A 56294-nucleotide genomic window follows, 5' to 3' on the forward strand; every position below is an offset into this window, starting at 1 on the left:
TCCACCGTCAAGTCATCACCGAAACGCCGATCACCGGTCGCGTCGGGCACGTACTTCACACAGACAACGATCCTCAAGCTCACGCCGGCTCTCCTGCCTACCTGGGGTCCACCTGGGTGTGGTCGTAGTGATGACGAGATTATGGCACTCAGTACCCTCTGTAAAGGTACGCAGTGCCAAAACCCCTCGTCCGGTGCTACGTTTCGCCGCATGAGCGAGGCACGAGGACCCGAGAAGAAGGCGCCCATGCGGGAGGCGCTCGCCCAGGCCGCGTTCCAGCTCTTCCTGGAGCGGGGCTTCGAGCGGACGACGGTGGACGACATCGTGGCACGGGCCGGGGTGGGGCGCCGGTCGTTCTTCCGTTACTTCCCCTCGAAGGAGGACGTGGTCTTCCCGGACCACGAGCGGTGCCTCGCCGAGATGACCGAGTTCCTGGCCGCGGTGGACGACGCCGACCCGGTGGCCGCGGTGTGCGACGCGGCGCTCATCGTGCTGCGGATGTACGCGGCCAACCCCGAGTTCTCCGTCCAGCGCTACCGGCTCACCCGCGAGGTGCCGGGGCTGCGGACGTACGAGCTGTCCGTGGTGCGCCGCTACGAGCAGACGCTCGCCGCCCATCTCCGGGCCCGGTTCGGCGAGGGCGGCGACGGGGAGTTGCGGGCCGAGGTGATCGCGGCCTCCGTCGTCGCCGCGCACAACAACGGGCTGCGCCTGTGGCTGCGCTCGGGCGGCGCGGGGGACCCGGAGGCGGCCGTCGACCACGCCCTCGCCCTGGTGCGGGAGGTCTGGGCGCGGCCCTCGGGCGCGGCCGGTGGACGAGACCTCGCCCCCGAGCCCGCCGCCGCGCCCGCCCGGCCGGCCGCGCCCGCCTCCGTCTCGGGGGGCGGGGAGGTCATCGTGATGGTCGCGCGGAAGGACACGCCCATGTGGCGCGTGGTCCAGCAGATCGAGGACGCCGTCGCGAAAAGCTGACGAATTTTCGGCACTCAGTGCCTTTACTGCCCGACACTGAGTGCCATATGGTGCGGGCACGCCGTCAGCCGGGGCGGCGCGTCCGAGTCGAGCGCAGGGGGTCGAGCCGTGTCCCACACAGGTATGGGCACCGTCCAGAAGGCGCACGAGGAGTGCGGCCTCTCCTACCACCGCTGCCGCTGGTGCGGCACCGCCTCGTTCCGGCGGCTGCTGTGCCCGGTGTGCGCGTCGAGCGAACTGGAGCCCGAACGCACGACCGGCCACGGCGTGGTCGTCCGGACCGCCGTCGTCCACCGCTACACCGAGGCGGCCCGCAACGAGTCCCTGGTGCGCTTCCCCGAGGGCTTCGTCTTCCGCTGCCGGATCGTGGGGGCGGCCCCGCACCTGGTGACGGTCGGCGCCCGCGTGCGGCCCGTCGCCGGGAGCGAGTCGGAGACCGGCGAGGTGGTGCTGGAACTCTGCGACCCGCCCGCCCTGCGCGACTGGGTCTGAGGCGCCGCCCGCGCCCTTCGCGGACCCCCGCCGACGCGGAGCCGTCCCCGTCCCACCGGCGGAAGGCCGGGGACCCGTGCTTAGCTGGAGTCATGATCGATGACTTCCTGTACGGGACCGCCGGGGACGCCGGGTCGCTCACCGAGGTCGAGGCGGCCCTGCGCGCCGCGGCCGCCGACGAGATCCTGCCCCGCCACCGGCAGCTCGCCGCCCACGACATCATCGAGAAGAGCGGCCCGCACGACCTCGTCACCACGGCGGACCGGAGGGCGGAGGAGCACCTGACCGCCGCCCTCACCGAGCTGCTCCCCGGTTCGGTCGTGGTCGGCGAGGAGGCCGTGCACGCCGACCCGTCGGTGTGCGACGCCCTCGGCGGCGACGCCCCGGTCTGGATCGTCGACCCGGTCGACGGCACCCGGCAGTTCGTGCGCGGCGAGGCCGGGTTCTGCACGCTGGTCGCCCTCGCCCGGCACGGCGAGGTCCACGCCTCCTGGACGTACGCGCCCGTCCTCGGCGAGATGGCCGTGGCCGTGCGCGGCCGGGGCGCGACGCTGAACGGCGAGGCGATACGTTCCGGCGCGCCCGACCCCGACGCCGTGCTCGACGTGGCGATGTCCCACCCCGACTACACCACCGAGGCCCAGAAGCGCGCCCTGCTCGGGCTGCGCACCGAGGGCGTCCGCGCCCGCCCCTGCGGTTCGGCGGGCCTGGAGTACCTCGCGGTGGCGCGCGGCGACCTCGACGCCGTCGCGTTCAACTGGGAGTACGCGTGGGACCACGCGGCGGGGCTGCTGCTCGTCACCGAGGCGGGCGGCGCGCAGGCCACCATGTCGGGCGGCCCGTTCCGCATCGCGGGCGGCAACGACCTGCCCTTCACCGCGGCCCGCGACGCGGCGACCGCCGAGCGCGTCCTGGCGGCGCTGCGCGCGGGCGGCTGACCGGCGCGGCCGGCCCCGGCGGGCGCCGATCCCGCCGCCGGCGCGGCCGCATACCCTGGGAGTCCGCCTGCCGGCCGACGAAGGAGTCCCAAGGTGCCGACGATGCTCGACGCGGTCGTGGTGGGCGCGGGGCCCAACGGACTGACCGCCGCGGTCGAACTGGCCCGCCGGGGCTTCTCGGTGGAGGTCCACGAGGCGCACGCCGCGGTCGGCGGGGGAGCCCGCACCGAGGAGCTGACCCTGCCGGGGTTCCGGCACGACCCGTGCTCCGCCGTGCACCCGCTCGGCGTCGGCTCGCCGGCCTTCCGGGCGATGCCCCTGGCCCGGCACGGCCTGGAGTGGCTGCACCCCGAGATCGACCTCGCCCACCCCTTCGCGGACGGGGCCGCCGCCGTGCTCACCCGGTCGGTCGGGGAGAGCGCGATGTCGCTGGGCCCCGAGGACGCGGGGGCCTACCGCCGCCTCGTCGCCCCCTTCCTCGGCCACTGGGACACCCTGGCCGCCGACTTCCTGCGCACCCCCTGGGACGGGCTGCCCCGCGACCCCTTCCGTCTGGCCCGTTTCGGCCTCCTCGGCCTCCAGCCCGCGACCTGGCTCTCCCGGCGGTTCGACGGCGAGCGGGCGCGCGGCCTGATCGCCGGCCTCGCCGCCCACACCATCGCCCCCACCAGCGGATTCGCCACCGGGGCCATCGCCCTCGTCTTCGCCCTCGCCGCCCACGAGAACGGCTGGCCGGTCCCGCGCGGCGGCTCGCAGGCCATCTCCGACGCCCTCGCCTCCCTCCTGCGCGAACAGGGCGGCACGATCCGCACCGGCAGCGAGGTCAAGCGCCTCGACGAGCTGCCGCCCGCCCGCGCCTACGTCTTCGACACCTCGCCCTCCGCGCTCGCCCGCATCGCCGGCCTCGGCGGCGCCTACCACCGCTACCGCTACGGCGCCTCCGCCTTCAAGATCGACTACGCGCTGTCGGGGCCGGTCCCCTGGACCGCGCCGCAGGCCCGCCGCGCCGGCACCGTCCACGTCGGCCCCACCGCCGGAGCCATCGACGCGGCGCTCAGGGCCGCCGTCGAGGGCCGCGACCCGAGCGAACCCTTCCTCATCACCGCCCAGCCGAGTCTGGTCGACCCCTCCCGCGCCCCCGAGGGCCGCCATGTCTTCTGGGTGTACGGGCACGTCCCGGCCGGCTGGGAGGGCGACGCCACCGAGGTCATCGAGCGCCGACTGGAGCGCTTCGCCCCCGGCTTCCACGACCTGGTGCTCGCCCGCGCGGTCTCGGGCCCGCCCGAGCTGGCCGCGCGCAATGCCAACTACGTCGGCGGCGACATCGCCTGCGGGGCCTTCTCCGGCCTCCAGACGCTGATCCGTCCCAAGCTCGCCCGCGTCCCGTACGCGACCGCGCACCCGGCGGTCTTCCTCTGCTCCTCCGCGACCCCGCCCGGTCCGGGCGTGCACGGCATGTCCGGCCACCACGCCGCCAGGGCCGTATGGCGGCGGCTGCGGGCGGCCTCCTGAACCGGCCGGGCGTCAGGGCGGGCACGATCCCCGCACGGTGCGGGAGGCGGGCGCCCAGCGGCGCTGCGCCGCTCCGCCGAGGTGGTTGCCGAGCACGGTGCCCACACCGATGGCGGCCGTGGTGACGAAGGCCAGCACCGCGTAACCGCCCGCCCCCGGCACGTGCAGCGCGTACTGCAGCAGGCTGCGGTAGACGTCGGGTCCGGGCAGCAGCGCGCCCGCGATGCCGGGCACCACCAGCGCGCGCGAGGGGATGCGCAGGACCGGCGCCGCCGCCCCGGCCGCCGCGCCGAGGACCGCCGCCGCGCCCAGCACCGCCAGCGGGGTGGGCTGGTGCAGCTCCTGGTGCAGGACGCCGTTGACGAGGCCGCCCAGCACGCCCGCCCCCGCCGCCCACGGCAGCAGGCGGGGCGGCCCGCCCATGAAGATGGCGTTGCCGAGGGCGCCGACCGCCGAGGTCACCAGGCTCAGCGCCAACGGCAGGACGCGGAACGCCGTGTTGCGGGCGTCCACGTCGGCGTCCCGCAGCAGGAACCCCACCAGGGAGATCCCGCCGACCATCGCCGCCAGGAACATGCCCACGCTGATCAGCCGCCCGGACGCCATCGCCCGGAACCCGGAGATCGCGTCCTCCGCGAGGCTCACCACCGACAGGATCGGCAGCAGCAGCACCATGTTGGCCGCCGCGACGCTCGCCGCCTCGCCCCCGCTCAGGACGTGGGCGTCGGCCAGGAACATCGTCAGCCCGATGACCGCGGCGGTCTGGAGGCCGGTGACGTAGAACGAGGGCAGGCCGTTCGCGCCGAGCGCCCAGCCGAACCGGTTGCCCACGAGGAAGACCACGGGCGCGACGACCGCGGCCTTCGGTGTCCCCGAGGCGAGGACGCACAGCATGGCGGCCAGCAGCGCCCCGCCGAGCACCTTGGTCCACCAGGGCCAGAAGCCCTTCAGCGCGATGATGCGGGTCAGTTCGCGCTCGGCTGCCGGCGGGCTCAGGTCCTCGTCCAGCACCCGGTGGGCGAGCGCGCTCAGCTCACCCAACTGCCGCAGGTCGCGGCTGTCGTCCGACCCGGTCTCCGTCATCATCGTGAGCGGGCGGGCCCCCGGCGGCGCGTACTGGGCCTGGATGGTCCGCGCGGTGACGTCGACCGTCATGTGGTCCATCCCCCAGTGCGCGGTGACCGCGACGATCGTCGCCTCGATGGACCGCGTCTCCGCCCCGGCGAGGAACAGCTCCCGCCCGTGGCGCAGGGCGAAGCGCGTACGGGCGACTGCGGCGCGCTCGTCCACCTCGTGCGGCCGGGGGAAGGCGTACCCCTCGAACTCCGTGCCGTAGAGCCGGTCCAGCAGGGTCGACTCGTCGTCCCGCAACCGGGTGAGCTGCTCGCGCCGCGCCCGGCGCCTGCCGCGCGGCGTGCCGGCGCCGGGCGGTCCGCCGACGCGCGTGTCGTGTGAGGGCGCCGACTTCTCCGAGGACACCGACCGCCCCTCCCTCCTGATCCGCTGCCCGACCACGCGGAATGCCGCGTATGCGGGCATTGTGCCCTTCCGGTCGCTGATCGGTGCGCAGTGGCCGGCACGCGTCCCCGCACGGCGGGACCGGCGCGCGGCATGATGTCCGCATGAGCGCTTCCCTCCCGCCCGCGGTCCGCCTGGTCCTCGGCGACATCACCGAGCAGCGCGTCGACGTCATCGTCAACGCGGCCAACTCCTCGCTGCTCGGCGGCGGGGGAGTGGACGGCGCGATCCACCGGCGGGGCGGCCCGGAGATCCTCGCCGCCTGCCGCGAACTGCGCGCCTCGCACTACGCCGAGGGGGTGCCCACCGGGGAGGCCGTCGCCACCACCGCCGGCCGCCTCCACGCCCGCTGGGTCGTGCACACGGTCGGCCCGGTCTTCTCCGCCGACCAGGACCGCTCCGCCCTGCTGGCCTCGTGCTACCGCCGATCGCTGCGCGTCGCCGCCGAGTCGGGGGCCAGGTCCGTCGCGTTCCCGGCGATCTCCACCGGCGTCTACGGCTGGCCGATGGACGACGGGGCCCGGATCGCCGTCGCCGAGGTCCTGGCGCGGAGCGCGGCGCCGGTGGAGGAGGTGCGGTTCGTGCTGCACGACGCGCACGCCTACGCGCGGTTCGCGCAAGCCCTCGCGGCGCACGGCTGACCCGGTGCCCTCGCGCGACCGCGCCCCGCGCCGGCGGATCCGGCCACCGGATTTCCGCGTGGGTCCATGTCGGATTTCCGCCAGCCATGACCCGGCCGGTGACCGATCCTTGGACCATGCACACCGACACCGAGCGCTGCGTGCGGGCCGTCCAGTCCAAGGACGCCCGCTTCGACGGGTGGTTCTTCACCGCGGTCCTGACCACCGGGATCTACTGCCGTCCCAGTTGCCCGGTGGTGCCGCCCAAGGCCCGCAACATGACGTTCTTCCCGAGCGCCGCCGCCTGCCAGCAGGCCGGGTTCCGGGCCTGCAAGCGGTGCCGCCCCGACACCAGCCCCGGTTCCCCCGAGTGGAACGCCCGCGCCGACGCGGTGGCCCGCGCGATGCGCCTGATCCGGGACGGCGTCGTCGACCGCGAGGGCGTGCCGGGCCTCGCGGCCCGGCTCGGCTACTCCGCCCGGCAGATCGAGCGCCAGTTGCTCGCCGAGCTGGGCGCGGGCCCGCTCGCCCTGGCCCGCGCCCAGCGGGCCCAGACCGCGCGGCTCCTGATCGAGACGACCGGGATGCCCATGGCTCAGGTGGCGTTCGCCGCCGGGTTCTCCTCGGTCCGCGCCTTCAACGAGACGGTCCGCGAGGTCTTCGCCCTGGCCCCCGGCGCACTGCGCGCCCGCGCGGCCACGGGCCCCGAAGCCGCCGCCGTGCCGGGCGCCATCACGCTGCGCCTGCCGTACCGGGCGCCGCTCAACCCGAGCAACCTCTTCGGCCACCTCGCCGCGACCGCCGTCCCCGGTGTGGAGGAGTGGCGCGACGGCGCGTACCGCCGCACCCTCGCCCTCCCGTACGGGCACGGCATCGCGACCCTGAGCCCGCGGCCCGGCCACATCGCCTGCCGGCTCTCGCTCACCGACCCCCGCGACCTGGCGCGGGCCATCAGCCGCTGCCGGTGGCTGCTCGACCTGGACGCGGACCCGGTCGCCGTGGACGACCGGCTGCGCACCGACCCGCTGCTCGCCCCGCTGGTCGAGGCGGGCCCCGGCCGCCGGGTGCCCCGGACGGTGGACGGCGCGGAGTTCGCGGTGCGCGCCGTGCTCGGCCAGCAGGTCTCCACCGCCGCCGCCCGGACCCACGCGGCCCGGCTGGTGACCGCGCACGGCGTCCCGGTCGAGGACCCCGAGGGCGGACTGACCCATCTGTTCCCCGGCCCGGAGGCGCTGGCCGAGCTGGACCCCGAGGCCCTGGCCCTGCCGCGCACCCGCCGCACCACCCTCACCACGCTCGTCGCCGCCCTCGCGGAGGACCGGCTGCGGCTGGACACCGGCGCGGACTGGGAACGGGCCCGCGCCGCGCTCCGCGCGCTGCCCGGTTTCGGCCCCTGGACGGTCGAGGCGATCGCCATGCGCGCGCTGGGCGACCCCGACGCCTTCCTCCCCACCGACCTGGGCATCCGCCGGGCGGCCGCCCGGCTCGGCCTTCCGGCGACCCCCGCCGCCCTCACCGCGCGGGCGGCCGCCTGGCGCCCCTGGCGGGCGTACGCCGTCCAGTACCTCTGGACGGTGGACGACCACCCCGTCAACCACCTGCCCGCCCCGCACAGCGAAGGACCCCGCCCATGACCGCCATGCCCACGACCGGCCCGGCCGCCGAGACCGCCGGGCGCCCGGCGACCAAGCGGCACACCGTCGTCGACAGCCCGTACGGCCCGCTGACGCTGGTCGCCACCGACGGCGTGCTGTCCGCCCTGTACATGACCGACCAGCGCCACCGCCCGCCCCAGGAGGCCTTCGGGACGCCGGACGCCGAGCCCTTCGGCGAGGTGGTCCGCCAGCTCGCGGCGTACTTCGCCGGCGAACGCACCGCGTTCGACCTCCCCCTGCGCCTGGAGGGCACGCCGTTCCAGCGCAGCGTGTGGGCGGAGCTGCTGGAGATCCCGTACGGCGAGACCCGCACGTACGGCGAACTGGCCGAACGGCTCGGCAAGCCGGGCGCCTCGCGGGCCGTCGGCCTGGCCAACGGCAAGAACCCGATCGGGATCATCGTGCCGTGCCACCGGGTGATCGGGGCCTCCGGCAGCCTCACCGGATACGGCGGCGGCCTCGACCGCAAGCAGCGGCTGCTCGCGTTCGAGAACGGCACGCAGGACACCGTGCCCGCGCTGTTCTGAGTCCCGGCCCCCGGCCCCCGGCGGCGGCAGCCGGGGGCCGAGGCGCCCGCGCCTCAGCCGGTGAAGATCTCCACGGCCGTCCAGAGCGCGAGGCCCGCCATGCAGATCCCGCCGATGCGCTGCACCGTCTTCAGCGGCACCCGCTGCGCGATGAACCGGCCCGCGAGCAGCGCGAGGGCGGAGACGGACATCAGGGCGGCGGCCGAGCCGATCGCGGTGGACCACGTGCCGTTGCTCGCGGCCAGGTTGGCCGTGGTGATCTGGGTCAGGTCGCCCCACTCGCTGATGAAGACCGCCGTGAACGCGGTCGAGTAGACCGGCCAGAACCCGGTCACCGTCCTCACCTCCGCGCCCTCCTCCTCGTCCCCGCCGCTGCCGCGCAGCAGGAGGAACGCGCCGAACGCGAAGAGCGAGGCCGAGACGAGCTTGACGATCCAGTCGGGGAGCAGCCCCAGCAGGCTGCCCGCGCCGACGGCGATGGCCACGTGCACGACGAACGCGGACGAGGTCCCGAACCAGACGTAGAGGGGGCGCATCCGCGTGCCCATCGCCAGCGACGCGAACATCGTCTTGTCGGGCAGCTCGGCGAGGAAGATGAGCCCGAAGGCGGTGAGGATCGCCAGGAGGTCCAGGTGCATTCCGGGTGCTTTCTGTGCGGGCCGGGACCGGGGCCTTCCGCGAAGTGCCGCTCGGGGCTTTTCGGAGGACCGCTCGGCCCGGCATGACGGCGGCGCCCGCGGGGCGCGGGCGGGTCATACAGGACCGAAGGTCTCGCCCGCCCGCGGGAATCCACGGGCCCGGCCACCGGGAGCCCGAAGGCTCCAGTGTGTCGACGACCGGTTTGCGGGGCTACTCCCCTTCGCAGCCGTCCACATTACCCCACCCGGACGGGGGAGGAGCAGGTGTTCGAGGCCGCCGCGCCCTCGGTAGAGTCGTGGGCGATCACCACGACCGCCCCACCCACCGCGACGGGAAGTGCCCCATGAGCCGCCGTTCCCGCAAGGACGTACCCGCCCAGGGCGCGCCCCGGCCCACCGTCAGCGTCTGCCGGGGCTGCTGCTGCGGCACGCCGAAGATCGCGGGCGTCGACCACGCGGGGCAGTTGGCCCGGCTGCGCTCGGGGCTGGCGGGCGCCGCCACCGTACGGGCGGTCGACTGCCTGGACGCCTGCGAGCAGGGCAACGTCGTCGTCGTGCAGCCCTCCGCCGAGGGCCGCCGCGCCGGGGGCCGCCCGGTCTGGCTGGGCCTGGTCAACGACGAGCACGCCGAGCGGGACATCGCCGCCTGGGCCGCGGCGGGCGGCCCCGGACTGGCCGACGCCCCGGACATCCTCGACCTGTACGTCTTCCAGCCCTCGCGCCGGGTCCGGGCGGGCCTGGACGGCTGAGGCCCGCCGCCCGGCTCAGGCGGCGGCCAGCCCCGCCAGCAGCTTCGGCAGCGACGTGCCGATCGGCTCGCGGACGACCTCGTCGGCGAGCGCGTCGTACGGGGTCGGCTCCGCGTTCACCACGATCAGCCGGGCCCCGTGCTCGACCGCGATCCCGGCGAGCGAGGCGGCGGGCTGCACCTGGAGCGTCGTGCCGACCGCGACGAACACCTCGCACCCCTTGGCGATCGCCGTCGCGTCGGCCAGCACCCGCGCGTCCAGCCGCTCGCCGAACATGACCGTCGCCGACTTCAGGACGCCCCCGCACCCCGTGCACGCCGGGTCGGGCTCGCCCGCCTCGACGCGCTCGACGGCCTCGGCCATCGAGGACCGGGCGTGGCACCGCGTGCAGACCACCTGCCGTGCCGTGCCGTGGAGTTCGATGACCTTGCGCTCGGGCAGCCCGGCTCGCTGGTGCAGTCCGTCGACGTTCTGGGTGATCACCCGGACCGGCGTGCCGGACCGCTCCAGCTCCACCACCGCCCGGTGGGCGGCGTTCGGCTCGGCCTTCCACACGGGACTGGTGCGGCGCAGTCGCCAGGAGCGGCGGCGGATCTCCGGGTCGCCCATGTAGAAGTCGTAGGTGACGAGCTTCTCCGCCTCCGGGTCCTTCCGCCACACGCCGCTCGGCCCCCGGTAGTCGGGGATGCCGGAGTCGGTGGAGATGCCGGCCCCGCTGAGGATCGCGACGAGAGTCATGGGGCCGAGGGTACGGAGGCCGGAACGGGCCACGCGACCGGTATACGGCGGTGTAGGGTCCGGCCATGGCCAAGGTGAACGTCAGTCTGGACGCCGAACTCGTCGTCGAAGCCATGGTGTTGGCGGGCGTCGGCAACCCCCAGGACGCCGTCGAACTCGTGGTGCGCGACTACATCGCGCGCGGCCACCGCACCGAGGCGCTGGTCGCCGACCGCGAGGAGTCGGTGCGGGACGCGGGGGCCAAGCCCGAGGCCCAGCAGGGCTGACGCCTCCCGTGCGCCCGGCTCCCCGGCCCTCCCGTTCCCGCGCCGCTTCCCTGCGCTTGAATCCCCCGTGCCCTCGCGCGCGGTCGAGGACGCCCATGGGCAGGGCGGGGGTCGGGCGGCTAGGGTCGGGGCGGCGCGACTGCCTGTTCGACAGCAAGGGATGCAGATGACGGACGGAGCAGATGTGGAGACCGCTCGCGTGCTGGTCGCGGCGGACAAGTTCAAGGGCTCGCTCACGGCCGTGCAGGTCGCGGAGCGGGTGACGGCCGGGCTGCGGCGCGCGGCCCCCGGCGTACGGGTGGAGGCCCTGCCGGTCGCGGACGGCGGCGACGGCACGGTCGCGGCGGCGGTGGCCGCCGGGTTCGAGCGCCGCGAGGCACGGGTGACCGGCCCGCTGGGGGAGCCGGTGATGGCGGCGTACGCGCTGCGCGGGGAGACGGCCGTGGTGGAGATGGCCGAGGCGTCGGGCCTCCAGCGCCTGCCCGCGGGGGTGTTCGCCCCGCTCACGGCCACGACCCTCGGTTCCGGCGAGCTGCTGCGGGCCGCGCTCGACGCGGGGGCGGCGACGATCGTGTTCGGGGTCGGCGGCAGCGCCACCACGGACGGCGGCGCCGGGATGCTCACCGCCCTCGGGGCCCGCTTCCTGGACGCGGACGGCAAGCCCGTCGGACCGGGCGGCGGCGGGCTCGCGGAGCTGGCCGAGGCCGACCTGTCCGGCCTCGACCCGCGCCTGGCCCACGTCGACCTGGTCCTCGCCAGCGACGTGGACAACCCGCTCACCGGCCCTCGGGGGGCCGCCGAGGTGTACGGGCGGCAGAAGGGCGCGAGCGAGGAGGACGTCGCGGTCCTCGACGCCGCCCTGGCGCACTTCGCCTCGGTCCTGGGGCCCGGCACGGCGGCCCTGCCCGGCGCCGGAGCGGCCGGCGGCATCGGCTACGGGGCGCTGGCCGCCCTCGGCGCCCGCTTCCGGCCCGGCATCGAGGTCATGCTCGACGTCCTCGGCTTCGCCCCCGCGCTCGCCCGCGCGACGCTCGTCATCACCGGCGAGGGCTCGCTCGACGCGCAGACCCTGCACGGGAAGGCCCCGGCCGGGGTCGCCGCCGCCGCCCGCGCCGCCGGGGTCGAGGTCGTCGCGGTCTGCGGCCGCCTCGCCCTGTCCCCGGAGGCGCTGGAGAAGGCGGGCATCCGCCGCGCCTACGCCCTGGCCGAGCTGGAACCGGACCCGGCCGTCTCCATGGCCCAGGCCGGACCGCTGCTCGAACGGGTGGCGGAGTCGATCGCGCGGGACTTCCTGAGCCGCGTCGGACCGCACTGAGACCCGCCGGGAGGCAGGTCGCCCCGGCGGGGGCGACCTGCCTCCCGGGGGTCGTCCCCGGCGGGGACGGCAACCCGCGGAGTGGCTGAAAATCGCCCCAGCAGCCGACGCGACAGCCGTGCTACGGCACCGCCGCGGCGGGATTCGGCCGCCGGGCGAGGGCATGGCCGGGAGCGTGTGATCGGCGGAAAATTGGTCTGGACCACCTCTGGCGGCGGTGATTAGCTCGTCCGGGGCCGCCCCCGCCCCCGGCCTCGGGGCGCGGGCGGGCTCCGCTCCTGCCCATGTTCTGCCGAGGGGATTTCTTCGTGATCGACATCGTGGCGGTACTCCGGGCGGAGGACGCCGCTCTCGACTTCCTGTCCGTGCTCGGCGCCGAACAGAACGAGGTCCACGTCCTGATCGGCGAGAGCGCCGAACACCTCGTGCTCCCCGCCGGCCGGCCCCCGGCCGAACGGCTCGCGGCCCTCGCCCCCCTGGTCGGCCCCGTCGACGAGCGGGCCGCCTCACCCGGTCCGGACGTGCTGGCCGCCCTCGTCCGGGAGGCGGCCGGGCAGGGCCCGGCCCGCCTGTGGACCCACTCGCCCGCCGACACCCGGCGCAGCCGCGGCCGCCTGGGGCGGGACGTGGGCGCCGCCGCGTCGGGGCTGCCCGTCCTGCACGCCGTCGGCCACTCGCCCTACCTCCAGTTCATCAGCGACCTGGACCGTCCGCTGGATCGCGCCCAGGTCGCCGCCAAGCTCGACTTCGTCAACCGGCACTGCGGCCACCTGCTGCGCACCGCCCTGCCGGAGTACGTCGTCCAGACCGGCCGCGTCCACGCCACCGAGCGCTTCTTCGAGGCCGGGGCCGACGAACGCGACCGGCTGTTCGCCCTCCTGGCCAGCCTCGACGACGAGGCCGCCTCGGTGCCCGACCCGTGGGAGTTCGCCGCCTCGCCCTACGAGGCGGAGCGGCTGGACACCACCGTCGCGTGGATCGCCGGGCACTGCCCGCCCGACCGGGGCCCCCTCGTCGAGGTAGGGGCCTGCGAGGGCGCTCTCACCTCCCGGCTCGCGGACAAGGGCTACACCGTCCGGGCGACCGAACCCAACCCGGCCTTCCGGCAGCGGCTGGCCGCGCACGAGGGCGGGGCCGTCCGCGTCCGGCCCGAGTCGCTGGAGGAGCTGGCCGCCGAGCCCCGGCTCCCCGCGGCCGCCTACCTCCTCATCGAGATGCTGTACTACGGCCAGGACCTCGCCCTGCTCGACCGCCTCCCCGCCGACCTGGTCTTCGTCGCCCTCGAACCCGAGACGCTCGCCGCCCGGCTGACCCCCTGGCTGGAGACCGCCCCGCACTGGGAGAAGGCCGACGAGACCCAGCTCGTCGCCCCGGCGATGGAAGCCGTCTGCGGCGGCCGCGCCTACCTCGGCAAACGCGGCAGCATCGGCGTCCTGCTCCGGCGCACCCGCGCCTGACCGCCCGCGCCCCTCTCCACCGCCCCGAGCCTTCCGGGAGCCCCGTGTACGACGTCTGCGTCGGTCTCGGCTACCACTGCGAATCGACCTACCAGCTCCGCCGGATCACCGGCGACGAGCGGGCCCACTTCTTCGACTGGCTCGACCTCGACCTCGCCTCCGTCCGGGAGACCGTCGCGGCCGACTTCGCCAACGTCCTGCGCCCCGGCCTGACCGAGCCCTTCAGCGGCGGGGCGTGCGCGCTGGACCGGGGCTCGCGCATCCGCTTCTTCCACGACTTCCACGCACCGCCCGGCGACCCGCTGACCCCGGACCTCATCGACGAGCAGTTCGACCGGGTCCGGACGAAGTTCCGGTACCTGGCCGCCCGCTGGCGCACCCTGACCGCCTCCGACTCCCGTGTCCTGTACGTCCACCACGACGCCTTCGACGAGAGCGGCGCCGCCGACCTCGCCGACCTGCACGGGCTGCTGCGCTCCCGCTACCCGCGCCACGACTTCGACCTGCTGTGGCTGCGCCGCACGCCCCCGCCGGACGCCGGGTCCCTGCCGCCCGGCGTCCGGTGGGGCACGGTCGCCGCGCGACCCGGCCGCTGGGAGGGCGACGACGCCGCCTGGGACGCGGCCCTCGCCCCGCTGGAACCGCCCCGCCGCCGCCCCGCACCCGGCTGACCGTCCCGCACGGGACGGCGTACGGACCGCCCGCCCCCGGCCCCGCCCGCCCACCGCTTCAGCGCCCCACCCCCAGCACCCCCCGGAGGAACCGTGCCCGCACCCGTGCCGCCGCCCTGGCGCACCGTCGTCGTCTCGCCGCACTTCGACGACGCCGCGCTCTCCCTCGCCGGCCTGCTGCCCGAGCTGCCCGGCCCCGTCGCCGTCGTCACCGTCCACGGCGGGCCCCCGGCCCCCGGCAGCCCGCTCTCCTGGTGGGACGGCGTCTGCGGGTTCACCTCGCCCGCGGACGCCTACCGGGTCCGCCGCGCCGAGGACGCCCGCGCGTGCGAGCTGCTCGGCGCGGAGCAGGTCCTGATCGACCACCCCGACAGCCCGTACGTCGGCGAGGGCGACGAGCCGACCGGCCTCGACGCCCTCCTGGGCGGCCTCGCCCCCGGCACCCGCGTACTCCTCCCGCTCGCCACCAACCAGCCGGACCACGAGGCCGTACGGCTGCGCGCCCAACGCGTCCTCGCCGCCGCCGGGGCCCCCGCGCCGTGGGTGTACGCCGACCTGCCCTACACCGGGCACCTCCCCGCCTGGGGGACGCCCGACGCCGAGGCGGAACTGGCGGCCAGCGCGGACTGGGGAGCCGCCTACCGCGAGCTGTCCCGCGGCCACCGGCTCACCGTCCGCCACGAGCGGGTGCTCACCGACGAGGAATGGGAGGCGAAGCGCTCCGCGGTCCTGTGCCACGCCTCCCAGCTCGCCGCGCTCGCCCCCGACCACGGGGCCTTCCTCGCCCGGACCGGCCCGCTGCGCGCCGAGCTGATCTGGAGCCTGGAGCCCGCCGGACCGGCGGCGGGCCCGCTTCCGTAGCCGCGGGGCCCGGAACGCGCGAGGGCCCGGATGCGGGAAGCATCCGGGCCCTCGTGTCCGTCCGTCGGCCGACCGTTACGGCAGTTGCGCCGCCCGCGCCTCGCGCCGGTTGTCACGGAACGTGTTCACCCGTCGCGCCGTGGCGAAGAGCGGGATCACCGCGCCGAGCACGACCTGGAGCGCGCAGCCGGTCTGGAGGAGCAGCTGGCCGCCGGGAGCGTCGAACGCCCAGGCGGCGAGCAGGCCCATCGCGGCCACGATCCAACTGAGCATGGCCACCGCGAGGACGCCTCGCGGCTTGGGGTACTCGACCCGGCTCACCATCAGCCAGGCCACCCCGACGATCGCCAGCAGGGTGGGCGGGAAGGGCAGCTCCAGGAGCACGATCGAGACGACCGTGAGCGCTCCGAAGGGGCTCGGCATCCCCTGGAACATGCCGTCCTTCATCGTCACGCAGGAGAATCTGGCCAGCCTGAGCACCACCGCCAGCAGCACCACGATCGCCGCCAGCGCCGACACCCGCTGGTGGGCGTCGTCCGCGACCATCCCGTACACGAGCACGAAGTAGGCCGGCGCGAGCCCGAAGCTGATGAGGTCGGAGAGATTGTCCAGCTCCGCGCCCATCGGCGAGGACCGCAGCTTGCGCGCCACGAGCCCGTCGAACAGGTCGAAGATCGCGGCCATCAGCATGAGGATCACCGCCGTGGCCGCCGAGTGGCGGGCCATCCCGGTCTCCTCGCTGCCCGTGAGGTGCGGGATGAGGATGCCGGTGGTGGTGAAGTACACCGCCATGAACCCGCACGTCGCGTTACCGAGCGTGAGGGTGTCCGCTATCGACAGCCGCATCGACAGCGGCATGTCCTCCGCGCTGTCGGCGCCGCCCTCCCTGTCGGCCTCCGGTACCCAGCCGGCCGGTGTATCAGGATCAATCACGGTCAATTCGAGTCACCCCCGCGGTGGTGGCCTGACCGACCTCGACCGCGACATCGATACCTTCCGGAAGGTAGATGTCCACGCGCGAACCGAAGCGGATCAGGCCGATGCGCTCACCCTGCTCGACCTTGGTGCCCTGGGGGACGTACGGCACGATCCGGCGGGCGACCGCTCCGGCGATCTGCACCATCTCGATGTCGCCCAGCTCGGTGTCGAAGTGCCAGACGACGCGCTCGTTGTTCTCGCTCTCCTTGTTGAAAGCCGGAACGAATCCGCCGGGGATGTGCTCGACCGACGTCACGGTGCCGGCCAGCGGGGCCCGGTTGACGTGGACGTTGAGCGGGCTCATGAAGATCGCGACGCGGGTGCGCCCGTCCTTCCACGGCATGATGCTCTGCACCACACCGTCGGCCGGGGAGATGACCCGGCCCTCAGTGATCTCGCGCTCGGGGTCGCGGAAGAACCAGACCATGCCCGCCGCGAGCGCGGTGGTGGGCACGGCAGCCGCCGCCCAGCGCCCCGACTTGCGGGCGCGGACCAGGCTGAGGGCTGCGGTGGCGACGGTCGGCAGGAGCCACGGCGATGCTCCGCGGGCGATGCGGACCCCGCCGCGGGGTGCGGAGATAGGGCTGTCGGGCATGGATGACCTTCGTAGCGGATGATGCCGCGCTGGCAAGGGGGGACGGCGGCTTTCCGGCGATGCTATCGGTTGCCGGGCGCAACTGGGCAAGCCAGCAGCCGAGTCGGCGTGCGGAAAGCCACCCGCCGAGGATGACGCGGTGTGATGTTCTTCGCCACCAAATCACCTCGAAAGGGACGATCAGCCCTGGAAACGGTACTCCTCCAGAAGGCGCCGGCCAATGATCATTTTCTGGATCTCGGCGGTACCTTCACCGATCAGCAGCATCGGCGCCTCGCGGTAGAGGCGCTCGATCTCGTACTCCTTGGAGAAGCCGTAACCGCCGTGGATACGGAAGGCGTCCTCGACGACTTCCTTGCAGTACTCGGAGGCGAGGTACTTCGCCATCCCTGCCTCCAGGTCGTTTCGTTCCCCGGAGTCCTTTTTGCGTGCCGCGTTCACCATCATCGCATGGGCGGCCTCGACCTTGGTGGCCATTTCGGCCAGTTTGAACTGGATGGCCTGGTGCTGGGCGATCGGTTTGCCGAAGGTGTGGCGCTGCTGGGCGTACGAGACGCCCAACTCGAACGCACGTTGTGCGACGCCGCAGCCACGCGCCGCGACGTTCACCCGGCCGACCTCGACGCCGTCCATCATCTGGTAGAAGCCCCGGCCGGTCGTGCCCCCGAGCACACGATTGGCCGGAATCCGCAGGTCGTCCATGATCAGTTCGGTGGTGTCGACGCCCTTGTACCCCATCTTGTCGATCTTGCCGGGGATGGTGAGGCCGGGGCGGACCTCTCCGAAGCCGGGCTCCTTCTCCACCAGGAACGTCGTCATCGACTTGTGCGGGGCCGTGCCCTCGGGGTGGCCTTCGTCACTCCGGCACAGGACGGCCACCAGGGTGGAGGTCCCGCCGTTGGTGAGCCACATCTTCTGGCCGTTGAGGACGTACTCCTCGCCGTCCCGCACGCCCTTGGACGAGATCGCGGAGACGTCCGAGCCGAGCGCCGGCTCGGACATCGAGAACGCGCCCCGCACCTCGCCGAGCGCCATCCGCGGCAGGAACGTGTCCTTCTGCTCCTGGGTGCCGTGCTGCTTGAGCATGTAGGCGACGATGAAGTGGGTGTTGATGATGCCCGACACGCTCATCCAGCCGCGGGCGATCTCCTCCACGCACAGCGCGTAGGTGAGCAGGGACTCGCCCAGTCCGCCGTACTCCTCGGGGATCATCAGCCCGAACAGGCCGAGCTCCTTGAGTCCTTCGACGATCCGTGTGGGGTACTCGTCGCGGTGCTCCAACTCGGTCGCGACCGGAAGGATCTCCTTGTCGACGAAATCCCGGACCGTGGCGAGGATCTCCCGCTGGACGTCGGTCAGACCGGCGGTCTGGGCGAGTCGCGTCATGGCTGCTTCTCCTGTGGCTTCGCGCGGTTAGTTGGCGGGCGTCGGGCGGCCGGGCTGTTCGCCGCCGCGCTCCTTGACGTACGTCTCGGTGGGCACCATCACCTTGCGCCGGAAGACGCAGACCACGGTGCCGTCCTGCTTGTAGCCCCTGGTCTCGACGTACACGATCCCGCGGTCGCTCTTGGACTTCGACGGCGTCTTGTCCAGCACGGTCGTCTCGCCGTAGATCGTGTCGCCGTGGAAGGTCGGCGCGATGTGCTTGAGCGACTCCACCTCCAGGTTGGCGATCGCCTTCCCGGAGACGTCCGGCACCGACATGCCCAGCAGCAGGGAGTAGACGTAGTTGCCGACGACGACGTTCCTCCCGAAGTCGGTCGTGCTCTCCGCGTAGTTGCTGTCCATGTGGAGCGGGTGGTGGTTCATGGTCAGCAGGCAGAAGAGGTGGTCGTCGTACTCCGTGACCGTCTTTCCGGGCCAGTGCTTGTAGACGGCGCCGACCTCGAACTCCTCGTAGGTGCGTCCGAACTGCATGATCAGGCCTCCGGGGCTTCGAAGACGGAGGTGCGCCGCAGTCCGGCGGCCCGGCCCTTGCCCGCGACGACCAGGGCCATCTTGCGGCTGGCCTCGTCGATCATCTCGTCGCCGAGCATCGCCGAGCCCTTCTTGCCGCCCGCCTCGGAGGTGCACCAGTCGTAGGCGTCGAGGATCATCTCGGCGTGGTCGTAGTCCTCCTGGGAGGGCGAGAACACCTCGTTCGCCGCGTCGACCTGGCCCGGATGCAGCACCCACTTGCCGTCGAAGCCGAGCGCGGCGGCGCGGCCGGCCACCTCGCGGTAGGCGTCCACGTCGCGGATCTGGAGGAACGGGCCGTCGATGGCCTGGAGGTCGTGCGTACGGGCCGCCATCAGGATGCGCATCAGGATGTAGTGGTAGGCGTCCGCCGGGTAGCCGGGCGGCTGCTGGCCGACGACCAGGGTCTTCATGTTGATCGAGGCCATGAAGTCGGCCGGGCCGAAGATCAGCGTCTCCAGCCGGGGCGAGGCGGCGGCGATGGCGTCGATGTTCACCAGGCCCTTGGCGTTCTCGATCTGCGCCTCGATGCCGATCCGGCCGACCTCGAAGCCCATCGTCTTCTCGATCTGCGTCAGCAGCAGGTCCAGCGCGACGACCTGCTGGGCGTCCTGCACCTTCGGCAGCATGATGCAGTCGAGGTTGGGGCCCGCGCCCTCGACCACCGTGACGACGTCCCGGTAGGTCCAGTGCGTCGTCCAGTCGTTGACCCGCACGACCCGTGTCCTGCCGCCCCAGTCGCCCTTGTTGAGCGCGTCCACGATGGTGTGGCGCGCGCCCTCCTTGGCGAGCGGGGCGCAGGCGTCCTCCAGGTCCAGGAAGACCTGGTCGGCCGGGAGCCCTTGGGCCTTCTCCAGGAAGCGCGGGTTCGAACCCGGCACGGCCAGACAGGAGCGGCGCGGGCGCAGCCGGTTCGCGGGGGACGTGGGCGTGGTCATGCGGGGACCTCCAGAGGGTCGAGCTTGTTCGCTGTGCGGATCTCGTCGACGATACGGCCGATGATCTCCGTGATGCCGAAGTCCTTCGGGGTGAAGACGGCGGCCACACCGGCCGCGCGGAGTGCGGCGGCGTCCGCGGGCGGGATGATGCCGCCCGCGATCACCGGGATGTCCCGTGCGCCGGCCTCGCGGAGCCGGCGCAGCACGTCGGGGACCAGCTCGGCGTGCGAGCCGGACAGGATGGACAGGCCCACGCAGTGCACGTCCTCGGCCAGCGCGGCGTCGGTGATCTGCTCGGGCGTCAGCCGGATGCCCTGGTAGACCACCTCGAAGCCGGCGTCCCTGGCCCGTACGGCGATCTGCTCCGCGCCGTTGGAGTGCCCGTCCAGGCCGGGCTTGCCGACCAGCAGGCGCAGCCGCCCCACCCCGAGGTCGGCCGCGGTGCGGGCGGCCTTCTCGCGGACCAGGGCGAGCGGGGAGCCCGTCTCCGCGGTGACCGCGACCGGGGCGGAGGAGACCCCGGTGGGGGCCCGGAACTCGCCGAAGACGTCCCGCAGCGCCCAGGACCACTCGCCGGTCGTGACGCCCGCGCGGGCGCACTCCACGGTCGCCTCCATGAGGTTGCCCGTGCCCGCGGCGGTCTTCTTCAGCGCGGCCAGCGCCTCGCCGACGCGGGCCTCGTCGCGGTTGTCCCGCCAGGCGTGCAGCGCGGCGACGACACGGGCCTCGTTCTCGGGGTCGACCGTCATGATCGCGCCGTCCAGGTCGGCGGTGAGCGGGCTGGGCTCGGTCGACTCGTAGACGTTGACGCCGACGATCTTCTCCTCGCCGGACTCGATCCGGGCCCGCCGCGCCGCGTGCGAGGAGACCAGCTCGGACTTGAGGTAACCGGACTCGACGGCCGCCATCGCGCCGCCCATCCGCTCGATCCGGTCCATCTCCGCCAGCGACGCCTCGACCAGTTCGGCCACCTTGGCCTCGACGACGTGCGAGCCGGCGAAGACGTCCTCGTACTCCAGCAGGTCGCTCTCGTGCGCCAGCACCTGCTGGATGCGCAGCGACCACTGCTGGTCCCAGGGGCGGGGGAGCCCCAGCGCCTCGTTCCAGGCGGGCAACTGCACCGCGCGGGCGCGGGCGTCCTTGGAGAGGGTGACGGCCAGCATCTCCAGGACGATGCGCTGGACGTTGTTCTCCGGCTGGGCCTCGGTCAGGCCCAGGGAGTTGACCTGGACGCCGTAGCGGAACCGCCGCTGCTTGGGGTTCTCGACGCCGTAGCGCTCGCGGGTGACCTGGTCCCAGATGCGGCCGAAGGCGCGCATCTTGCACATCTCCTCGATGAAGCGGACGCCCGCGTTCACGAAGAACGAGATCCGGGCGACCACGTCGCCGAACGCCTCCGCGGGCACCTGGCCCGAGTCGCGGACCGCGTCGAGCACCGCGATGGCGGTGGACATGGCGTACGCGATCTCCTGGACCGGGGTGGCCCCCGCCTCCTGGAGGTGGTAGCTGCAGATGTTGATCGGGTTCCACTTGGGGACGCGGCTCACCGTGTACGCGATCATGTCGGTGGTCAGCCGCAGCGAGGGCCCCGGCGGGAAGACGTGCGTCCCGCGCGAGAGGTACTCCTTGACGATGTCGTTCTGGGTGGTCCCCTGGAGCCTCGCCGGGTCGGCGCCCTGCTCCTCCGCGACCACCTGGTAGAGCGCGAGCAGCCACATGGCGGTCGCGTTGATCGTCATGGAGGTGTTCATCTGCTCCAGCGGGATGTCCTGGAACAGCCGGCGCATGTCGCCGAGGTGCGAGACGGGAACCCCGACGCGGCCCACCTCGCCGCGGGCGAGGGCGTGGTCGGGGTCGTAGCCGGTCTGCGTCGGCAGGTCGAAGGCGACCGACAGACCCGTCTGGCCCTTGGCGAGGTTGCGGCGGTACAGCTCGTTGGACGCCTCGGCGGTCGAGTGCCCGGCGTACGTCCGCATGAGCCAGGGCCGGTCCTTCTGGCGTTCGTTCATCGCGGAACCTCAGACGTCGCGGAAGCGGTTGATGGCGTCGATGTGCTGCTCGCGCAGCTCCTCGTCGCGCACGCCGAGGCCCTCGCGGGGCGCGAGCGCCAGGATGCCGACCTTGCCCTGGTGGAGGTTGCGGTGGACGTCGTACGCGGCCTGGCCGGTCTCCTGGAGGGAGTAGACCTTGGAGAGCGTCGGGTGGATCTTGCCCTTGGCGATCAGGCGGTTGGCCTCCCACGCCTCGCGGTAGTTGGCGAAGTGGGAGCCGATGATGCGCTTGAGGGACATCCACAGGTAGCGGTTGTCGTACTCGTGCATGTAGCCGGAGGTGGAGGCGCAGGTGGTGATGGTGCCGCCCTTGCGGGTGACGTAGACCGAGGCGCCGAAGGTCTCGCGGCCCGGATGCTCGAAGACGATGTCGATGTCCTCGCCGCCGGTGAACTCGCGGATGCGCTTGCCGAACCGCTTCCACTCCTTGGGGTCCTGGGTGCGCTCGTCCTTCCAGAACCGGTACCCCTCGGCGTTGCGGTCGATGACCGCCTCCGCGCCCATGGACCGGCAGATCTCGGCCTTCTCGGGGCTGGAGACGACGCAGACGGGGTTGGCGCCGCCGGCGAGGGCGAACTGGGTGGCGTAGGAGCCGAGTCCGCCGCTGGCGCCCCAGATCAGCACGTTGTCGCCCTGCTTCATGCCCGCGCCGTTGCGCGAGACGAGCTGGCGGTACGCGGTGGAGTTGACCAGGCCCGGCGCCGCGGCCTCCTCCCAGCTCAGGTGCTTCGGCTTCGGCATGAGCTGGTTGGACTTGACGAGGGCGATCTCGGCGAGCCCGCCGAAGTTCGTCTCGAAGCCCCAGATCCGCTGCTCGGGGTCGAGCATCGTGTCGTTGTGGCCGTCGGAGGACTCCAGCTCGACGGAGAGGCAGTGCGCGACGACCTCGTCGCCCGGATTCCAGGCGTTCACGCCCGGACCGGTCCGCAGGACGACGCCCGCGAGGTCGGAGCCGATGACGTGGTAGGGCAGGTCGTGGCGGCGGGTCAGCTCGCTGAGCCGGCCGTACCGCTCCAGGAAGCCGAAGGTGGACACCGGCTCGAAGATGGAGGTCCAGACGGAGTTGTAGTTCACCGAGCTGGCCATCACGGCGACCAGCGCCTCGCCGGGGCCGAGTTCGGGGACCGGGACCTCGTCCAGGTGCAGCGACCGGCGGGGGTCCTTGTCGCGGGTCGCGAGCCCCGCGAACATCTCCGCCTCGTCCTTGTGCACGGTCACCGCGCGGTACGACTCGGGGACGGGCAGGGCCGCGAAGTCCGCGGCGGTGCTGTCCTGCGATTGGATCGCGTCCAGGATTTCCTTCACGGTGTTGCCTCCGGTGATGCGGCGTCGGGGAACGCTTGACGGGCCCTGCCGAGGGGCAGGGGTGCGGCGGGTGTGGAGGTGTCGCCGTCGGTTCGGCGGGGTGGGGCTGGGCGTGCTCGGTGGAGCGGAAGGTGCCTGTGACGCAGGCGTCCGGGCGCACAGCACGGTGGTTGCGGGGACAGCCGGCGTACGTGTGAGTCCTCAGCACGCCGGCCGCCCGGACACCTTCAACGTATGGCACTCCGTGACACCTGACAAGGCACCGAGTGCCAACAATTTCTCTCACTTGTCATCTCGCGGGCACGCATGAGCATCGCGGCGGGTGGTACGGGCGCTTTCGTCCTGCTGACCGGGCGCAGGCGGGGGCCCCTGCCCGCGTCCGGGCGTGTCGAACACCCGGTCGGGGGGCATACGGACCGCAGACAATGATCTTGGCGGGGGCGGCAGGACAAGGGGTGGGGCACCGATGGCGACACCGATACGCGGAGGTGCGGCCCGGCGGCCCTCCTCCTTCGACCTGCGCCGCACCGCCTTCGGCTTCGCGCTGATCGCCCTGGTCGTCGCGGGCGGCGGCCTGGCGCTGCGAGCCGCCTGGCGGGCCGCCGGGGACCACCCGGCGACCGCCGCCGCCCTGCTCCTGCCCGCGCTCGCCGCCACCGTGCTCCTGCTGCGCCGCCGCAGACGGGCCCGCCGCGTCGCGGCCGCCGTCGCCGACGCCGCGTACGGGGCCGTCGAGGCCGGGCTCGCCGAGCTGGACGCCGCGGCGGCCGCGCCCGCCGCCCCCGCCGGGGCCGCCGCCCCGGAGCCGGTCGACCTCGCGGAGCTGGACCCGTACGCCTTCGAGGAGGAGACCGCCGCGCTCTGCCGCCGCGACGGCTGCGCCGACGCCGAGGTGGTGGGCGGCGCGGGCGACCTGGGAGCCGACGTCATCGGCACCCTTCCGGACGGCCGCAGGCTGGTCGTCCAGTGCAAGCGCTACGGGGAGGGCAACCGGGCCGGCTCCCAGGACCTCCAGCGCTTCGGCGGCACCTGCTACGCCGTGCACGGCGCGGACGTCGCGCTCGTCGTCAGCACCGGCGGATTCACCGAACCCGCCCTCGACTACGCGCGCCGGTGCGGCATCCTCTGCGTCGGCCCCGAGGAGCTGGCGGCCTGGAACGAGGGCAGCGCGCCGCCGCCCTGGGAGGCGGCCGTCCCCGCCGGGCCGGACGCCGGGCTCACCGCGCCTTCAGGGCCTGCTGGATCGTCCGCATGACCTCGTCCAGCGGGGCGTCGGTGCGCGCCACCGCGACGAGCACCTCGCCCTCGGACGCCACCGCCGCGGCCGGGGGCCGCTCGGCCTCGGCGCTCCGGCCCGCTCCTATGCCCGAGCCGAAGGTGTCGCGCACGATGGCGAAGGCGCGGTCGAGCTGCGCCTCCACATCCCCCTGGCCGTCCGCCCGCAGCCACCGGCGCAGCACGTGGTTGTGCGCGGTGACCACGGCGGACGCGGCGACCTCCGCCAGCAGCGGGTCGTCGTTGCCCGCGTGGTGGTCGTGCTCGTCGAAGTGGCCCAGCAGGTAGCGGGTGAACAGCCGCTCGTAGCGGGCCACCGACGCGATCTCCGCCTCCCGCAGGGTCGGCACCTCGCGGGTCAGCTTGTAGCGGGCCACGGAGACGGCGGGCTTGGCCGCGTACATCTTCATGACCTCCTTGATGCCCCGGCAGACCGTGTCGAGCGGGTGCTCGTGCGCGGGGGCCGCGTGCAGCACGGCCTCGGCCCGGACCAGGGTGTCGTCGTGGTCGGGGAAGATGGCCTCTTCCTTCGAGCGGAAGTGCCGGAAGAAGGTCCGCCGGGCGACGCCCGCCGCGCCCGCGATCTCGTCGACGGTCGTCGCCTCGTACCCCTTCGTGGCGAACAGCTCCATCGCGGCGGCGGCCAGCTCGCGGCGCATCTTGAGCCGCTGGGCGGCGGCGCGCGACCCCGCGGTGGTCTCCGGGGCGTCGGACGCGGCGGTGGCACGGGGTGACCTGGCGGGCTGGGACATGGAGTGAACGTAACGCATCGGTCCCGGAGAGCGCGCCTGCGGGGGCGGACCGCCGGGAGGCCCCAGCAGCCCGCCCCACCCGGCCGCCGGATCAGCGGCGGGCATACTCGCGGAAGCCGCGCCCGGTCTTGCGGCCCAGGCAGCCCGCGGCGACCAGGTGCTCCAGCAGCGGGGCCGGGGCGAGGCCCGGCTCGCGGAACTCCTCGTGCAGCACCTTCTCGATGGAGAGCGAGACGTCGAGGCCGACCACGTCGAGCAGTTCGAACGGGCCCATCGGGTAGCCGCCGCCCAGTTTCATCGCCGCGTCGATGTCGTCCAGCGAGGCGTAGTGCGCCTCGACCATCTTCACCGCGTTGTTGAGGTACGGGAAGAGCAGCGCGTTCACGATGAAGCCGGCCCGGTCGCCGCAGTCCACCGGGTGCTTCTTGATCGTCGCGCACACGGCGCGGACCGTGGCGTGCACGTCGTCGGCGGTCAGGACGGTACGGACCACCTCGACCAGCTTCATCGCGGGCGCCGGGTTGAAGAAGTGCATCCCGACCACGTCCTCGGGCCGCTTCGTGGCGCGGGCGATGGCGACGACCGGCAGCGAGGAGGTGGTGGTGGCGAGGACCGCGCCCGGCCGGCAGACCTCGTCCAGGGCGGCGAACAGCCGCCGCTTGACCTCCAGGTCCTCCGCGACCGCCTCCACGGCGAGGTCGACCCCGGCCAGCGCGTCCAGCGAACCGGCGGCGGTGATCCGCGCCAGCGCCGCTTCACGGGCCTCGGCGGTCAGCCGCCCCTTGTCGACCGAGCGCTCCAGCGACGCGGCGATCCGGTCCTTGGCCCGGTCCGCCTTCTCCTGGCCGCGCGCCGCCAGCACCACGGCGTACCCCGCCTTGGCGAAGACCTCGGCGATCCCGGAGGCCATCGTCCCGGAGCCCGCGACCCCCACCGAGGCCACCGTGCGCCCGGTCCCCGCCGCGTCGGCCGCCGCCGGGGTCAGCGCGTCGGGCACCACGTCCTGGCCGCCCGGAGCGTCGTACGTGTAGAAGCCGCGCCCCGCCTTGCGCCCGGTCAGCCCCGCCGCGCTGAGCTGGCCGAGGACGGGGGCCGGGGCGTGCAGCCGGTCGTGGGAGGCGGCGTACATGGCCTCCAGCACCGTGCGGGCGGTGTCGATGCCGATGAGGTCCAGCAGGGCGAGGGGGCCCATCGGCAGCCCGCAGCCCAGCCGCATCGCGGCGTCGATGTCCTCGCGGGAGGCGTAGTTCGCCTCGTACATCGCGGCCGCCTGGTTCAGGTAGCCGAACAGCAGTCCGTCCGCGACGAAGCCGGGCCGGTCGCCGACCGCGACGGGCTCCTTGCCCAGCTCGCGGGCCAGCCGCGTCACCGCCTCGACGGCGTGCGGCGCGGTCAGCACCGAGGAGACCACCTCGACCAGCTTCATCGCGGGAGCCGGGTTGAAGAAGTGCAGGCCCAGGACGCGCTCGGGGCGCCGCGACTCGGCGGCGAGGCGGGTGACCGACAGGGCGTTGGTGCCGGTGGCCAGGATCGCGGTGGGGGAGACGACCTCGTCCAGCTCCCGGAACACCCGCTGCTTGGCCTCGTACGTCTCCGGGACCACCTCGATGACCAGCTCGGCCGCCGCGGCGGACCGCACGTCCGCGGAGGTGCGGAACCGGGCGAGGGCCTCGCTCCGCTCCCGCTCGGTGATCCGCCCGCGCGCCACGGCCCGCGCGGTGGACGCTTCCAGGGCGGCGACGGCCTGCCGGGCGGCCTCCTGGCTGACGTCGATGCCGACGACCTCGCGGCCCGCCAGGGCCAGGACCTCGGCGATGCCGGCGCCCATGGTGCCGAGGCCGACGACGGCGATGGTGCTGAGGGGGATGTCCATCAGGGGACTCCAGGGTGAGTGACGACTGGGGAGCACGGCTCGCGCGGGGCCCTGGGGCAGGGCGCGCGGGCGTGCGGAAGGGGAAGGGCGTGGAGCACGGCACGGGCGGCTGAGCACGCCCGGCCGGGAGGACGACCGGCCCTGTCCCGAGGCCGCGTCACACGAAGAAGCCGAACCGACGAGCGCTCCGGATGGCTGCGTCACCAGGCCACCGGAGCCTGCGGGGATGTCCCGCTCAGATGAGGCTAACCGGCGGGTAACGAGCGCGCCACCCCCTCCTCCTTGTGCTCTGGACCACATCGCCGCCCACCGGGCATGGCCTACGCAGCGTGCCCGCCGCTACGCTGAGCGTCATGGATGAGGAGTTCCGCTCGCTCATGGACCGGCTGGAGCCCGAGGCGGAGGGGTCGCCGCTGTACGGCCGACTCGTCGCCACCGAGGACGGCGAGGAGCTGGCCCGCGTCCTGGTCGAGCCGCGCCGCCCCCTGTGGGCCCGCGAGATCGCCGCGTTCCGGCTCGGCTGCGCGGGCGACCGGCGCGCCTTCGAGCCGCTGGTGCTGCTGCTCAACCACCGCGACCCCGAGCGCTGCGTCTGCGCCGCCCACGCCCTGGCCCGCCTGGGCGACCCCCGCACCCCGCGGGCGGCCGCCGCCCTGGCCACCAACACCCTGCGCACCGCCTACGCCGTGCACCCGGTGCGCCTGCTCGCGGCCCTGCGGGCCCCGGAGTCGGTCCCCGCCCTGGTCGCCACCCTCCAGCGGCTGCTGGCCCCCGACGAGCCCCACTGGCGCACCGCGCTGGCCTGCGTGGAGGGGCTGGGCGGCCTCGGCGACGAGCGGGCCCGGCCGGTCCTCACGGCCGCCCTCCCGCACCCCCGTCTCGGCACGGCCGCCGCGCGGGCGCTCGGCCGGCTGCCGCGGGGGTGAGCGGCGCACCGCACGCCGACGGCCCCGCGCCCCGCCGGAGCGGGGCACGGGGCCGGGGAGCGGCCTCGGCGGGGGGCTGCCGCCTCAGTTGCGGAAGCCGAGCAGCCCGTGCAGCCGGCTGCCCGCGCCGTCGTCCGCCGACTCCCCCTCGGACAGCGGCTCCGGGTCCGGCAGCGCCGCGCAGACCGCGTCCGCGCCGCGGCCGCCGGGCGGCAGGGTCCCGTCGGCCAGGTAGGCCGCCAGGTGCCCGTCCAGGCAGTCGTTGCCGCTCAGCGTGATGCCGTGGTTGCCGCCGCCCTCCTCGACGACGAGGCGCGAGCCCTTGAGCTTGCGGTGCATACTGACCGCGCCGCCGTACGGGGTCGCCGCGTCGTCCGTGGCCTGGAGGATGAGCGCCGGGGGCAGCTCGTGGTTGTCGACCCGGACCGGGCTCAGCGGCGCCACCGGCCAGCTCGCGCACGGCGCGTTGTACCACGTGTTGTTCCACGTCATGAACGGCGCCTCGGCGTGGATCCGGCGGCTGTCGGCGCGCCAGGTGCTCCAGTGCCGGGGCCAGGGGGCGTCGAGGCACTGGACGGCCGTGTAGACCGAGTAGCCGTTCTCCCCGCTCGCGTCGATCGCGCCGAAGTCCTCGTACGCCTCCACCAGCGCCTCGGCGTCCCCGTCCCTCACGTACGCGGCGAACGCCTCGGCCAGGTGGGGCCAGTAGCCGTTGTAGTACCCGCCGGGCAGGAAGGCGTCCTCCAGCTCGCCCGCGCCGACCGTGCCGCCCGCGGGACGCCGGGCCACCTCCGCCCGCATCCGGTGCCAGGCGGCCTCGACGCGCGCCGGGTCGGCGCCGAGCCCGTACGCGGCGTCGTGCTCCGCGACCCAGGCGGCGAACGCCTTGTGGCGGGCGTCGAACGCGCGGTTCTGCCGGAGGTTGCCCTCGTACCAGACGGCGTCCGGGTCGACGACCGAGTCCAGGACCACGCGGTGCAGGCGCCGCGGGAACAGCTTCGCGTAGACCGCGCCGAGGTAGGTGCCGTAGGAGTAGCCGAAGTAGCTGACGCGCGGTGCGCCCAGCGCCCGGCGGATCACGTCGAGGTCCTTGGCCGCGCTGACCGTGTCCATGTACGGCAGCACGTCGCCGTGCTTCTCCCCGCACGCGCGGGCGAAGGACTCGGCCCGGTCGCGGTTGGTCCGCTCCTGGCGGCGGGAGTCCGGCACCGAGGCGGGGCGCACCGGGTCGAAGTGGCCGGGCCGGCAGTTCAGCGCCGGGGTGCTCCGGCCGACTCCGCGCGGGTCGAAGCCGATCACGTCGTACTGGGCGGCGACCTCCTTCGGCAGCGAGGACGCCACGAAGCCAGCCATCGACAGGCCGCTGCCGCCCGGACCGCCGGGGTTGACCAGGAGCGGGCCCTGGTACGTCTTCGCGGTGTGCGGGACGCGGGACACGGCCAGGGTGATCTGACGGCCCGACGGGCGGGCGTGGTCCAGCGGGGCGCGCACCTCGGCGCACTGGAGCGTCGGATGGTTGTCGGTCGGGCAGTCGGTCCACTGCGGCCGCGCGGTGGGCGGCGCGCTCGCCGGGGCGGTGGCGGCCGGGGCCGGCGCGGCGGCCAGCAGACCGGCGACCACCGCACCGGCGGCGACCAGGATTCCTGCACGTTTCGTCATGGGACCTCCCGAGTGGAGGGGGCGCGGCGCCGGATCACCGGCCCCCGCCGCATGGTCCCCGAACCGGCCGCCGGAGGGGTCCGTTCCGCGCGAACTCGACCCGTACGGTCACGCCATCGGCCCTGAGGGAGGCGTCAGGGGCCGCGAGGCGGGCGGCGGTCAGAGCAACGTGAGCTGGGTGGGGCCCGGCTCGTCGCCGGCGGCCGGGGCGGGCGCCGGGGTGATCCGGCGCGCTCGGCCCCGGTGCGCCGGGCCGATCCCGAACTCGTCGGCCAGCTCGTGCACCTGACGGGTGATCCGGCGCTGGTACCAGGTGGGGGCGTACGCCCCGTCCGCGTACATCCGCTCGTAGCGCGGCACCAGGTGGGGATGGCGTCGCCCCAGCCAGTGCAGGTACCACTCGCGCGCGCCGGGGCGCAGGTGCAGGACGAGCGGGGTCACCGAGGCCGCCCCGGCCGCCGCCACGGCGGAGACGGTGGCGCGCAACTGCTCCGGGGCGTCGCCGAGGAAGGGGACGACCGGGGCCATCAGGACCGAGCACTCGATCCCGGCGTCGGTGAGGGCGCGCACGACGTCCAGGCGGCGGCCGGGGGAGGGGGCGCCGGGCTCGACCGTCCGCCACAGCTCCCGGTCGGTGAAGCCCACGGAGACCGAGACGCCGATCTCGGTGACCTCGGCGGCCTGCCGCAGCAGCTCCAGGTCGCGCAGGATCAGGGTGCCCTTCGTCAGGACCGAGAACGGGTTCGCCCGGTCGCGCAGGGCGGCGATGATGCCGGGCATCAGCCGGTAGCGGCCCTCGGCCCGCTGGTAGCAGTCGACGTTGGTGCCCATCGCGACGTGCTCGCCCCGCCAGTGCCCGGAGGCCAGCTCGCGCCGGAGCAGGTCGGGGGCGTTGACCTTGACGACGATCTGGGAGTCGAAGCCGGCGCCCGTGTCCAGGTCCAGGTAGCTGTGGGTCTTGCGGGCGAAGCAGTAGACGCAGGCGTGCGTGCAGCCCCGGTAGGGGTTGACCGTCCATTCGAACGGCATCCGCGACGCGCCGGGCACCCGGTTCAGGATCGAGCGGGCGCGTATCTCGTGGAAGGTGATCCCCCGGAACTCGGGGGTGTCGAACGTGCGCGTGGTCACCGCGTCGGCGGCGAAGAGCGCGCTGTTCCCGGCCGTCGAGCTGTTTTCGACCAGATTGTCCCAGCGCATGGACGCCTCCTCGGTAGCACTGGCCACAGAATAGAACACATGTTCCCTTGATCGTGCGAACCAGCCCGTCCGTCCCGATTTTGAGCGGCCGCGCCCGAGGTGGTTGGCTCGCCCCACCCACCGAACAACCGACTGCTGGAGGAAGAGCCATGGCGCAGGTCGAGGCGACGACGGAGCGGATCATCGCGGCGGACGCGGAAGCGGTGTTCGACGCGCTGGCCGACTACAAGGACGTCCGCGGCAAGGTGCTGACGGGGCACTTCAGCGAGTACGAGGTCCGCGAGGGCGGCGACGGCGAGGGCACCCTGGTCCACTGGAAGCTCCAGGCGACCAGCAAGCGGGTCCGCGACTGCCTGCTGGAGGTCACCGAGCCGACCGACGGGCAGCTCATCGAGAAGGACCGCAACTCCTCCATGGTCACCACCTGGACCGTCACCCCCGCCGGCGAGGGCCGCTCCAGGACCGTCGTGACCACCGTCTGGGACGGCGCGGGCGGCATCGGCGGGTTCTTCGAGCGGACCTTCGCGCCCAAGGGGCTCGCCCGGATCCACGACGAGCTGCTCCAGAACCTGGCCGCCGAGATGGAGGGGTGACGCGCCGGCGGGACGCGGCCGCCCCGGCCCCCGCAGGGCGGCCCGCCTCACCGGAACGGGTGGTTCTCCGGGGCGGCCGCCCGTGCGCCGCAGCGGCTCCCACCGGCGCATAAGCCCTCCGCGCGCGCCCCGCGCCCCCCTCGTCCCGTTTGCCCCGCCTCGCCGCGCGATGCGAGAAAGGGGCGGCGCAGATGCGACGAGGGGAGCGTTACGTGGTGGGCGGGGTCACGCTGGTGAAGGACGGTCCGGGGCCCGAGGGCCCGCTGCCGGACGGCGCGGCGGCGCTCGCCGGAGCCGGGGGCGCGCCGCCCCCGCCGACCGCCCCCGGCCCGGCGGCCGCCGCGGAGCTCAGCCCCCGCGCGATCCGCATGGTCTTCCTCGGGCTGATGCTCACGCTGCTGCTCGCGGCGCTCGACCAGATGATCGTCGCCACCGCCCTGCCCAAGATCGTCGGCGAGCTGCACGGCCTGGAGAAGATGTCCTGGGCGGTCACCGCCTACCTCCTCGCCTCCACCATCGGCCTGCCGCTCTACGGGAAGCTCGGCGACCTCTTCGGCCGCAAGGGCGTCTTCCAGTTCGCCATCGTCGTCTTCGTCGTCGGCTCCGCGCTCGCGGGCTGGTCGCGCACCATGGACGAGCTGATCGCCTTCCGCGCGGTCCAGGGCATCGGCGGGGGCGGCCTCATGATCGGCGTCCAGGCGATCATCGCGGACATCGTCCCCGCCCGCGAGCGCGGTCGCTACATGGGCCTCATCGGCGCGGTCTTCGGCCTCGCCTCCGTGGCCGGACCGCTGCTCGGCGGGTTCTTCACCGACCACGCCTCCTGGCGGTGGTGCTTCTACATCAACGTCCCCTTCGGCCTGGTCGCCCTCGCGGTCGTCGCCGTCGTCCTCAAGCTGCCCCGGCCCGCCGTCCGTCCCCGGCTCGACGTCCTGGGCGCGGCGCTCCTGGCCGCCGCGTCGACCTGCCTGGTGCTGGTCACGAGCTGGGGCGGCACCGAGTACGCCTGGGGCTCGCCCACCATCCTCGGCCTGGCGGCCGGCGCGGCCGCCGCGACGCTGCTCTTCCTCGCCGCCGAGCGCCGGGCGGCCGAACCGATCATCCCGCTGCGGCTCTTCCGCGACTCCGTCTTCAACGTCACCGGGCTCGTCGGCGCGGCCACCGGCATCGCGCTCTTCGGGGCGGCCAGCTATCTGCCCACGTACCTCCAGATGGTCGAGGGGGTCGGCGCCACCGAGTCGGGGCTGCTGATGCTCCCGATGATGCTGGGCATCGTGGGAGGGTCGATCGTCTCCGGCCGGCTCGTCACCCGCACCGGCCGCTACCGGGCCTACCCGATCCTGGGCTGCGCCGTCTCGGTGGCCGGGATGGGGCTCCTCTCGCTGCTGGACGCCGACACCTCCCGGTGGGCGTACAGCCTGTGGCAGGCCGTGCTCGGCATCGGCATGGGGCTGGTCATGTCGGTCCTCGTGCTCGCCGTCCAGAACTCCGTTCCCCCCGCCGACCTCGGCACCGCCACCAGCGCCAACAACTACTTCCGGCAGATCGGCGGCAGCGTCGGCGCGGCGGTCTTCGGCACGCTGTTCGCCGGACGGCTCTCCGACGCCCTCGACGCGCGCCTGCCCACCGGGGCCGGGCTCCCCGACCCCGAGTCGATCACCCCGCAGCTCGTCCACGCGATGGAGCCCGCGCTGCGCGACGCCTACGTCCAGGCGTACGTCGACGCGATGCCGCGCATCTTCCTCTACCTGGTGCCGGTGCTCCTGCTCGGCCTGGTCCTCGCCTTCTTCCTCAAGGAGAAACCGCTGGTGTCCCACCACAGCCCCGAAGCAGCCACCGAGACCGCCCCGATCCCCGCCGCCCGCGCCGACTCCTCCGGGGCGGGCGGCGGCCGCCCGCCCGGCATCCCGGTCCACGGCAGCGTCCAGCACCCCGACGGCAGCGAGGTCCCCCGTGCCGCCCTCACCCTGATCGACGCCCACGGGCGGCAGGCCGGCCGCGGCGCGAGCGGCGACGACGGGCGTTACGCGCTGAACGCCCCGGCGGCCGGCCACTACGTCCTGATCGCCGCCGCGGGCGGACACCAGCCGCAGGCCGTCAGCGTCACCGTGGGCGAGCGCCCCGTCGAGCTGGACGTGGTGCTCGGCGGCGCGGGGCGGCTCGCCGGAGCCGTGCTCACCGCCGACGGCGCCCCGGTCCGCGACGCCGCCGTCACCCTCACCGACGTACGCGGCGAGGTCGTCGCCTCCACGCGCACCGGACGCGAGGGCGGTTACGTCATCGGCGAGCTGGTCGCGGGCGAGTACACCCTGGCGGCCAGCGCCCCCGCCTTCCGTCCGGCCGCCCTCCCGGTCAGCGTGCAGGCGGCCCGCGAGACGCGCCAGGACATCGAGCTGGCGGGCGGGGCCGTCCTGCGTGGCGTGGTCCGGGCCGCCGGCGGCCGACTCGTCGAGGACGCCCGCGTCACCCTGCTGGACGCGGCGGGCAACGTCGTGGACACCCTGACCACCGGCGCGGACGGAGCGTTCCGCTTCGTGGACCTGCCGTCCGGCGAGTACACCGTGATCGCCGCCGGCTACCCGCCGGTCGCCACGGTGCTCCGGGTCGCGGGCGGCGGGCGCACCGAACGCGATCTCCAGCTCGGCCACGAGGACTGATCCGCGCCGGCGCGCGCCGGGGCCGCTGGAGGGACCTTCGGCGGTCCGGGCCCCGGCGGGCCGCCGTTCCCTGGCCGACGCCGCCCGCGAGGCGTACGGTGTTGCGGCATGAAGATCCTCATCAGTGCGGACATGGAGGGCGCGACCGGGGTCACCTGGCCCGCCGACGTACTGCCGGGGACCCCGCAGTGGGAGCGCTGCCGGCCGATGTTCACCTCCGACGTGAACGCCGCGGCCCTCGGGTTCTACGACGGCGGCGCCGACCACGTGCTCGTCAACGAGGCCCACTGGTCGATGCGGAACCTGCTGCTGGAGCACCTGGACGAACGGGTCGAGATGCTCACCGGCAAGCACAAGTCGCTGTCCATGATGGAGGGCGTCCAGCACGGCGACGTGGACGCCGTGGCCTTCGTCGGCTACCACACCGGCGCCGGCGCGGAAGGCGTCCTGGCCCACACCTACCTCGCCAACTCCATCACCGGCGTCTGGCTCAACGGGGTCCGCGCCAGCGAGGGCCTGCTCAACGCCCATGTCGCCGCCGAGTACGGCGTGCCCGTCGTCCTCGTCACCGGGGACGACCTGACCTGCGCCGACGCTCGCGGATACGCCCCCGGAGCCCGTACGGTCGCGGTCAAGGACCATGTCTCCCGGTACGCGGCGGTGTGCCGCACCCCCGCCCGCACCGCCGCCGACATCAGGGCCGCGGCGAAGGAGGCCGCCGCGCTGGCGGGCCGCTCGGAACCCGTCACCGGGGGCGGGTACACCGTGGAGCTGGAGTTCGACGCCGAGCACCTGGCGGGCGCGGCGACCGTGGTGCCCGGTGTGGCGGTGAGCGGCGAGAGGCGCGTCGCCTACACCAGTACGACGATGTACGAAGGAATCCGCACGTTCAAGGCGGTGACGACGATCGTGTCGGCCGCCGTGGAGGAACAGTATGGCTGAGGACCCCGACCCGCTCGGACCCGTGGACCGGCAGGCGCTCGACGAGGTGGTGGCCTTCACCTCCGACCTCATCCGGATCGACACCGTCAACCGGGGCGGCGGCGACTGCCGGGAGCGTCCGGCCGCCGAGTACGTCGCCGAGCGGCTCGCGGACGCCGGAGTCGAGCCGACGCTGCTGGAGCGGACCACCGGTCGGACCAACGTGGTCGCCCGGATCGCGGGCGCCGACCCGTCGGCCGACGCGCTGCTCGTCCACGGCCATCTCGACGTGGTGCCCGCCGAGCCGGCCGACTGGAGCGTCCACCCCTTCTCCGGCGAGGTGCGCGACGGGGTCGTGTGGGGGCGCGGCGCCGTCGACATGAAGAACATGGACGCGATGGTCCTCGCCGTCGTCCGGGGCTGGGCCCGCAGCGGCTTCCGCCCCCGACGCGACATCGTCATCGCGTACACCGCCGACGAGGAGGACAGCGCCGTCGACGGCTCCGACTTCCTCGCCGACCGCCACGCGGCCCTGTTCGAGGGCTGTACGGAGGGCATCAGCGAATCCGGTGCCTTCACCTTCCACGCCGGCGACGGCCTCTGCCTGTACCCGATCGCCGCGGGTGAACGCGGCACCGGCTGGATCGAGTTGACCGCCGAGGGCCGCGCCGGGCACGGCTCCAAGGCCAACGAGGCGAACGCGGTGAGCGCGCTCGCCGCCGCCGTCGCCCGGATCGGCGCGCACGAGTGGCCCATCCGGCTCACCCCGACCGTGCGCGCCGCGATCACCGAGATCGCCGCCCTGCACGGCATCGCCCCCGACCTCGACGACCCCGGCTTCGACGTCGGCCAACTCCTGGGCAAGCTCGGCCCGGCCGCCACGCTCGTCGAGAACACGGTCCGCAACAGCAGCAACCCGACGATGCTGAACGCCGGTTACAAGGTCAACGTCATCCCCGGCCACGCCACCGCCTTCATCGACGGGCGCACCGTCCCCGGCGGCGACGAGGAGTTCCGCGCGACCCTGGACCGGCTCACCGGACCCTCCGTCTCCTGGCGGTACTACCACCGCGAGAGCGCCCTGCAGTCCCCGGTCGACTCACCGACGTACGCCAAACTCCGCGCCGCCGTCGAGAGGTTCGACCCGGACGGGCACACCGTCCCGTACTGCATGTCGGGCGGCACGGACGCCAAGCAGTTCTCCCGCCTCGGCATCACCGGCTACGGCTTCACCCCGCTCAAGCTGCCCGCCGGCTTCGACTACCAGCGACTCTTCCACGGCGTCGACGAACGCGTCCCCGTCGACGCCCTCCACTTCGGCGTCCGCGTCCTCGACCACTATCTGCGCACCGCCTGACCCGCCCAGGGGGGACCCGTCACCGTGAACACCGCGTCAACAGCCGCCTACGGCGCCTGGCCCTCGCCGATCGACGCCGCGCTCGCCGCCTCCCTCGGCGGCCGGCCCGACCACCTCGCCACCGTCGGGGACGAGGTGTGGTGGACCGAGCCGCGCCCCGCCGAGGGCGGCCGCCGCGCCCTGGTGCGCCGCCGCGCCGACGGCACGACCGCCCCGGTGCTGCCCGCCCCGTGGGACGTCCGCAGCCGGGTCGTGGAGTACGGCGGGCAGCCCTGGGCCGGCGCGGTCGGTGCGGACGGCGAACCGCTCGTGGTCTTCGTCCACTTCACCGACCAGCGGCTGTACGCCCACACCCCCGGCGGGCCCGGTGCGCCCCGTCCGCTCACCCCCGTCTCCGCCCTCGGCGGAGGGCTGCGCTGGGCGGACCCGCAGGTGCGCCCGGAGCACGGGGCGCGGGGCGAGGTGTGGTGCGTGCTGGAGGAGTTCACCGGCCCCGCCCCGACCGACGTGCGCCGCGTGATCGCCGCCGTGCCGCTGGACGGGTCGGCGGCCGACGACCGCACGGCGATCCGCGAACTCTCCGACGACCGGCACCGGTTCGTCACCGGACCCCGCGTCTCCCACGACGGGCGGCGGGCCGCCTGGATCGCCTGGGACCACCCCCGGATGCCCTGGGACGGCACGGAGGCGATGGTGGCCGGCATCACCGGGGAGGGCGCGTTCACCGGGGTGCGGCCCGTGGCCGGGGGCCCGGACGAGGCGGTCTGCCAGGTGGAGTGGGACCGCGCCGGGCGCCTCCTGTTCGCCTCCGACCGCGCCGGGTGGTGGGAGCTCTACCGCGTACGTCCGGACGCGGCGGCGGGCGGCGCGGACGCCGGAGGCCGCCTCCTGCCGCCGCGCGAGGAGGAGTTCGGCGGCCCGCTGTGGAAGATCGGGATGCGCTGGTTCCACCCGCTGGACAACGGGCTGATCGCCGCCCTGCACGGCAGGGGCGCCAACCGCCTCGGCGTCCTCGATCCGGAGACCGGCGAACTCGCCGACGTGCCGGGCCCCTGGACCGCCTGGGCCGCCACGCTCGCCGTCCACGGCAGCCGGGTCGTCGGCGTCGCGGCGAGCCCCCGCACCGGCCCCGAGGTCATCGAGCTGGACACCGCGACCGGGCACGCCCGGACCATCGGCCCGCCCCACCGCGACCCGGTCGACCCGGCGTACTACCCGGAGCCCGAGGAGCGCGCCTTCACCGGCCCCGACGGCCGCGAGATCCACGCCCACCTCTACCCGCCGCGCAACCCCGAGCGCACGGGGCCCGAGGGCGAACGCCCGCCGTACGTCATCTGGGCGCACGGCGGCCCCACCGGGAGCGCGCCGCTCGCCCTCGACCTGGAGATCGCCTACTTCACCTCGCGCGGCATCGGCGTCGCCGACGTCAACTACGGCGGCTCCACCGGCTACGGCCGCCGCTACCGCGAACGGCTGCGCGGCCAGTGGGGCGTCGTCGACGTGGCGGACTGCGCGGCCGTCGCCGAGGCGCTGGTCCGCGAGGGCGCGGCCGACCCGGACCGGCTCGCCGTCCGGGGCGGCAGCGCGGGCGGCTGGACCGCCGCCGCGTCGCTGACCGGCACCGACCTGTACGCCTGCGGGACGATCCTCTATCCCGTCCTGGACCTCGCCGGGTGGGCCGCCGACGGGACCCACGACTTCGAGTCGCGGTATCTGGAGTCCCTCGTCGGCCCGTTCGCCGAGGCGCCGGAGCGCTACCGCGAACGCTCCCCGGTCAACCGCACCGACCGGCTGACCACCCCGTTCCTGCTGCTCCAGGGGTTGGACGACGTCATCTGCCCGCCCGCCCAGTGCGAGCGGTTCCTCGCCGCCGTCGCGGACCGGGGCGTGCCCCACGCCTACCTCGTCTTCGAGGGCGAGGGCCACGGATTCCGGCGGGAGCGGACCCTGGTCCGCGCCCTGGAGGCCGAACTCGCCCTCTACGCGCAGACCTTCGGCGTCGAGCGCCCCGATGTGCCCCCGCTGGAGCTGACGACGTGACGGGCGGGGCCGGCGGCTTCGCGGCGGCCGGGGCCAGGCCGCCCCGGCTGCGCCCCGGTGCGCGCGTCGCCGTCGTGGCCCCCTGCGGCCCTCCCCCCGCCGACCGGCTGGAGAAGGGGCTCGCCCTGCTCCGGGACTGGGGCCTCGATCCGGTCCTCGGAGCCCATGTCCGCGACACGCACCCCGCGTTGGACCACCTCGCCGGTGCGGACGCCGACCGCGCGGCCGACCTCGTCTCGGCCTGGTGCGACCCGTCCGTGGACGCCGTGGTGTGCGCGCGCGGCGGGTACGGGGCGCAGCGGATGGTGGACCTCGTGGACTGGGCGGCGATCAGGGCCGCCGGGCCCAAGGCGTTCGTGGGGTACAGCGACGCCACGGTGCTGCACGAGGCGTTCGCGCTGCGCGCCGGGTTCGCCACGCTGCACGGGCCGATGGCCGCCACCGAGGCGTTCTGCGCGGACGAGGCGTCCCGCGAACATCTGCGCGCCACCCTCTTCGAGCCGGAGGCGGTGTGCACGCTGGGCCGGGAGACGGCCGCGGCCCTGGTCCCCGGGCGGGCGCGCGGCGTCCTGTACGGCGGCTGCCTCAGCCTGCTCGCCGCCGAGGCGGCGCGCGGCCGCGGGCGCGGGGGGCTGCTGGTGATCGAGGACGTCGGGGAGGAGCCCTACCGGCTCGACGGCTACCTCACCCGGCTGCTGCGGTCGGGGGCCCTGGAGGGCGTCGCGGGGGTGGTCTGCGGGTCCTGGCGGGACTGCGGCCCGTACGCGGGGGTCCGCGCGGTGCTCGCCGACCGGCTCGGCCCGCTGGGGGCGCCCGTGGTCGAGGAGCTGGGGTTCGGGCACGGGCCGGGCGCGCTGACGATCCCCCTGGGCGTGGCCGCCGTGCTGGACGCGCCGGCGGGCGGCGGCCGCTGCACGCTCACCGTCGAGGCCCCGGCCCTCCGCTGACGCCCTCGGCGCGCACGCCGGTCGCGGGGGTGTGCGAAAGGTGAACAACCGTCAGGAACCGCCGACAGCCAACGTTGACACGCTATGACGTATGTCACAGCATGGGGACAGCCCGTGCATATCGGCCGGTAGGAGTCCTCGGTGTGGAGGTCCTCGTGTCAGGTGCTGTCTCCCGATGGCGCAGCCCGCTCGTCGCGGTCGCCGGAGCGGCCCTCGCCGCCCCCCTCGTGCTCGCCGCACCGGCCCGCGCCGCGGCCGACCCGTACACCGTCACCCCGCTGACGTTCACCGTCGAGGCGGGCGGCCGCTCCTGCGCGGTCGACGCCGACCTCTACCGGCCCGCCGGGGCCGACGCGGACAGCCCCGCCCCCGCCGTCCTCACCACCAACGGCTTCGGCGGCAGCAAGTCCGACGGCACGACCGACGCCATCGGCAGGGCCTTCGCCGCCCGCGGATACGTCGCACTGGTCTACTCGGGGCTCGGCTTCGGCGCGTCCGGCTGCCTGATCACCATGGACGACCCCGCCGTGGACGGCGCGGCGGCCGGGCGGCTCCTGGACTTCCTGGGGGGCCGCGCCGCGGCCGACGACGGGACCAGGGCCGACTGCGTCACCCTGGACGCCCCCGGCGACCCCCGCGTCGGCATGATCGGCGGCTCCTACGGCGGCGCGGTCCAACTGGCCACCGCTTCCGTCGATCCGCGCCTGGACGCCCTCGTCCCGCTGGTCACCTGGAACGACCTCGCCCACGCCCTGGCACCCAACAGCACCGGGGCGCGCACCGGCGTCACCTCCGACACCCCCGGCGTCTTCAAGTGGCAGTGGACCAACGCCTTCTACCTGATCGGCGAGGGGCAGCCGCTCCTCAACCCCGGATCGGACCCCTCCCGGCTCAACCGCCCGGACTGCCTGCACTTCGCCGCCCCCGCCTGCGAGACGGTCCGGCTGCTCAACTCCGGCCGCTTCCCCGCCGACGCGACGCGGGCGATGCTCGCCTACACGCGCGGCGTCTCGCCCGTCTCCTACCTCGACCGGGTCGAGGCCCCCACCCTCGTCGTCCAGGGGCAGGCCGACACCCTGTTCACCCTGAACGAGGCCACCGCCACCTACCGCACGCTCAGGGCGCGGGGCGTCGAGGCGAAGATGATCTGGCAGGCCTGGGGGCACAGCGGCGGCCAGGTCCCCGGCGAACTCGACCTGGTCCGGGGCAACCTGGAGTCCAGCCACGTCGGACGGCGGGTGCTGGCCTGGTTCGACCGGTACCTCCACGGGCGTACGGACGCCGACACCGGTCCCGCCTTCTCGTACTACCGCCACTGGCGCGACGGCTACGGCGCCGCCGCCGACCTCCCCGCCCTCTCCCGGACGCTGTACCTCTCCGGTGACGGCCGACTCGTCGACCGCCGCTCCGAGGTGGCCGGCGGCAGCCGCCGGTACGTCAACCGGCCGCTGCCCACCAGCCACTCCGAGAGTCCCCTCGCCCTGCTGACCGGCCGCCCCGACGCCGAGCCGTACGACACCGAGGGCACCCACCTCGGTTGGCGCAGCGCCCCGCTCGCCGGGCCCGTCGACGTGGTCGGCGCGCCGAGGGCCACCTTGAAGGTCCACTCCCCGGAGGCGGAGCGGGTCCAGCACAGCGGCGACGCCTCCGACAAGCTGGTCCTGTTCGCCAAGGTCTACGACGTCGCGCCGGACGGCGCGCGCACGCTCGTGAACCGCCTCGTCGCACCGGTCCGGGTGCCCGACGTCACCCGGACCTTCACCGTCGAACTGCCCGGCATCGTCCACCGGTTCGCGGCGGGGCACCGCCTGGAGTTCGTGGTCGCCGCCAGCGACACCGCGTACTTCGGCAACCGGGGCGTCAAGCCCGTCACCGTCGTCAGCGCCCCCGAGGAGACCGGCGTGCTGGAGCTTCCGGTCGTCCCGGCCGGGTGACGCCCCGGCGGCTACGCCCCTGTCCCGCTGTCACGGGGCGGTGTTGCGGTCCGCGTACTCGAAGACCGAGCCGTCCGGGTGCAGCGCGATCAGATTGCGTCCCGCCGGGGTCGGCACCGGGCCCGCGACGATCCGCGCACCCGCCCGGACCAGGGCCGCGTTCGCCTCGTCGACGTCCTTGACGGCGATGGTCGCGCTCACCTTGCGCAGCACTTCCAACTCGGACGCGGGCCCGCTCATCAGCAGGAAGCAGCCGATGGCGGCGACCGACACCCCTCCGCGCTCGAACCGCAGGGCGGGCGTGCCCGTCAGCCCCTCGTAGAAGGCCACCGAGGCCTCCAGGTCGTCGACGCAGATACGCAGCGTGGTTCCCAGGATCTCCATGCCCACGAGGGTAGTCAGCGTCCGCCGGGGCCGTGATCGATTCCGGTCGGCCGCTTGCGCGGAGGGGTGCGAGGGCGGTCACACCCGGCACAGCACCTCGCCGTGCGGGACCGTGAACCAGCCGTCGCCCTCGTCGCCCCAGGACCGCCAGGCCGCGGCGATGGCCGTGAGCTGCCCGGTGGTCGCGTGGCCGCCCCGTACCGCCAGTTCGGCGTAGACCGACTCCGTCGTCCGGTCCGCCCACAGCCCGCTCCACCAGGCGCGGCTCTCCGGTGTGGCGAAGCACCAGGCGGCCGCGGTCGGGGTGATGTCGGTGAACCCGGCCCGCCGCGCCCAGGAGAGCAGCCGCCGACCGGCGTCGGGCTCACCGCCGTTGGCGCGTGCCACCCGCTCGTACACCTCCAGCCACCGGCTCAGTCCGGCGGCTTCGGGATACCAGGCCATCGCCGCGTAGTCGCTGTCGCGCGCCGCGACCACGCCGCCGGGGCGGCACACGCGCCGCATCTCGCGCAGCGCCTGGACCGGGTCGCCCACGTGCTGGAGCACCTGGTGGGCGTGGACCACGTCGAAGGAGTCGTCGGGGAAGTCCAGGGCGTGGACGTCGGCCACCGCGAACGCGACGTTGGCCAGCCCGCGTTCGCAGGCGACCGCGGCCGCCTGCTCCAGGATGCCCGCCCCCGTGTCGACGCCGGTCACCCGGCCGGGCGCGACCAGGGCGGCCAGGTCCGCGGTGATGGTTCCGGGGCCGCAGCCGACGTCGAGGACGGCCATGCCGGGGCGGAGTTCGCCGAGCAGGTAGGCGGCCGAGTTGGCCGCGGTCCGCCAGCGGTGCGAGCGCAGGACCGACTCGTGGTGGCCGTGCGTGTACACGGCGGTCTCCTTCGGCATGGCGGTGCCGTCCTCTCCCCCTGGGGCGCCTGGGCCGCCGGTGCGGCGGCAGGGCCACCGTACGCCGCCATACCGCATGGTGATACTCGCGTCTTGCCATGCGGACGTGCGGGTCGGAGGTTCAGAGGGACATCGGGCAGTACACCGTCAGCGCCTCCGGCAGCTTGTCGATCAGCAACTCCGTGCCGGAGCACGCCACTTCACCGTCGTACGCGTACGGCGTCCCCGGCGCCAGACCGGCGATCCGCACCCGGCGCCGCCGCACCGCCGCATGGGCGGGGGAGCGGGTCAGCGGTCCCGCGATCGCCGCCCCGAGCAGCCGCAGCGCCGGGGTCCGGCCGCCGTGCACCACCCGCACGTCCAGCAGCCCGTCCGCCAGGTTGTGGCGCCGCCCCGGAGCGGGGCCCATCCGCTGGAAGAGCCCGTTGCCGACGAAGAGCAGCCACAACCGCCTCCTGCTGCCCTGCATCTCGGCCTCCAGCGGCCGCTGCCCGCGCAGCACGTGGATCGCGGCGAGCACCCCCGCCGGCCAGCCGCCGATCCGGGGCGACCAGTGCTCCCTCGCGCGCACCAGGTCCGGGTAGACGCCCAGGGAGAAGGCGTTGAGGAAGTAGCCGTCCGCCCCGCCCTCGCCCCGCGGGCCGGGGCGGAACCGGCCGAGGTCCACCCGGATCGCGTCCCCCGCGGTCAGGGCGAGGGCGGCCTCCTGGACGGTCTCGATGCCCAGGTCGTAGGCGAAGTGGTTGAACGTGCCGCCGGGGAAGACCGCCAGCGGCATCCCGTGCGTCGCCGCCACCGACGCCGCCAGGTTCACCGTGCCGTCGCCGCCGCAGACCCCCAGGGCCCGGCCCCGGCCCGCCGCCGCCTCCAGGGCGGTCGACAGGTCCTCCGGCGCGACCTCCATCACCTCCGCCAGCGGCAGCGCCTGGCGTACCAGCGCCGCCGTGGCCGCGGCCGTGCCGGACCCCCGGTTCACCACGACCACCAGGTCCTTCCCGCCGGGCAGCGCCGGGGCCTCGCCGGGCGGGCGGCCGGGGGCGGGGAGCTGGCCCCGCGTCGGGACGAGCCCGCGCAGCGCGAACGCGGCCCCCACGCCGAGCGCCGCCCCGGCCAGGACGTCGCTCGGGTAGTGGACGCCCGTGTAGACGCGGGAGGCCGCCACGGCCGCCGCGACCGGGGCCACCACCGCCCCCCACCCCTTGGACTCCAGCGCCACCCCGGTGGCGAAGGCGGCGGCGGACGCGGCGTGGCCGGAGGGGAACGAGGTGGTGACCGGCTGCCGCTTGAGCTGCCGCATCGACGGCACCAGGTCCAGTATCGGCCGCCGGCGGCGCACCGCCCCCTTGCCGACGGTGTTGATCGCCACCGACGCCACCGCGAGGGAGGCGACCCCGCGCAGCGCCGCCCGGCGGGAGCGCGCACTGCCCCCCGCCGCCGCGATCCCGGCCGCCGCCCCGAACCAGAGCAGCCCTCGGTCGGCGCTCCGGCTGAGCCGGGGCAGCAGGGGGTCGGCGCCCGGCCAGTGCCGGTCCGCGACGCTTCGGAAGACGGCCAGATCCCGGCCCTGCAACCAGCCCCGCAACCGGGCGGCGGCGGGGGCGGCGGGGGAGGTGCTCGGTGACGACATGGCTCAGCGAATACCCGGTGGGGACGCGCCGAACCAGCAGGCGCGCTGAGATCCCCGCCACCCGCCGGCGCCGACCGGTGAAAAGGCCCGCGCCCGAGCGCCCCCGCCGCGCGGATCGGACGGGCGGTCCGCCCGGAACCTCCGTATAAAGGGGCCCAGAGGCCGCGGCCCCGCCCGCCGGGGCGGCGCGCCCGGCACACGGGACGTCGAGCGGCGGAGGAGATCGGATGCGCGGCACCGAGGAGACCGGCGCGCGGGACGCCGGGCGGGACGGGAGCGGACCGGGCCCCGCGCACCGGGACCGCCGGCCCCCGAACGAGGACCACGGGCCCGTCCGCTACGGGCCGCTCGCCCCCGACCCCGGCCTGCCCGTCCTCCCCGAGCTGGCCGCCGCGCTCGCCGCCGCCGCCCCGCGCACCCGGCCCGAGCCGCCCGGCGGGGGCGACGCCCTGCGCGAGGCCGCCCGCGGCTACTGGGACCGGCGCGGGCTGCACGGCACGGCGAACGCCGTCGCCGCCGCCCCCGGCGCCCGCCCCCTGCTGCTGGCCCTGATCGCCGCGCACGGCGGCGACGTCCTCATGCCGCGCCCCTGCCCGGCGGGCTGGCCGCCGCAGGCCCGGCTGCTCGGGCGGCCCGCCTACCCGGTGCCCACCCCCGCCGAGTGCGGCGGCGTCCCCGACCCGTACGCCCTGCTGGAGACCGTCCGCCGGGTCCGCGCCGAGGGCGGCCGCCCCGGACTGCTCCTGCTGTCCGTCGCCGACGACCCCACCGCCACCGTCGCCCCGCCCGAGCTGGTCCGCGAGGCCTGCGAGGCCGCCGTCGGCGAGGGGCTGCACGTCATCAGCGACGAGACCTGGCGCGACACCGTGCACCGGCCCCGCGAGACCGTCCTGCTCAGCCCCGCCGAGATGTGCCCCGACGACGTCACCGTGGTCACCGACCTGTCGGGGGCCCTCACCCCCGCCGCCTGGCCGGTCGCCGTCGCCCGCTTCCCGGACACCGCCCCGGCCGCCGCGTACCGCGCCCGCACCCTGGACGCCCTCGCCGCGCTCGGCGCCCTCGTCCCCGGCCCGCTCGCCCGCGCGGCCGCCCACGCCCTGGGGGAGCCCGAGGCCGTACGGGAGCGGATGCGGCAGGCCGCGGCGGTCCACGCCGAGGTCGCCGCCGCCGCCCACCGCGCGGTCCTGGCCGCCGGAGCGCTCGCCCGCCCCCCGCAGGCGGGCCGCCACCTCTACGCCGACCTCGGCCCGCTGCGCTCCGGGCTGGCCGCCCAGGGAGTCACCGACTCCATGGAGCTGGAGGACCACCTCACCGAACGGCTCGGCACGCCGACCCCCGGCGGCCACCGCTTCGGCGACGAGCTGGACGCCCTGCGGGCCCGGCTGGGCACCTCGGCGCTCCTGGGGGCCACCCCGCGGCAGCGGGCGCACACCCTCACCTCCGCGGCGCCCCTGGAATTGCCGCACGTGGCGCGGGCGCTGAGCATGTTCGCAACAGCCCTCGGCGCCCTGCGCTGACCGGCCCCGCGTCAGGGCTTCGGCGGACCGCGACGCCCCGCCCGGACAGGAGCACACCGATGACGGACCGGACCGAGCACGCCCGCCCCGGCGACGACGCCCCCGCCGGGGACCGCCCCGCCCCGCGCCCCCTCGGCGAGACCCGCTCCTGGCCCCGCGGCTTCGCCGACCGCCTGACCGCGCCCCTCCCCGGCATCCGGGGCATGACCCGGCTGGCTCGGGAGCGCGCCCACCGGCCCACCGCCGAAGGACTGCGCTCCGTCCACCGCATCCCGTTCGCCCCCGCGCCCCTGCCCACCGCGGGCACCGCCGTCACCTGGGCGGGCCACGCGAGCTGGATCGTCCGGATCGGCGGACTGACGGTCCTGACCGACCCCGTCTGGTCCCGGCGCATCCTCGGCACCCCGGCCAGGATCACCCCCGTCGGCGTCCCCTGGAGCGCCCTGCCGGCGGTCGACGCCGTCGTGATCAGCCACAACCACTACGACCACCTCGACGCGCCCACCCTGCGCAGGCTCCCGCGCGACACCCCGCTCTTCGTCCCGGCCGGGCTCGGCCCCTGGTGCCGGCGCCGCCGCTTCCGCCACGTCACCGAGCTCGACTGGTGGGAGGGGGCCGAACTGCGCGGCGTCCGCTTCGACTTCGTCCCCGCCCACCACTGGTCCAAGCGCACCCTCACCGACACCTGCCGCACGCTGTGGGGCGGCTGGGTGCTGGGCGAGCGGCGGGGCGCGGGGCGCCGGATCTACTTCGCCGGGGACACCGGATACGGCCACTGGTTCGCCGAGATCGGCCGCCGCCACCCCCGGCTGGACCTGGCCCTCCTGCCGATCGGGGCCTACGCGCCCCGCTGGTGGCTCGCCGACGTGCACACCGACCCGGAGGAGGCCATCCAGGTGTACGAGGACCTCGGCGCGCACGCGATGGCGCCGATGCACTGGGGGACGTTCCTGCTCTCCGCCGAACCGGTCCTCGAACCGCTCACCCGGCTCCGCACCGCCTGGCAGCGGGCCGGACACCCCCGCGACCGGCTCTGGGACCTTCCCGTCGGCGCCTCCCGCGCCCTGGCGGCCGCCCCGTGACCGCCCGGCGGGCGGGGCCCGCCCCGCCGCTCACCCGGCGGCCTCGCCCGTCCCGCGGCCGGGCCGCGAGCGCAACCTGCGCCGGAGCGCCGGAACCCCGCTCACCAGCAGCGCCAGGACGAGCGCCGCGACCACCCCCTGCCACGGCTCGGGGAAGAGCGAACCGCCCAGGACGCCGATCAACTGGTACGTCGCCGCCCACGCCAGGCACGCAGGCGCGTCGCCCCGCGCGAACCGCCGCAGCGGCATCCCGCCCAGCAGGCAGGCCAGCATCACCGGAATCCGCCCGGCCGGCACCAGCCGGGACAGCACCAGCACCATCCCGCCGTGCTCGTCCAGCCGCGCCCGCGCCGCGGCCAACCGGTCCGGCGCGGCCCGGCGGGTGATCGCCGCCAGCCACCGCGACCCGCTTCTCGACCGCACCCCGCGCTGCCCCAGCCCGTACAGGCAGACGTCCCCGAGGAACGCGGCGCCGGCGGACACCGCGAACACGAACAGCAGCGCGAACGCCGACGTCTGGTGGAACGCCACCACCGCCGCCGAACTCACCAGCGCCCCCGTCGGCACCACCGGCACCAGGGACCCGAGCGCCACCAGGGTGAACAGCGTCGGATAGCCGACCGCCTGCTGCGTCGACTCGGCGGGCAGCTCCGCCACCGCCGTCTGGAGGGCGCCGATCACCGGCCCGCCTCCGGCCGGACCCGCTCGCCGTGGCGCAGGGGGTGCACCGCCACCTCCGGCGCGCGCCGGGCGGCATGGCGTACGAAATCCTCGCCCGGCGCGTGGAACTCGTGCGGGCGCACCCCGTCCAGCCCGATCGGCCAGTACGTGCCGTAGTGCACCGGCACCGCCGACCGCGGCCCCAGCTCGGCCAGCGCCTCGGCGGCGCGCGCCGGGTCCAGATGGCCCTGGCCCAGGAAGGGGCCCCAGCCGCCGACCGGCAGCAGCGCCACGTCCACCGGGCCCACCGCGTCCGCCATGCCGTCGAAGAGGCCGGTGTCCCCGGCGAAGTACGTCCGGGCCTCGCCCTCGACCACGTAGCCGAGCGCGGGCGTCCGGTGCGGGCCGACCGGCAGCCGACGCCCGTCGTGCAGCGCCGGGACCGCCCGCACCCGCACCGCGCCGACGCGGACCGTCTCGCCCGCCCGCACCTCCGTGACGTCCAGCCGCCGCCCGCGGGCCAGCGCCCGCAGCCCCGGCACGGCCGCCCCCGCGCCGCGCGGCACCACCAACCGGCTGCCGGGGGACAGCCGGGCCAGCGACGGCAGGTGCAGATGGTCGGCGTGCAGATGGGAGACCAGCACCGCCTCGGCCACCGCGGCCGCCGGCGGCGGCACCGCGCCCCGGCGGCGGCGCAGGTGCGCCAGGCGCCGTGCGAACAGGGGGTCGGTGAGCAACCGCACCCCCGAATCCTCGATCGTGCAGGTGGCATGACCCCACCAGGTGACCTCCACCGGCACGTCCGCCTCCTCGTGCGCCCCGCGGCGCCGTGCCCCGGAGCGGTCCCGCCCCGCCCTGCGCGGGAGCGCCGCCGTATCGAGCGTACGGGCTGCCCCGGCGGTCCCCGCCGACCGGGCCCGGCGCTGTGAAAGGCTGGAGGCGGGCCCCGGCAACCGGGTCCGGGCGGAGAGGGCGTGAGGTGGGCCGGCGTGGGTGACGCGAAGTGGCGTACGGCGGGCGGCGCCCTGATGCGGGTGATCGCGGTCTGGGCGGTCTCCACCCTCACCATGCTCGCCCTCGCCGGCCTCCTGCCCGACTTCCAGCTCGAGTCCGACGACGGCGACACCATCACCAGGACCGCGTTCACCGCCGCCTGGGGCGCGGGCGCCTTCGGCCTGCTCTCCGCCCTGGTGTGGCCCGTCCTCGTCCGCGCCCTGCTCGTCGTGCCCGCGCTCGTCCTGGGCGCCCTGGTCTTCTTCCTCAACGGCTCGCTGCTGCTGATAGCCCTGCGCCTGATCCCGGACGGGCGCGGGGCCGCCGACCCGGAGACGGCGGTCGTCGTCGCCGCCGTCATGTCCGCCGTCGCCTCCGCCACCTCCACCGCCCTCGCCGTCCGCGACGACGAGGCCTACCGCCGCCGGCTCTCCCGGCTCGCCGACCGCCGCCGCCGACGCGACCGCTCCCCGGACCCCGGCCGCGACGGCCCGCCCGGCACCGTCTTCCTCCAGCTCGACGGCGTCGGCCACGACGTCCTGGCGCGGGCCGCCGCCGACGGGCTCATGCCGACCGTCGCCCGATGGCTCGCCGACCCCGGCGGCCACCGGCTCACCCCCTGGCGCACCGACTGGTCCAGCCAGACCGGCGCCAGCCAGCTCGCCATCCTGCACGGCACCAACCACGACGTGCCCGCGTTCCGGTGGTACGAGAAGGAGACCCGCACGGTCATGGTCTCCAGCCGGCCCGCCAGCGCCCTGGAGATGCAGCGCCGCGCCATCCACCGCACCCGCGACGGCGGACTGCTCACCGTCGACGGCGCGAGCCGGGGCAACCTCTTCAGCGGCGGCGCCGGACAGCTCGCCCTGGTCCTGTCCATGGCCGCCCGGCGCGGCAAGGGCCGCCGCTCCCGCGCCGGGTACTTCGCCTACTTCTCCGACCCCGCCAACGCCACCCGCACCGCCCTCTCCTTCGTCGCCGAGGTCGTCCGCGAGATCGTCCAGTCGACCCGCGCCCGCGCCCGGAAGGCCGCCCCGCGGGTCAAGCGCGGCGGGCTCTACCCCTTCATCCGGGCCTTCGCCACCGTCGTGGAGCGCGACGTGGTCGTCTCCGCGGTCCTCGGCGACATGTTCGCCGGACGCACCGCCGTCTACGCCGACCTCGTCGCCTACGACGAGGTCGCCCACCACTCCGGACCCCGCAGCCGGGACGCGGAGAAGGTCCTGGAACGCCTCGACCGCTCCCTCGCCCTGATCGCGCGGGTCGCCGACCACACCCCGCGCCGCTACCGGATCGTGCTCCTCTCCGACCACGGGCAGAGCCCCGGAGAGACCTTCGCCGGGACGTACGGGCTGACCCTCAAGGACCTCGTCCGGGCGGGCTGCGGACTGCCCGTGCCGCGCCGCGCCCAGCGCACCGGCAGCGCCTCCGAGGCGCGCGACGCGGTCCGCATCGCGCTGCACCGCCCCGTCGAGGGGCAGGAGGCCGAGCACCCCGCCAAGCTCTCCGACCCCGTCGTGCTGGCCTCCGGCAACCTGGGGCTGCTCTCCTTCCCCGACATCGAGGGCCGCGCCTCCCGCGAGCAGATCGACCGCCGCCACCCCGCGCTGCTCGGCACCCTCGCCAACCATCCGGGGATCGGCTTCCTGCTGGTGCGCAGCGAGGAGCACGGCTCGCTCCTCCTCGGGCCGGGCGGTGCCGAGGTCCCGGTGGCCGAACTGCGGGACGGCGAGGGCCCGCTGGCGCACTTCGGCGCCGGCGCGGCGGCCGCCGTACGGCGTACGGACACCTTCCCGCACGTCGCCGACGTCATGGTCAACTCGATGTACGACCCGGCCACCGGAGCGGTGCACGCCTTCGAGGAGCAGATCGGCTCGCACGGCGGGCTGGGCGGCGAGCAGTCCCGCGCCTTCCTGCTCTGGCCGCGCGAGCTGACCGACCCCCTCGCCGTCGTGGCGGCCGAGGGCCTCCCCGCCGGGCCGGACGGCGGACTCGTGGGGGCGGAGGCGGTGCACCGGGTGCTGGCCCGCTGGCTGCGCGAGGCATCCGGCCCCCAGGTGCCGCTGCGGGACGAGGACGCCGTCGGGGCCGGGGCCGACCGGGCGGACGAGCCCGCGCGCGAGGGCACCCGGCCGCCGGGGACGGCAGCCTGACGGCGGGCGCGGCCGGGGGCGTTGTCAGTGGTGGGCGGCAGGATGGCGGCCATGACGAACTCAGCCGCTGTGCTCGCCGACGCCGCCGCCTACGCCGCCGCGGTCGAACAGGCGTCCCAAGCCGCCGCCGCGTACTACGCCACGGGCGAGAGCGCGTTGGACGACGACGCCTACGACCGGCTCGCGCGCGGAATCGCCGCGTACGAGGCCGAGCACCCCGGCCAGAGGCTCGCCGCCTCGCCGACGGGCAAGGTCGCCGGCGGCGCCGCCCTCGGCGACGTGCCGCACACGGCGCCCATGCTGTCGCTGGACAACGTGTTCTCCGCCGAGCAGTTCACCGCCTGGACCGCGTCGCTGGAGCGCCGGATCGGCAGACCGGTCGCCGCGTGGAGCGTGGAGCCGAAGCTCGACGGCCTCGCGGTCGCCGCGCGCTACCGGCAGGGGGTGTTCGAGCGGCTGATCACGCGCGGCGACGGCGCCGCAGGCGAGGACGTGTCGCACGCGGCGGGCGCGGTGGCCGGACTGCCCATGCGACTGGCCGCACCGGTCACCGTCGAGGTGCGCGGCGAGATCCTCATGACGGACGAGCAGTTCGAGCGGGCCAACGCGATCCGCGCGGAGCACGGCGGCGCGCCCTTCGCCAACCCGCGCAACGGGGCGGCGGGCGCCCTGCGCGCCAAGGACCGGGCGTACCGCGTGGAGACCACGTTCTTCGCCTACGGGGCCCTGCCGCTGCCCGACTCCGACGAGTCGGCCCAGGCGCTCGCCGACCTGCCGCACAGCGAGGTGCTGGCCCGCGTCGCCGGGCTCGGCGTGCACACCGCCGCGGACACCGCCGTCGCGCCGCTGCGGGCCGCCGCGGTCGAGGAGGCGCAGCGGAGAGTGGAGGAGATAGGCGCTCTGCGCGCCTCCCTGCCGTTCGGGATCGACGGCATCGTGATCAAGGCCGACCTGGCGGCCGACCAGCGCGCGGCCGGCTCCGGCAGCCGCGCGCCCCGCTGGGCCGTCGCGTACAAGCTCCCCGCCGTGGAGAAGATCACCCGTCTGCTGGCGGTCGAGTGGAACGTCGGGCGCACCGGCGTCATCGCGCCCCGCGCCGTCCTGGAGCCCGTCGAGATCGACGGGTCCACCGTCGGCTACGCCACCCTGCACAACCCCGCCGACATCACCCGCCGCGACCTGCGCCTGGGCGACCGGGTCATGGTCCACAAGGCCGGGGACGTCATCCCGCGCGTCGAGGCGCCCGTCGCGCATCTGCGCACCGGCGAGGAGCAGCCGATCGCGTTCCCCGAGAGCTGCCCCCAGTGCGGTTCCGCGATCGACACCGGCGAGCAGCGCTGGCGCTGCGTCCGGGGCCGCGACTGCCACCTGGTCGCCTCCGTCTCGTACGCGGCGGGCCGCGACCAGCTCGACATCGAGGGCCTGGGCGCGACGCGGGTCGTCCAACTCGTCGACGCCGGACTCGTCACGGACTTCGCGGACCTGTTCACCCTGGAGCGCGAAGACCTGCTCGCCCTCGACCGGATGGGCGAGACCTCGACCGACAACCTCCTCGCCGCCATCGCGGCCGCCCGCACCCGCCCGCTGTCCCGCGTGTTCTGCGCGCTGGGCGTACGGGGCACGGGGCGCTCCATGTCCCGCCGGATCGCCCGGTACTTCGCGTCGATGGACCGCATCGTCGCCGCCGACGCGGAGTCGCTCCAGCGGGTCGACGGCATCGGCAGGGAGAAGGCCGCCGCGGTGGTCGCCGAGCTGGCGGAGCTGACCCCGCTGATCGACAAGCTCGTCCGGGCCGGGGTGCGGATGACGGAGCCGGGCGCCACCCCGCCCCCGGAGCCGGGCGCGGAGGAGGCGGCGGCCGGTCCCGCCCCTGGGTCCGGGGAGGCCGTTGGGTCGGGCGCGCTGCCCCTGGCGGGGATGGCCGTGGTGGTGACGGGGGCGATGACCGGAGTCCTGGAGAAGCTGTCGCGCAACGAGATGAACGAGCTGGTCGAGCGGGCGGGCGGCAGGGCCTCCTCCGGCGTCTCGCGGCGCACGAGCCTGCTCGTCGCGGGTGAGAAGGCCGGTGCGAAGCGGACGAAGGCGCAGGAGCTGGGCGTCCGGATCGTGTCGCCCGAGGAGTTCGCGGAGCTGGTCGGCGGTCTCCTGACGGCGGGGGAGGACGGCTGAGCCGGCGCGTGCGGCCCGCCGGGGCCGCCGCCCGCACATGTGAAGGGAGTGTGCCTGCGAATCGGTGAGGAAGTGGCGTTCCCTCACCCGTTATTGCATAGTGAGGGCTTGGTCGTGCCTCGCTATCCGCGGGCCGCGACGGGTTCGCGGGCGGCTGGGACGACCGGCCGGGGGTGGAGAACGATGCGCTCTGTGCACGACGGACAGCGACGGGGGCGCGCCGTCCCCCCGTCGGCGCCGGGCGGCCCCGACCGGTCGGACGGGCGGTTCACCGGGATTCCGGGCGGCTTCGGCCCGCCCGGTGCTCAACGGCCGGTGGTGTCGGACGCGTTCGGTCCGCGCGGCGCGTGGCGAGGGCCACTGCGCGCGGAGTCGGGCCCCCCGCGTCCGGGCCCCGGTCCACGGGGAGAGGGCCCCGGCCCGCTTCGTGACGGAAGCGGCGCCGGGGCGTCCGGTGCGGAGCACGGGCCCGGAGCGCTCCGTCCGCACGGCGGGCGCCGGGGGCGCGCCGGAGGGTTCCCGGCCGCCAGGGGCCTGGCCCTGGACCTCGGCAGCTCCCGCACCCGCGCCTGGGCGCCCGGACACGGGCTGGTCCTCGACCCGGCCCCCGACCACGGCCCCCGCCCGTACCCGGACGCGGAGCGACCGGTCCGGCGCGGGCGCATCGTCGACCCCGAGTCGTGCGGGCGGATGCTCGGCCGGATCGCCGACGCCGCCCTGGGACCGGACCGCGGCGACAGCGTGATCGTCCTCAGCCACCCCGTCCTCGCGGGCGCCGAGCACCGCGCCGCCGCACGGGCCCTGCTCACCGGACTCGGCACGACGCACGTCCTGGTCCTCAGCAGTGCCCGCGCCGCCGCCGCGTGCGCCGGGCCGAGCGGGGCGGGGCCGCTCCTCGTCGTGGACATGGGGGCCGAACTGACCGAGGTCGCCCTGCTGGTGGACGGCCGCGTCGCCGACGCCCGGCAGGCCGAGAGCGGGCTAGCCGACCTCGACCCGGCGGCGCTGCCCGCCGCCCTCGTGGGTACGGTGCTCGACATGATCACGTCCATGTGGCGGCAGGACCGGCACGGTGCGGTCCGCGGCGCCCTGCGCAGGGGCCCCGTGCTCACGGGCGGCGGAGCGCTGCGCCCCGACGTCACCGGCCGCCTCGCCCACTGCCTCGGCACGCGCGTCCGGGCGGCCGACGACCCGTCCACCGCCGTCGTGCGCGGCGCCGGACGCATCCTCAGCGCCGTGCTCCGCGACCGGGCGCCGTCGCCGTCGCCCGGCCGTTCCGGCCGGGCGGGGTGACCGCGAGCCGGCCGCCGCGCCGGAGGGCCGTGCTCCCGGCACGGCGGCCCGGAGCGGCCCGGACCCGCTGCCTGCCGGCCGCGCTGCTCCTGGCCGTGCTCGCCGCGCTCGTCGGCGCGTCCACCGCGCTCGCCGTCCCCGGCCTCCCGCCCGCGGCCCTCGCCGCCTCCGCCCCCGAGACGGCGACGCCCGCCGCGGCCCCGTACGCGGCCGCGGCCGACCGCCGCGACGTACGAGCCGCCCCCTCGCCCCGAGCCGTGGCGGACCGCTCCGCACCCGGCGCGCGGACCCACCGGGTCCACGGGACCGGGCTCCTCGCGGTCGCCGAGGCCGCGCACGAGGACCCCCGCGCCGCGGCCGATCCGGCGCAGGCGCCGCGGGCGGGCGCCGGCCGCCCCCACCTGTCCAGCCACGCGCCCCCGCCCCCGCACGACGCGCTGCCGCCCCGCCCGCCGGGGCCGACCGCGCCCCGCGGCGGCGTGCGCCGGGACACCGCGGACTCCGTCGGCGCGCCCCGCGGCCGCCGCGGCGCGCTCCCCGGCGTACGGGGGCCTCCGGGCAGGGCCGCCGGTCCCGCGACCGGGCACCGCCCCCGCTCTGCCGATCCGGCGTCGCGTCCTCGCTGAGGCTCACCGAGCCCGCGGGGCGCCCGACGCCCCACCCGAGGATTCCCATGACCCGCGCCACCGTGGTGCGAGCGGTTCTGGCTGCCGCCGTCCTGCTCGCCTCCGTCGTCATCACCCTGACCATGTCACCCAGACTCGGCCTCGACCTGCGGGGCGGCACCCGCATGGTGCTCCAGGCCGAGGACACCGCCACCGTCGAGGCGGACCGGGAGACCACCGACCGCACCATGGAGGTGCTGCGCCAGCGCATCGACTCGCTGGGCGTCTCCGAACCGACCCTGACCCGTTCCGGCGAGGACCGGATCATCGTCGAACTGCCCGACGTCCAGGACCCGCGCCAGGCCGGCGAGGTCATCGGCCGGACGGCCCAGCTCAGCTTCCACGCCGTCGAGGGCCCGGCGGACCCGGCCGCGACCGGCGCGGACGCCGAGAAGGACGCCGGAGCCCGCCCGACCCCCGACGGACCGACGCTCCCCGACGAGCAGGGCCGCTCCCTCGCCCTCGGCCCCGCCCGCCTCTCCGGCGCGGGCGTCGAGGACGCCACCGCCGCCTTCGACACCCAGGGCGGCGCGGGCTGGAGCGTGTCCCTCGACTTCCGCGAGGACGCCGGGCGGGAGTGGACCCGGCTGACCGGCGAGGCCGCCTGCCAACCCGTCCAGGACGACCGGCGGAGGGTCGCCATCGTCCTGGACGGGAAGATCATCTCCTCCCCGCAGGTGGACCCCTCGGTCGGCTGCCGGGCGGGGCTGCCGTCCGGGGCCACGCAGATCACCGGCTCGTTCAGCGCCCAGGAGGCCCGCGACCTGGCGGTCCTCATCAAGGGCGGCGCGCTGCCCGTGCCCGTCGACATCGTCGAGCAGCGGACGGTCGGCCCGACGCTCGGCGCGGCCGCCATCGAGGCGAGTGCGCAGGCCGCCCTCATCGGAGCGGCCGCCACCGCCCTGTTCGTCATCGCCGTCTACCGGTTCTTCGGCGCACTGGCCGCCATCGCGCTGGGCGCGTACGGGGTGATCTCCTACGCGGCGCTCGTCGCCCTCGGCGTCACCCTCACCCTGCCCGGCCTCGCCGGCTTCGTCCTCGCGATCGGGATGGCGGTCGACGCCAACGTCCTGGTCTTCGAGCGGGCCAGGGAGGAGTGCGCGGAGCACCCCAAGCGGTCCCTGCGCTCCGCGCTGACCACCGGGTACCGGAAGGCGTGGAGCGCGGTCGCGGACTCCAACGCCACCACGCTGATCGCGGCCGGACTGCTCTTCTTCCTGGGCTCGGGGCCGGTCAAGGGGTTCGGGGTCACCCTCGCCATCGGTGTCGTCGCCTCCATGTTCTCCGCGCTGGTCGTCGCCCGCGCGCTCACCGACATCGCCGCCGAGTCCCGCTTCGTCGCGGACTACCGGGGCGTCAACGGCCTCGCGCGCCCCGGCGCCGTACGGACGTGGCTGACCCGCCGGGACCCGCGGCTCTTCGACAGGCCGGTCCGCTGGCTGGCCGTCTCGGCGGCCGTGGTCGCCGTCGCGGCGGCGGGGATCGTCGTGCGCGGGGTCGACCTCGGCGTCGAGTTCACCGGGGGCCGCCTCGTGGAGTACTCCACCAGCCGCCCCGTCGACGTCGAGAAGGCCCGCGACACGCTGGCCGCCGCGGGCTTCGGCGACGCCGAGGTCACCACCGCGGGCGACGGCGACCTCTCCGTACGCACCGGGAAGCTCGACAACGACGGGGAGCACGCCCTGCGGACCGCGCTCGCCGCGGAGGGCGGTGAGACCACCAAGGTGCGGGACGAACTGATCGGCCCCAGCCTCGGGGACGAGCTGCGGCGCAACGCGCTGATCGCCCTGGCGGTCGCGGTCGTCGTCCAGCTCGCCTATCTGGCGGTGCGGTTCCGCTGGACGTTCGCCGTGGCCTCGGTCGCGGCGATGGTGCACGACGTGGTCGTCGTGGTGGGCGCGTTCGCGTGGCTGGGGCGGCCGGTGGACGGCGTCTTCCTGGCCGCCCTGCTCACCGTCATCGGCTACTCGGTCAACGACT

General features: G+C 75.2%; 48 protein-coding genes and 1 pseudogene (1 of these 49 running past the window's edge). 29 read left to right on the forward strand and 20 right to left on the reverse strand.

Features of this window, described 5'->3' with window-relative positions; all coding sequences use genetic code 11:
* Positions 1–83, reverse strand: a pseudogene (locus ACZ6EJ_RS19615) (electron transfer flavoprotein subunit beta); the annotation flags it as partial.
* 163 nt (positions 84–246) lie between these two features.
* Here ACZ6EJ_RS19615 and ACZ6EJ_RS19620 point away from each other — a divergent pair.
* The 4 genes from ACZ6EJ_RS19620 (at position 247) to ACZ6EJ_RS19635 (ending at position 3914) form a co-directional block, all read left to right on the forward strand.
* On the forward strand, positions 247–972 hold the full coding sequence (locus tag ACZ6EJ_RS19620) for a TetR family transcriptional regulator (RefSeq protein ID WP_469268711.1): 726 nt from the start codon (positions 247–249) through the stop codon (positions 970–972).
* Between the two features lie 123 nt (positions 973–1095).
* Positions 1096–1464 carry a Zn-ribbon domain-containing OB-fold protein gene (locus tag ACZ6EJ_RS19625; RefSeq protein ID WP_469268713.1) on the forward strand — a complete coding sequence of 123 codons (369 nt, stop codon included), beginning with the start codon at positions 1096–1098 and terminating at the stop codon, positions 1462–1464.
* A 92-nt stretch (positions 1465–1556) separates the two neighbouring features.
* Positions 1557–2402: an inositol monophosphatase family protein gene (locus tag ACZ6EJ_RS19630; RefSeq protein WP_469268632.1), complete on the forward strand. Its 846-nt coding sequence runs from the start codon at positions 1557–1559 to the stop codon at positions 2400–2402.
* 93 nt (positions 2403–2495) lie between these two features.
* Positions 2496–3914 (forward strand): phytoene desaturase family protein, encoded by a 1419-nt coding sequence (locus ACZ6EJ_RS19635; protein WP_469268634.1) that lies wholly within the window; start codon positions 2496–2498, stop codon positions 3912–3914.
* Between the two features lie 12 nt (positions 3915–3926).
* Here ACZ6EJ_RS19635 and ACZ6EJ_RS19640 read toward each other — a convergent pair whose 3' ends face one another.
* Positions 3927–5393: a threonine/serine exporter family protein gene (locus tag ACZ6EJ_RS19640; protein ID WP_469268636.1), complete on the reverse strand. Its 1467-nt coding sequence runs from the start codon at positions 5391–5393 to the stop codon at positions 3927–3929.
* Positions 5394–5536: 143 nt separating this feature from the next.
* On the opposite strand from ACZ6EJ_RS19640, the gene ACZ6EJ_RS19645 reads away from it, so the two are divergent.
* From ACZ6EJ_RS19645 to ACZ6EJ_RS19655, 3 genes are all read left to right on the forward strand, one after another.
* Positions 5537–6073, forward strand: coding sequence for an O-acetyl-ADP-ribose deacetylase (locus ACZ6EJ_RS19645; RefSeq protein ID WP_469268637.1), 537 nt, complete (start codon positions 5537–5539; stop codon positions 6071–6073).
* A gap of 116 nt (positions 6074–6189) precedes the next feature.
* A complete protein-coding gene (locus ACZ6EJ_RS19650; protein ID WP_469268639.1) occupies positions 6190–7686 on the forward strand; it encodes an AlkA N-terminal domain-containing protein in 1497 nt (498 codons plus the stop codon).
* Entirely contained in the window at positions 7683–8234 is a 552-nt protein-coding gene (locus ACZ6EJ_RS19655; protein ID WP_469268641.1) for a methylated-DNA--[protein]-cysteine S-methyltransferase, read from the forward strand. Before ACZ6EJ_RS19650 ends, ACZ6EJ_RS19655 begins: the two co-directional genes overlap by 4 nt.
* 53 nt (positions 8235–8287) lie before the next feature.
* Here ACZ6EJ_RS19655 and ACZ6EJ_RS19660 read toward each other — a convergent pair whose 3' ends face one another.
* Entirely contained in the window at positions 8288–8872 is a 585-nt protein-coding gene (locus tag ACZ6EJ_RS19660; RefSeq protein ID WP_469268642.1) for a TMEM165/GDT1 family protein, read from the reverse strand.
* Positions 8873–9216: 344 nt separating this feature from the next.
* Between ACZ6EJ_RS19660 and ACZ6EJ_RS19665 the strand changes: the two genes are divergently transcribed.
* Positions 9217–9621 carry a (2Fe-2S) ferredoxin domain-containing protein gene (locus ACZ6EJ_RS19665; protein ID WP_469268643.1) on the forward strand — a complete coding sequence of 135 codons (405 nt, stop codon included), beginning with the start codon at positions 9217–9219 and terminating at the stop codon, positions 9619–9621.
* 15 nt (positions 9622–9636) lie between these two features.
* On the opposite strand, the gene ACZ6EJ_RS19670 is transcribed toward ACZ6EJ_RS19665, so the two are convergent.
* Positions 9637–10359, reverse strand: a complete 723-nt coding sequence (locus ACZ6EJ_RS19670; protein WP_469268645.1) for an SIR2 family NAD-dependent protein deacylase — start codon at positions 10357–10359, stop codon at positions 9637–9639.
* A 65-nt stretch (positions 10360–10424) separates the two neighbouring features.
* Between ACZ6EJ_RS19670 and ACZ6EJ_RS19675 the strand changes: the two genes are divergently transcribed.
* From ACZ6EJ_RS19675 to ACZ6EJ_RS19695, 5 genes are all read left to right on the forward strand, one after another.
* Positions 10425–10625, forward strand: a complete 201-nt coding sequence (locus ACZ6EJ_RS19675; RefSeq protein WP_469268646.1) for a type II toxin-antitoxin system VapB family antitoxin — start codon at positions 10425–10427, stop codon at positions 10623–10625.
* Between the two features lie 184 nt (positions 10626–10809).
* The gene (locus tag ACZ6EJ_RS19680; protein WP_469268714.1) at positions 10810–11940 is read left to right on the forward strand and encodes a glycerate kinase; all 1131 of its coding nucleotides are present in this window, start codon (positions 10810–10812) and stop codon (positions 11938–11940) included.
* 308 nt (positions 11941–12248) lie between these two features.
* Positions 12249–13397: a methyltransferase domain-containing protein gene (locus ACZ6EJ_RS19685; protein ID WP_469268648.1), complete on the forward strand. Its 1149-nt coding sequence runs from the start codon at positions 12249–12251 to the stop codon at positions 13395–13397.
* 44 nt (positions 13398–13441) lie between these two features.
* Positions 13442–14068 carry a DUF1796 family putative cysteine peptidase gene (locus ACZ6EJ_RS19690; protein WP_469268649.1) on the forward strand — a complete coding sequence of 209 codons (627 nt, stop codon included), beginning with the start codon at positions 13442–13444 and terminating at the stop codon, positions 14066–14068.
* Positions 14069–14161: 93 nt separating this feature from the next.
* The gene (locus ACZ6EJ_RS19695) at positions 14162–14929 is read left to right on the forward strand and encodes a PIG-L deacetylase family protein (protein ID WP_469268650.1); all 768 of its coding nucleotides are present in this window, start codon (positions 14162–14164) and stop codon (positions 14927–14929) included.
* Between the two features lie 75 nt (positions 14930–15004).
* Here ACZ6EJ_RS19695 and pssA read toward each other — a convergent pair whose 3' ends face one another.
* The 7 genes from pssA to ccrA form a co-directional block, all read right to left on the reverse strand.
* The gene (gene pssA / locus ACZ6EJ_RS19700; protein WP_469268652.1) at positions 15005–15868 is read right to left on the reverse strand and encodes a CDP-diacylglycerol--serine O-phosphatidyltransferase; all 864 of its coding nucleotides are present in this window, start codon (positions 15866–15868) and stop codon (positions 15005–15007) included.
* Complete coding sequence (locus tag ACZ6EJ_RS19705; protein WP_469268654.1) at positions 15855–16502, reverse strand: phosphatidylserine decarboxylase; 648 nt, start codon at positions 16500–16502, stop codon at positions 15855–15857. The genes pssA and ACZ6EJ_RS19705 overlap by 14 nt, the downstream gene beginning before the upstream one ends.
* Positions 16503–16682: 180 nt before the next feature.
* A complete protein-coding gene (locus ACZ6EJ_RS19710; RefSeq protein WP_469268656.1) occupies positions 16683–17888 on the reverse strand; it encodes an acyl-CoA dehydrogenase family protein in 1206 nt (401 codons plus the stop codon).
* 27 nt (positions 17889–17915) lie between these two features.
* Complete coding sequence (locus tag ACZ6EJ_RS19715) at positions 17916–18419, reverse strand: MaoC family dehydratase (protein ID WP_469268658.1); 504 nt, start codon at positions 18417–18419, stop codon at positions 17916–17918.
* Positions 18420–18421: 2 nt separating this feature from the next.
* On the reverse strand, positions 18422–19396 hold the full coding sequence (locus ACZ6EJ_RS19720; protein WP_469268660.1) for an HpcH/HpaI aldolase/citrate lyase family protein: 975 nt from the start codon (positions 19394–19396) through the stop codon (positions 18422–18424).
* Positions 19393–21405: a protein meaA gene (locus ACZ6EJ_RS19725; RefSeq protein WP_469268662.1), complete on the reverse strand. Its 2013-nt coding sequence runs from the start codon at positions 21403–21405 to the stop codon at positions 19393–19395. The genes ACZ6EJ_RS19720 and ACZ6EJ_RS19725 overlap by 4 nt, the downstream gene beginning before the upstream one ends.
* 9 nt (positions 21406–21414) lie before the next feature.
* Complete coding sequence (gene ccrA / locus ACZ6EJ_RS19730) at positions 21415–22752, reverse strand: crotonyl-CoA carboxylase/reductase (RefSeq protein WP_469268664.1); 1338 nt, start codon at positions 22750–22752, stop codon at positions 21415–21417.
* Between the two features lie 466 nt (positions 22753–23218).
* On the opposite strand from ccrA, the gene ACZ6EJ_RS19735 reads away from it, so the two are divergent.
* On the forward strand, positions 23219–24007 hold the full coding sequence (locus ACZ6EJ_RS19735; RefSeq protein WP_469268665.1) for a restriction endonuclease: 789 nt from the start codon (positions 23219–23221) through the stop codon (positions 24005–24007).
* Here the strand turns inward: ACZ6EJ_RS19735 and ACZ6EJ_RS19740 are convergent.
* Positions 23970–24779, reverse strand: a complete 810-nt coding sequence (locus tag ACZ6EJ_RS19740; RefSeq protein WP_469268666.1) for a TetR family transcriptional regulator — start codon at positions 24777–24779, stop codon at positions 23970–23972. The two genes, ACZ6EJ_RS19735 and ACZ6EJ_RS19740, sit on opposite strands and share 38 nt — an antisense overlap.
* A 91-nt stretch (positions 24780–24870) precedes the next feature.
* Positions 24871–26652 carry a 3-hydroxyacyl-CoA dehydrogenase family protein gene (locus ACZ6EJ_RS19745; RefSeq protein ID WP_469268668.1) on the reverse strand — a complete coding sequence of 594 codons (1782 nt, stop codon included), beginning with the start codon at positions 26650–26652 and terminating at the stop codon, positions 24871–24873.
* Positions 26653–27005: 353 nt separating this feature from the next.
* Between ACZ6EJ_RS19745 and ACZ6EJ_RS19750 the strand changes: the two genes are divergently transcribed.
* Positions 27006–27578, forward strand: coding sequence for an adenylosuccinate lyase (locus tag ACZ6EJ_RS19750; protein ID WP_469268670.1), 573 nt, complete (start codon positions 27006–27008; stop codon positions 27576–27578).
* An 84-nt stretch (positions 27579–27662) separates the two neighbouring features.
* Here ACZ6EJ_RS19750 and ACZ6EJ_RS19755 read toward each other — a convergent pair whose 3' ends face one another.
* Together ACZ6EJ_RS19755 and ACZ6EJ_RS19760 are read right to left on the reverse strand one after the other, a co-directional pair.
* A complete protein-coding gene (locus tag ACZ6EJ_RS19755) occupies positions 27663–29237 on the reverse strand; it encodes an alpha/beta hydrolase (RefSeq protein ID WP_469268672.1) in 1575 nt (524 codons plus the stop codon).
* A 159-nt stretch (positions 29238–29396) separates the two neighbouring features.
* Positions 29397–30434, reverse strand: coding sequence for an Rv2578c family radical SAM protein (locus ACZ6EJ_RS19760; protein WP_469268674.1), 1038 nt, complete (start codon positions 30432–30434; stop codon positions 29397–29399).
* 149 nt (positions 30435–30583) lie between these two features.
* Between ACZ6EJ_RS19760 and ACZ6EJ_RS19765 the strand changes: the two genes are divergently transcribed.
* From ACZ6EJ_RS19765 to ACZ6EJ_RS19795, 7 genes are all read left to right on the forward strand, one after another.
* Positions 30584–31027 carry an SRPBCC family protein gene (locus ACZ6EJ_RS19765; protein ID WP_469268676.1) on the forward strand — a complete coding sequence of 148 codons (444 nt, stop codon included), beginning with the start codon at positions 30584–30586 and terminating at the stop codon, positions 31025–31027.
* A 212-nt stretch (positions 31028–31239) separates the two neighbouring features.
* Complete coding sequence (locus tag ACZ6EJ_RS19770; protein ID WP_469268717.1) at positions 31240–33684, forward strand: MFS transporter; 2445 nt, start codon at positions 31240–31242, stop codon at positions 33682–33684.
* Positions 33685–33792: 108 nt separating this feature from the next.
* Positions 33793–34626 carry a M55 family metallopeptidase gene (locus ACZ6EJ_RS19775; protein ID WP_469268678.1) on the forward strand — a complete coding sequence of 278 codons (834 nt, stop codon included), beginning with the start codon at positions 33793–33795 and terminating at the stop codon, positions 34624–34626.
* Positions 34619–35962, forward strand: coding sequence for a M20/M25/M40 family metallo-hydrolase (locus ACZ6EJ_RS19780; protein ID WP_469268680.1), 1344 nt, complete (start codon positions 34619–34621; stop codon positions 35960–35962). The genes ACZ6EJ_RS19775 and ACZ6EJ_RS19780 overlap by 8 nt, the downstream gene beginning before the upstream one ends.
* A gap of 24 nt (positions 35963–35986) precedes the next feature.
* A complete protein-coding gene (locus tag ACZ6EJ_RS19785) occupies positions 35987–38002 on the forward strand; it encodes a prolyl oligopeptidase family serine peptidase (protein WP_469268682.1) in 2016 nt (671 codons plus the stop codon).
* On the forward strand, positions 37999–38949 hold the full coding sequence (locus ACZ6EJ_RS19790; protein ID WP_469268684.1) for a S66 peptidase family protein: 951 nt from the start codon (positions 37999–38001) through the stop codon (positions 38947–38949). Before ACZ6EJ_RS19785 ends, ACZ6EJ_RS19790 begins: the two co-directional genes overlap by 4 nt.
* A 143-nt stretch (positions 38950–39092) precedes the next feature.
* Positions 39093–40883, forward strand: a complete 1791-nt coding sequence (locus ACZ6EJ_RS19795) for a CocE/NonD family hydrolase (RefSeq protein WP_469268686.1) — start codon at positions 39093–39095, stop codon at positions 40881–40883.
* 30 nt (positions 40884–40913) lie between these two features.
* On the opposite strand, the gene ACZ6EJ_RS19800 is transcribed toward ACZ6EJ_RS19795, so the two are convergent.
* From ACZ6EJ_RS19800 to ACZ6EJ_RS19810, 3 genes are all read right to left on the reverse strand, one after another.
* Complete coding sequence (locus ACZ6EJ_RS19800) at positions 40914–41267, reverse strand: VOC family protein (protein WP_469268688.1); 354 nt, start codon at positions 41265–41267, stop codon at positions 40914–40916.
* Between the two features lie 78 nt (positions 41268–41345).
* Positions 41346–42155 carry a methyltransferase domain-containing protein gene (locus ACZ6EJ_RS19805; protein WP_469268690.1) on the reverse strand — a complete coding sequence of 270 codons (810 nt, stop codon included), beginning with the start codon at positions 42153–42155 and terminating at the stop codon, positions 41346–41348.
* 121 nt (positions 42156–42276) lie between these two features.
* On the reverse strand, positions 42277–43782 hold the full coding sequence (locus ACZ6EJ_RS19810; protein ID WP_469268691.1) for a phosphatase PAP2 family protein: 1506 nt from the start codon (positions 43780–43782) through the stop codon (positions 42277–42279).
* Positions 43783–44009: 227 nt separating this feature from the next.
* Between ACZ6EJ_RS19810 and ACZ6EJ_RS19815 the strand changes: the two genes are divergently transcribed.
* Positions 44010–45299, forward strand: a complete 1290-nt coding sequence (locus ACZ6EJ_RS19815; RefSeq protein WP_469268692.1) for an aminotransferase class I/II-fold pyridoxal phosphate-dependent enzyme — start codon at positions 44010–44012, stop codon at positions 45297–45299.
* Between the two features lie 59 nt (positions 45300–45358).
* Positions 45359–46381, forward strand: coding sequence for an MBL fold metallo-hydrolase (locus tag ACZ6EJ_RS19820; protein WP_469268694.1), 1023 nt, complete (start codon positions 45359–45361; stop codon positions 46379–46381).
* A gap of 30 nt (positions 46382–46411) precedes the next feature.
* On the opposite strand, the gene ACZ6EJ_RS19825 is transcribed toward ACZ6EJ_RS19820, so the two are convergent.
* Both ACZ6EJ_RS19825 and ACZ6EJ_RS19830 read right to left on the reverse strand, forming a co-directional pair.
* Positions 46412–47062: a DedA family protein gene (locus tag ACZ6EJ_RS19825; RefSeq protein WP_469268696.1), complete on the reverse strand. Its 651-nt coding sequence runs from the start codon at positions 47060–47062 to the stop codon at positions 46412–46414.
* On the reverse strand, positions 47059–47841 hold the full coding sequence (locus tag ACZ6EJ_RS19830) for an MBL fold metallo-hydrolase (RefSeq protein ID WP_469268698.1): 783 nt from the start codon (positions 47839–47841) through the stop codon (positions 47059–47061). The genes ACZ6EJ_RS19825 and ACZ6EJ_RS19830 overlap by 4 nt, the downstream gene beginning before the upstream one ends.
* Positions 47842–48069: 228 nt before the next feature.
* Here ACZ6EJ_RS19830 and ACZ6EJ_RS19835 point away from each other — a divergent pair, with 228 nt between their 5' ends.
* The 5 genes from ACZ6EJ_RS19835 to secD form a co-directional block, all read left to right on the forward strand.
* Positions 48070–50187: a phage holin family protein gene (locus ACZ6EJ_RS19835; RefSeq protein ID WP_469268719.1), complete on the forward strand. Its 2118-nt coding sequence runs from the start codon at positions 48070–48072 to the stop codon at positions 50185–50187.
* A gap of 51 nt (positions 50188–50238) precedes the next feature.
* The gene (gene ligA, locus ACZ6EJ_RS19840) at positions 50239–52356 is read left to right on the forward strand and encodes an NAD-dependent DNA ligase LigA (RefSeq protein WP_469268701.1); all 2118 of its coding nucleotides are present in this window, start codon (positions 50239–50241) and stop codon (positions 52354–52356) included.
* A gap of 540 nt (positions 52357–52896) precedes the next feature.
* The gene (locus ACZ6EJ_RS19845) at positions 52897–53649 is read left to right on the forward strand and encodes a rod shape-determining protein (RefSeq protein WP_469268720.1); all 753 of its coding nucleotides are present in this window, start codon (positions 52897–52899) and stop codon (positions 53647–53649) included.
* 29 nt (positions 53650–53678) lie between these two features.
* Positions 53679–54275, forward strand: a complete 597-nt coding sequence (locus ACZ6EJ_RS19850) for a hypothetical protein (RefSeq protein WP_469268702.1) — start codon at positions 53679–53681, stop codon at positions 54273–54275.
* Between the two features lie 47 nt (positions 54276–54322).
* Positions 54323–56294: the 5' portion of a protein translocase subunit SecD gene (secD, locus tag ACZ6EJ_RS19855; RefSeq protein WP_469268703.1), read on the forward strand. The gene runs 356 nt beyond the window's last position; 1972 of the gene's 2328 nt are visible here — the first part of the coding sequence; the start codon lies at positions 54323–54325; its stop codon lies off the right edge, out of view.

This window comes from Streptomyces sp. NPDC041970, from assembly GCF_055588985.1.

Coding starts and splice junctions, on each gene's coding strand:
- ACZ6EJ_RS19765 (WP_469268676.1), top strand. CDS start 30,584: ATGGCGCAGGTCGAGGCGACGACGGAGCGGATCATCGCGGCGGACGCG.
- ACZ6EJ_RS19715 (WP_469268658.1), bottom strand. CDS start 18,419: ATGCAGTTCGGACGCACCTACGAGGAGTTCGAGGTCGGCGCCGTCTAC.
- ACZ6EJ_RS19630 (WP_469268632.1), top strand. CDS start 1,557: ATGATCGATGACTTCCTGTACGGGACCGCCGGGGACGCCGGGTCGCTC.
- ACZ6EJ_RS19625 (WP_469268713.1), top strand. CDS start 1,096: ATGGGCACCGTCCAGAAGGCGCACGAGGAGTGCGGCCTCTCCTACCAC.
- ACZ6EJ_RS19835 (WP_469268719.1), top strand. CDS start 48,070: ATGCGGGTGATCGCGGTCTGGGCGGTCTCCACCCTCACCATGCTCGCC.
- ACZ6EJ_RS19750 (WP_469268670.1), top strand. CDS start 27,006: ATGGATGAGGAGTTCCGCTCGCTCATGGACCGGCTGGAGCCCGAGGCG.
- ACZ6EJ_RS19740 (WP_469268666.1), bottom strand. CDS start 24,779: ATGTCCCAGCCCGCCAGGTCACCCCGTGCCACCGCCGCGTCCGACGCC.
- ACZ6EJ_RS19645 (WP_469268637.1), top strand. CDS start 5,537: ATGAGCGCTTCCCTCCCGCCCGCGGTCCGCCTGGTCCTCGGCGACATC.
- ACZ6EJ_RS19670 (WP_469268645.1), bottom strand. CDS start 10,359: ATGACTCTCGTCGCGATCCTCAGCGGGGCCGGCATCTCCACCGACTCC.
- ACZ6EJ_RS19655 (WP_469268641.1), top strand. CDS start 7,683: ATGACCGCCATGCCCACGACCGGCCCGGCCGCCGAGACCGCCGGGCGC.
- ACZ6EJ_RS19760 (WP_469268674.1), bottom strand. CDS start 30,434: ATGCGCTGGGACAATCTGGTCGAAAACAGCTCGACGGCCGGGAACAGC.
- ACZ6EJ_RS19675 (WP_469268646.1), top strand. CDS start 10,425: ATGGCCAAGGTGAACGTCAGTCTGGACGCCGAACTCGTCGTCGAAGCC.
- ACZ6EJ_RS19775 (WP_469268678.1), top strand. CDS start 33,793: ATGAAGATCCTCATCAGTGCGGACATGGAGGGCGCGACCGGGGTCACC.
- ACZ6EJ_RS19650 (WP_469268639.1), top strand. CDS start 6,190: ATGCACACCGACACCGAGCGCTGCGTGCGGGCCGTCCAGTCCAAGGAC.
- ACZ6EJ_RS19710 (WP_469268656.1), bottom strand. CDS start 17,888: ATGACGCGACTCGCCCAGACCGCCGGTCTGACCGACGTCCAGCGGGAG.
- ACZ6EJ_RS19735 (WP_469268665.1), top strand. CDS start 23,219: ATGGCGACACCGATACGCGGAGGTGCGGCCCGGCGGCCCTCCTCCTTC.
- ACZ6EJ_RS19720 (WP_469268660.1), bottom strand. CDS start 19,396: ATGACCACGCCCACGTCCCCCGCGAACCGGCTGCGCCCGCGCCGCTCC.
- ACZ6EJ_RS19755 (WP_469268672.1), bottom strand. CDS start 29,237: ATGACGAAACGTGCAGGAATCCTGGTCGCCGCCGGTGCGGTGGTCGCC.
- ACZ6EJ_RS19800 (WP_469268688.1), bottom strand. CDS start 41,267: ATGGAGATCCTGGGAACCACGCTGCGTATCTGCGTCGACGACCTGGAG.
- ACZ6EJ_RS19780 (WP_469268680.1), top strand. CDS start 34,619: ATGGCTGAGGACCCCGACCCGCTCGGACCCGTGGACCGGCAGGCGCTC.
- ACZ6EJ_RS19810 (WP_469268691.1), bottom strand. CDS start 43,782: ATGTCGTCACCGAGCACCTCCCCCGCCGCCCCCGCCGCCGCCCGGTTG.
- ACZ6EJ_RS19815 (WP_469268692.1), top strand. CDS start 44,010: ATGCGCGGCACCGAGGAGACCGGCGCGCGGGACGCCGGGCGGGACGGG.
- ACZ6EJ_RS19705 (WP_469268654.1), bottom strand. CDS start 16,502: ATGCCCGACAGCCCTATCTCCGCACCCCGCGGCGGGGTCCGCATCGCC.
- ACZ6EJ_RS19665 (WP_469268643.1), top strand. CDS start 9,217: ATGAGCCGCCGTTCCCGCAAGGACGTACCCGCCCAGGGCGCGCCCCGG.
- ACZ6EJ_RS19660 (WP_469268642.1), bottom strand. CDS start 8,872: ATGCACCTGGACCTCCTGGCGATCCTCACCGCCTTCGGGCTCATCTTC.
- ligA (WP_469268701.1), top strand. CDS start 50,239: ATGACGAACTCAGCCGCTGTGCTCGCCGACGCCGCCGCCTACGCCGCC.
- ACZ6EJ_RS19725 (WP_469268662.1), bottom strand. CDS start 21,405: ATGAACGAACGCCAGAAGGACCGGCCCTGGCTCATGCGGACGTACGCC.
- ACZ6EJ_RS19805 (WP_469268690.1), bottom strand. CDS start 42,155: ATGCCGAAGGAGACCGCCGTGTACACGCACGGCCACCACGAGTCGGTC.
- ACZ6EJ_RS19820 (WP_469268694.1), top strand. CDS start 45,359: ATGACGGACCGGACCGAGCACGCCCGCCCCGGCGACGACGCCCCCGCC.
- ACZ6EJ_RS19620 (WP_469268711.1), top strand. CDS start 247: ATGCGGGAGGCGCTCGCCCAGGCCGCGTTCCAGCTCTTCCTGGAGCGG.
- ACZ6EJ_RS19745 (WP_469268668.1), bottom strand. CDS start 26,652: ATGGACATCCCCCTCAGCACCATCGCCGTCGTCGGCCTCGGCACCATG.